The 57671-nt window shown below is 33.9% G+C and carries 38 protein-coding genes and 1 pseudogene (2 of these 39 running past the window's edge); 12 read left to right on the top strand and 27 right to left on the bottom strand.

Features of this window, described 5'->3' with window-relative positions; genetic code table 11:
- From EAG08_RS10120 to EAG08_RS10100, 5 genes and pseudogenes are all read left to right on the top strand, one after another.
- Nucleotides 1-2096, top strand: the 3' portion of a protein-coding gene (locus EAG08_RS10120; RefSeq protein ID WP_129535322.1) for a toxin-antitoxin system YwqK family antitoxin. 403 nt of this gene lie to the left of the window's left edge; only the last 2096 of its 2499 coding nucleotides appear in the window; the start codon falls outside the window, past its left edge; its stop codon occupies nt 2094-2096.
- A gap of 321 nt (nt 2097-2417) precedes the next feature.
- Nucleotides 2418-4108, top strand: a pseudogene (locus EAG08_RS10115) (DUF6909 family protein).
- A 209-nt stretch (nt 4109-4317) separates the two neighbouring features.
- Nucleotides 4318-4794, top strand: a complete 477-nt coding sequence (locus tag EAG08_RS10110) for a DinB family protein (protein WP_129535321.1) — start codon at nt 4318-4320, stop codon at nt 4792-4794.
- A gap of 287 nt (nt 4795-5081) precedes the next feature.
- Nucleotides 5082-6923: a M1 family metallopeptidase gene (locus EAG08_RS10105; RefSeq protein ID WP_129535320.1), complete on the top strand. Its 1842-nt coding sequence runs from the start codon at nt 5082-5084 to the stop codon at nt 6921-6923.
- Between the two features lie 364 nt (nt 6924-7287).
- Nucleotides 7288-8016 (top strand): hypothetical protein, encoded by a 729-nt coding sequence (locus EAG08_RS10100; RefSeq protein WP_129535319.1) that lies wholly within the window; start codon nt 7288-7290, stop codon nt 8014-8016.
- Between the two features lie 24 nt (nt 8017-8040).
- On the opposite strand, the gene EAG08_RS10095 is transcribed toward EAG08_RS10100, so the two are convergent.
- From EAG08_RS10095 to EAG08_RS22035, 4 genes are all read right to left on the bottom strand, one after another.
- Nucleotides 8041-8619: a hypothetical protein gene (locus tag EAG08_RS10095; RefSeq protein WP_129535318.1), complete on the bottom strand. Its 579-nt coding sequence runs from the start codon at nt 8617-8619 to the stop codon at nt 8041-8043.
- A gap of 134 nt (nt 8620-8753) precedes the next feature.
- Nucleotides 8754-9242, bottom strand: coding sequence for a hypothetical protein (locus EAG08_RS10090; RefSeq protein WP_129535317.1), 489 nt, complete (start codon nt 9240-9242; stop codon nt 8754-8756).
- A gap of 25 nt (nt 9243-9267) precedes the next feature.
- A complete protein-coding gene (locus EAG08_RS10085; RefSeq protein WP_228446852.1) occupies nt 9268-9816 on the bottom strand; it encodes a M23 family metallopeptidase in 549 nt (182 codons plus the stop codon).
- Nucleotides 9777-10100, bottom strand: a complete 324-nt coding sequence (locus tag EAG08_RS22035; protein WP_228446851.1) for a hypothetical protein — start codon at nt 10098-10100, stop codon at nt 9777-9779. Before EAG08_RS22035 ends, EAG08_RS10085 begins: the two co-directional genes overlap by 40 nt.
- 108 nt (nt 10101-10208) lie before the next feature.
- Between EAG08_RS22035 and EAG08_RS10080 the strand changes: the two genes are divergently transcribed.
- On the top strand, nt 10209-10967 hold the full coding sequence (locus EAG08_RS10080; RefSeq protein WP_129535316.1) for a type III pantothenate kinase: 759 nt from the start codon (nt 10209-10211) through the stop codon (nt 10965-10967).
- 59 nt (nt 10968-11026) lie between these two features.
- On the opposite strand, the gene EAG08_RS10075 is transcribed toward EAG08_RS10080, so the two are convergent.
- The 23 genes from EAG08_RS10075 to EAG08_RS09965 form a co-directional block, all read right to left on the bottom strand.
- Nucleotides 11027-11458 (bottom strand): nucleoside deaminase, encoded by a 432-nt coding sequence (locus tag EAG08_RS10075; RefSeq protein ID WP_129535315.1) that lies wholly within the window; start codon nt 11456-11458, stop codon nt 11027-11029.
- A gap of 142 nt (nt 11459-11600) precedes the next feature.
- A complete protein-coding gene (locus EAG08_RS10070; protein WP_129535314.1) occupies nt 11601-11903 on the bottom strand; it encodes a hypothetical protein in 303 nt (100 codons plus the stop codon).
- A 222-nt stretch (nt 11904-12125) separates the two neighbouring features.
- On the bottom strand, nt 12126-12674 hold the full coding sequence (locus EAG08_RS10065) for a hypothetical protein (RefSeq protein WP_129535313.1): 549 nt from the start codon (nt 12672-12674) through the stop codon (nt 12126-12128).
- Between the two features lie 55 nt (nt 12675-12729).
- A complete protein-coding gene (locus EAG08_RS10060; RefSeq protein WP_228446850.1) occupies nt 12730-13143 on the bottom strand; it encodes an energy transducer TonB in 414 nt (137 codons plus the stop codon).
- A gap of 245 nt (nt 13144-13388) precedes the next feature.
- Nucleotides 13389-14309, bottom strand: a complete 921-nt coding sequence (locus tag EAG08_RS10055; protein ID WP_129535312.1) for a helix-turn-helix transcriptional regulator — start codon at nt 14307-14309, stop codon at nt 13389-13391.
- A gap of 459 nt (nt 14310-14768) precedes the next feature.
- Nucleotides 14769-15212, bottom strand: coding sequence for a hypothetical protein (locus EAG08_RS10045; protein ID WP_129535311.1), 444 nt, complete (start codon nt 15210-15212; stop codon nt 14769-14771).
- A gap of 46 nt (nt 15213-15258) precedes the next feature.
- Nucleotides 15259-15756: a hypothetical protein gene (locus EAG08_RS10040; RefSeq protein WP_129535310.1), complete on the bottom strand. Its 498-nt coding sequence runs from the start codon at nt 15754-15756 to the stop codon at nt 15259-15261.
- A gap of 4 nt (nt 15757-15760) precedes the next feature.
- On the bottom strand, nt 15761-17950 hold the full coding sequence (locus tag EAG08_RS10035; RefSeq protein WP_129535309.1) for a cysteine peptidase family C39 domain-containing protein: 2190 nt from the start codon (nt 17948-17950) through the stop codon (nt 15761-15763).
- A 132-nt stretch (nt 17951-18082) separates the two neighbouring features.
- Nucleotides 18083-22183 carry a hypothetical protein gene (locus EAG08_RS10030; RefSeq protein ID WP_129535308.1) on the bottom strand — a complete coding sequence of 1367 codons (4101 nt, stop codon included), beginning with the start codon at nt 22181-22183 and terminating at the stop codon, nt 18083-18085.
- 199 nt (nt 22184-22382) lie between these two features.
- Nucleotides 22383-24041 (bottom strand): hypothetical protein, encoded by a 1659-nt coding sequence (locus EAG08_RS10025; RefSeq protein ID WP_129535307.1) that lies wholly within the window; start codon nt 24039-24041, stop codon nt 22383-22385.
- Nucleotides 24042-24725: 684 nt separating this feature from the next.
- Entirely contained in the window at nt 24726-25433 is a 708-nt protein-coding gene (locus tag EAG08_RS10020; RefSeq protein WP_129535306.1) for a hypothetical protein, read from the bottom strand.
- Nucleotides 25433-26365: a hypothetical protein gene (locus EAG08_RS10015; protein ID WP_129535305.1), complete on the bottom strand. Its 933-nt coding sequence runs from the start codon at nt 26363-26365 to the stop codon at nt 25433-25435. The genes EAG08_RS10020 and EAG08_RS10015 overlap by 1 nt, the downstream gene beginning before the upstream one ends.
- A gap of 5 nt (nt 26366-26370) precedes the next feature.
- Nucleotides 26371-27756, bottom strand: a complete 1386-nt coding sequence (locus EAG08_RS10010) for a tail fiber protein (protein ID WP_129535304.1) — start codon at nt 27754-27756, stop codon at nt 26371-26373.
- Between the two features lie 19 nt (nt 27757-27775).
- On the bottom strand, nt 27776-34003 hold the full coding sequence (locus EAG08_RS10005; protein WP_129535303.1) for a hypothetical protein: 6228 nt from the start codon (nt 34001-34003) through the stop codon (nt 27776-27778).
- A gap of 15 nt (nt 34004-34018) precedes the next feature.
- Nucleotides 34019-40858, bottom strand: coding sequence for a hypothetical protein (locus EAG08_RS10000; protein WP_129535302.1), 6840 nt, complete (start codon nt 40856-40858; stop codon nt 34019-34021).
- 81 nt (nt 40859-40939) lie between these two features.
- Nucleotides 40940-41545, bottom strand: a complete 606-nt coding sequence (locus EAG08_RS09995; protein ID WP_129535301.1) for a hypothetical protein — start codon at nt 41543-41545, stop codon at nt 40940-40942.
- 1 nt (nt 41546) lies between these two features.
- Nucleotides 41547-42332: a hypothetical protein gene (locus EAG08_RS09990; protein WP_129535300.1), complete on the bottom strand. Its 786-nt coding sequence runs from the start codon at nt 42330-42332 to the stop codon at nt 41547-41549.
- Between the two features lie 98 nt (nt 42333-42430).
- Nucleotides 42431-44392, bottom strand: a complete 1962-nt coding sequence (locus EAG08_RS09985) for a hypothetical protein (protein ID WP_129535299.1) — start codon at nt 44390-44392, stop codon at nt 42431-42433.
- On the bottom strand, nt 44392-46569 hold the full coding sequence (locus EAG08_RS09980) for a hypothetical protein (protein ID WP_129535298.1): 2178 nt from the start codon (nt 46567-46569) through the stop codon (nt 44392-44394). The genes EAG08_RS09985 and EAG08_RS09980 overlap by 1 nt, the downstream gene beginning before the upstream one ends.
- 400 nt (nt 46570-46969) lie before the next feature.
- Nucleotides 46970-48424: a hypothetical protein gene (locus EAG08_RS09975; RefSeq protein WP_129535297.1), complete on the bottom strand. Its 1455-nt coding sequence runs from the start codon at nt 48422-48424 to the stop codon at nt 46970-46972.
- 286 nt (nt 48425-48710) lie between these two features.
- A complete protein-coding gene (locus tag EAG08_RS21350; protein ID WP_164998555.1) occupies nt 48711-48881 on the bottom strand; it encodes a hypothetical protein in 171 nt (56 codons plus the stop codon).
- Nucleotides 48882-49111: 230 nt separating this feature from the next.
- Entirely contained in the window at nt 49112-50149 is a 1038-nt protein-coding gene (locus EAG08_RS09970; protein WP_129535296.1) for a patatin-like phospholipase family protein, read from the bottom strand.
- A gap of 85 nt (nt 50150-50234) precedes the next feature.
- Entirely contained in the window at nt 50235-50735 is a 501-nt protein-coding gene (locus tag EAG08_RS09965) for a M15 family metallopeptidase (RefSeq protein WP_129535295.1), read from the bottom strand.
- A 1654-nt stretch (nt 50736-52389) separates the two neighbouring features.
- On the opposite strand from EAG08_RS09965, the gene EAG08_RS09960 reads away from it, so the two are divergent.
- The 6 genes from EAG08_RS09960 to EAG08_RS09935 all read left to right on the top strand — a co-directional run.
- Nucleotides 52390-53184 carry a T9SS type A sorting domain-containing protein gene (locus EAG08_RS09960; RefSeq protein WP_129535294.1) on the top strand — a complete coding sequence of 265 codons (795 nt, stop codon included), beginning with the start codon at nt 52390-52392 and terminating at the stop codon, nt 53182-53184.
- 467 nt (nt 53185-53651) lie between these two features.
- Nucleotides 53652-54440 (top strand): hypothetical protein, encoded by a 789-nt coding sequence (locus EAG08_RS09955; RefSeq protein ID WP_129535293.1) that lies wholly within the window; start codon nt 53652-53654, stop codon nt 54438-54440.
- On the top strand, nt 54440-54631 hold the full coding sequence (locus EAG08_RS09950; protein ID WP_129535292.1) for a hypothetical protein: 192 nt from the start codon (nt 54440-54442) through the stop codon (nt 54629-54631). Before EAG08_RS09955 ends, EAG08_RS09950 begins: the two co-directional genes overlap by 1 nt.
- Nucleotides 54631-55170: a helix-turn-helix domain-containing protein gene (locus EAG08_RS09945; protein WP_129535291.1), complete on the top strand. Its 540-nt coding sequence runs from the start codon at nt 54631-54633 to the stop codon at nt 55168-55170. Before EAG08_RS09950 ends, EAG08_RS09945 begins: the two co-directional genes overlap by 1 nt.
- The gene (locus EAG08_RS09940; RefSeq protein WP_129535290.1) at nt 55154-56215 is read left to right on the top strand and encodes a tetratricopeptide repeat protein; all 1062 of its coding nucleotides are present in this window, start codon (nt 55154-55156) and stop codon (nt 56213-56215) included. The genes EAG08_RS09945 and EAG08_RS09940 overlap by 17 nt, the downstream gene beginning before the upstream one ends.
- 980 nt (nt 56216-57195) lie before the next feature.
- A protein-coding gene (locus tag EAG08_RS09935) for a GEVED domain-containing protein (protein ID WP_129535289.1) crosses the window boundary here: on the top strand, nt 57196-57671 show its 5' portion. The gene runs 3253 nt beyond the window's last position; only the first 476 of its 3729 coding nucleotides appear in the window; it begins with the start codon at nt 57196-57198; its stop codon lies beyond the right edge, outside the window.

Here is a 57671-nt window from a genome sequence, read left to right as displayed (position 1 = left end):
CAACCGAAGGATCTGTTTTAATGAAGGGAATTTATGCAAAAGGCAAACCCGAAAGCGGAAGTTTTGAAAAAGTAAGACAAAGTGATGACTACGATTATAATTCAACTAGTGAAGAAAGTACAGACGGTAAAACTCTGGAGACGACAGAAGAGGGGATGGTTTCGCCTCTGCCGCCGGTAGCCGTTCAGACAACAACTAATGTTGAACTGCAAACGGCAGAAATGGCTGTCTATGAAGGTGAAAACCTTTCGAAAAACAAAAAAAATAGAAAAACTGTTTCAGGAAAAATATTTTGGGCAAACTCAAAACTGTTGGCTCAGGAAACGTTTTATGAAATGGGTTCGTACGACTTCAAGCCTATTTCCCGCAAAAATTATGACAAGTCCGGAAAGTTAATTCAGTCTTTAAATGAAACTCAGTTCAAACAATATGGAAATGACATTGAAAACGGTGCTGAATATCAATATTATCTTCAAAATAACTTTGCGACCGATATTAAGTCTGTTTCAAACTTTGTTAAGGGAGAAAAATCTGGGAAAGAGGTCGTTTATTTTCCGAATGGAGAGACTGCTTTAGAAACCAATTATAAAAATGGCTTAAAAGAAGGTGAGGAAACTGTTTTTGATGAAAATAAAACGGTGAAAAGTAAGCGGGTTTATAAAGAAGGAGAATCTTTTAATGGAAATTTTGACGAAAGGGTAGGCGGTATGTTCTTCAACCAAAATTATAGGAATGGCATAAAGGAAGGTGAAGCGATTGCTGTAGACGAAGAAAAACAAATTGTTGCCAAAGGTGTTTATAAAAACGGAAAACCTTTGAACGGAACTTTTATTGAAGGTAATGAAAATCGTTCTGATAATTATGAATTGATCAATGTTGAGAATTTTAAAAAATCTGGCTTGCAAAAAGTTTTCGGCTACAGATTGGAGAATTTAATAAAAACTTATACAATCAAAGATGATAAATTGAACGGAATGACGACTTTCTATGAAGATGGTAAAGTTGTGGGAAGTTTAGAGTATAAAAATGATGAACCTTACGACGGAACTTTGGTAGAAAGTGAGAAAACTTCAGTTTTCAAAAACGGAAAGATTACAGAAGAAACTTATTTTGAAGATTCATATAATAAGGAAAATATTCAAAAGCAAAAACTGTATGAAAACGGAATTCTCGTAAAAGTTAAAGATTTTTCTTTTGATATTTCAGAAAAGCCACAAAGTTCTTATGAAGGTATTTTTAAAAATGGAAAACCTTACTCCGGATATTTTGAAACTGATGATAACAGAGAATTTAAGCAAGTCAATTATTTTGAAAACGGAATTTTGAAATTTCAATATTCAAACGATTATCTGAAAAACATGGATAATTTCAGACATCAGTCTTATGATATTAAATCTACTTACAAAGACGGAAAAATATACGATGGCGTTGAGTATGTTTTGAACGAAAAGCAATTTACGTCCAAATACTGGAAAAATGGGGTTCTGCAGGCCTTTGATTGGGATCTTTTTGCGATGCATTATTTCAACAGGCTTCATTTTGAACTGAAAAATAATACGATTGAAATCAGCGATATGCAGGCAAACAGAAAAGCTGAAATTAAAATTGAACAATCCAAAAACACTTTTAATAAACAGCTTTCTATCGATGGAAAAATAGTTGACGGTACAAGAAAAAATTATTTAGAATCAAAATACAAGGAGAGTATTATCGTTTATCACGAAAAAGAGGGTGAAATTATTTCAACTACCGTAAATCCAATGGATGAATCGATGGAGCCAACTGAAGGAACTGAATTGTTTTATAAAGTTTATATGATGGTCAAAGAGACTTCTGGTCTTCAGGAGAATTTCAACATGTTGGCAGAAAAAATTTCAGGCAATACATTTATTGAAGAAACCGACGAGAATCACATTGTTATTGGAATTCAAATAGATGCTGAAGGAAAGCCCAAGGACGGTATTCTAATTACTCCTACACAAAATAATACGTATACTCTACAGCTGTATATGAATAGATCATTGATCAAAACGGTAGAAAAAGTAAGTTTCGATAAAGTAAAAGAGGAACTGGAAAAACTGGAGAAGATCAATTAATTTAAAGTTTCCTGCTAAAATCTTTGAATTGAGATGATTTTTTTAATTAGAATGCTATCTTAACGAATCTTAATTAAGAATCAATTTATTGATTTCTAAATTATTATAAAACGGTTATTCTTAAAACCTTAATGGTGAAAAAAATAATTTTGAACAATATGAATAAAACTTATTCCAGTTTTCTTTCTGATTATGGTCGTAAATATTAATTTTAAAACGTTTAAAAATTCAGTTTAAAAGATAATCGACTGGTTTAAAGTGGATTAAAACTTTAAATAAATTTTACGTAACTTAGCAGACTTTTTATAAAAAATTTAATATATGACAAATTCTAGAGCAAGAGAAACTACCGAGGCAATTGAAAGACTATACATTTCTATGAGACACCTGTTTTATAGAGGTTTTTTCAAGCCAAGTGGAGTTTCAGGAGAAAGCATTAGAAGTTTGTTGAAAACGATCAATCCCGAAATTTACGGTACCATGAGCGTTCCAAGCAAGTTGGAGCTTGATGGTTTGATGTATGTTTTAGACAGACTTCCGGAAGGAATAGAAGAATGTGCTTTCATTCATCTTACATCAGACGAAGGTTTTGATAAAGGGAGTTTCGAGCCAATCGTTCCAAAAAGAGAAGAAGAAACTGTTACCGAATAGACGAACATCAGATGAATATCGAAGTTCTTTTGGGACGTTCTGAAATCTATGATATTCTTACGCATTTAACGTTCTTATTTATAGAAGCCGATAAAATCCGTAATCTCGCATTTATTCAGGATGAAAACTGGAAGCCGACAAGAGCTTTCAAAATCATCGAAGAAGTGGTAAAAGGTGAGAAAAAATTCAGCAGAAGAGAAAAAGAAGTAGCACTGATTCACCTTTCTTCTTTAATAGGAAGAACTTTTGATGAAACTTTAAATGCCTACAATACTTTTGGCGACGATGAAAATCCGGACAGATTATTCAAAATCATTTACCATTTAGGAAAAGTGAGTCTGGAAGATGCTAAGCAAAGCCGTGAGAGAGAAATTTACTTCAGTGCAATTTTAAAGGAAAGAGTAGGACACCATTATTTTGGCGAAAAATGGGCTCAAAAGGTGAAAGAGGTTTTATTTGAAAATGACCTTCACATGCGCCCGTTACACATTATTTCGGCGAATATGCATTCTGTAAAAAATATGTTGTACGGAAATGATGCTTTAAAGAAAAAAGATACCAAAGACGTTGATTATAAGCTCTACGGAGAAATTTCAGATAAAAAAGATCTTCGCGACAAAGTTTCAAAATATGCCTTGGAAGAAGGTTTAGTTTACATCAATGACAAAAGCGGAAGTAATATTGACGTTCAGATTATCGATTTAAGCAAAACCAATCTTAAAAACACTCCTTTTGGTCACTTGAAATATGACGGAGACGATGTGATCATGGTTTTCGATTATGCATTTGGCGAACAGGCTTTTGAGGTAATGGATGAATTGCTGAGACCTTTCGAGCAGAAAGGAGAGGTGTATATGATGAAAGTGAAATCTGTCTCTATCATGGGGAAGGCAGGAATTTTATCAGGTGGAAAAGGCGATATCATGATCCCGACTTCCCACATCTTTGAAGGAACGGCAGATAATTATCCTTTTGAAAATGCTTTGAAATTAAATGATTTTAAAGATGATGAATTAAAGGCTTTCGAAGGACCAATGATTACAGTTTTAGGAACTTCACTTCAGAACAGAGATATCCTTCAGTATTTTATGAATACTTCATGGAAAGCCATCGGACTTGAAATGGAAGGGGCACATTACCAAAAAGCAATTCAGGTAGCTTCTAAAATCAGACATCATATTGCACCAGATCTTTTCGTAAGTTATGCTTACTATGCATCAGATAATCCTCTGGAAACAGGGGCTACACTTTCTTCAGGTGGATTAGGATTGACAGGTGTGAAACCGACTTACCTGATTACTTTAAGAATCCTAGAAAAGATTTTACAAAGCGGAAAGAAAGAGATTTCTTCTAAAAAATAATTTAATTTTAAATTAAATATCAACCTCAAGTGTTTTTGCATTTGAGGTTTTTGTTTAAACACAAATAACGTAAATGTTTTTCACGAATAATTGTGTCATTTGTGTTTGGAAATTTCATAGATTCTTATACGTATTCATCTGTGAAAATTTTGTGGGATCTGTGGGAAACTCAAAAAAATATTATCTTTAAATTTATTAAAACTAAACAAATGAGTACAGCCTCACAATTAGCAAAAAGATTCAGAGAAGTAATGCTCGACGGCGTTTGGATTGCTAATACCAATTTTAAAAATCAGTTTTCAGATGTCACTTGGGAGCAAGCAACAACGAAAATTGCTGATGTAAACACCATCGCTATGCTGACTTTTCACATTGATTACTATATCGCAGGAATTCTCAATGTTTTTGAAGGCGGAGATTTGGAAATTAAAGATCAATTCAGCTTCGATCTTCCACCGATTGAATCTCAGGAACAATGGGAATCTCTTTTAAATAAATTATGGAGCGATTCTGAAAAGTTTGCGACTTTTTTAGAACAAATTCCCGATTCTCAATTAAATGAGGTTTTTGTCGATGAAAAATACGGAACGTATCTAAGGAATATTGACGGAATGATTGAACATGCTTATTATCATTTGGGACAGATTACTTTGATTAAGAAAATGATTTTATTTAAACACAAATAGCACAAATATTTTCGCGAATAACACTAATTATTTGTGTTTAAAATTGTGCATTCATTTGTGTTATTAGTGGTTAATAAATCTCCCACAGATCTCGCAGATGTTCACAGATTCTTATACGCAATCATCTTTGCTAATCTGTGTGATCTGCGGGAAATAAAAATTCACCAAATATGCGACAGAAAATTTAACCTCATCAATATTAAACAATCAAAAGATACAATCGAACTTGAATATCACATTTGAGTCTCTTTCAAAATTTACTTACCTTTAAAAAAATAAAATTTTAAATGAAAAAATCGGTTGCAATCATTTTTGCGTTTATCATTTCACAATTTCAGGCGCAGCAGAATGCTTATTATCAGCAGGCTGCCCAATATAAGATGGATATTGATGTCAATGCAGAAAAATTTACCTACGAAGGAAATCAGACCCTTAATTATTCCAACAACTCACCGGACGAACTTAATGTCGTGTATTTCCATTTGTACTGGAATGCTTTTAAACCCAATTCAATGATGGATCAAAGAGTTGCCGGACAGGGGAAAAACGGTGATTCGAGATTGCAGAAAGACGGAATTTCAAGACTAGCATCGATTCCGAAAGATCAGGAAGGCGCTCAAAATATCCACTGGATCAAACAAAACGGAAAAAATCTGAAGTTTGAAATTCAGGAAACGGTGATGAAGGTTTATTTAAATGAAGCTTTAAAACCCAATTCCAAAACCACTTTTACGATGGAGTGGGATGCCGTAATACCTCAGCAAATCAGACGTAGCGGAAGAAACAACCGTGAAGGTGTTGATATGACGATGACCCAATGGTATCCGAAAATTGCAGAATACGATTATGACGGCTGGGCAACGTTCGATTATGTGGGAAGAGAATTTCATGCACCGTTTGCCGATTTTGATGTGAACATCAAAATTAACAAAGATTATGTTGTGGGAGCGGGCGGAACGCTTTTGAATCCTACAGAAGTGAAAGGTTATGATGCATCGGCAAATATTAAATCCGATAAAAATAAAGCTACATGGAAATGGACTGCCAAAAATATGCTTGACTTCGCATGGGCGGCAGACAGGGATTATTCTGTAGAAAGTTTTGATGTGCCGGAAGGCCCGAAAGTGTTTTTCGTATATCAAAAGAATGATAAAACAAAAGCTTGGGGTGAAGCACAACCTTACGTGACGAAGTATTTCCAGATTATGAATTCCCGTTTCGGTAAATATGCTTATCCTTCTTACGCTTTCATCCAAGGTGGTGACGGCGGTATGGAATACGGAATGTGTACGATGATTTTAGGTGAAGCAAAAAAACTTGAAGATTTGATGGGGCTGATGGTTCATGAAGGATCGCACTCATGGTATCAGCAGATGCTGGCAACCAACGAGCCTACAAGACCCTGGATGGATGAGGGTTTTACAAGCTATGCCGAAAGCATTGTAATGCATCAGTTATTTCCGCCAACAGATCAAAGGCCGAATCCTTTTGTAGATAAAATAAATTCTTACAGAGGAATTGTGCAAAAAGGAATTGAAGAGCCGGCAGTTTGGTTGGGTGACCATCACGACAACGGTACCGCGTACAGCTTTGCAAGTTATGTGAAAGGAGAATTGTATTTAGTGCAGTTAGGATATATCGTTGGAGAGCAGAATTTAGAAAAAATCATGACCGAATATTTCAAAGAGTGGAACATGAAACATCCTACCGACAGAGATTTCCTTCATATTGCACAGAGGGTTTCTGGGATGGATCTGAAGTGGTTTCATCATTACTGGATCAACACCATAAAGACGATTGACTACGGAATTAAAGACATACAATACGATGCAAAATCTACAACGATCACGTTGTTGAACAATGGTCAGATTCCGATGCCTACTGATTTTTCTGTAATGACGACAGATAAGAAAATCATTACCTACTACATTCCGATGAACATGACCCACACCTGGAAACAGAAAGACGGTTACGGCGATTTTACAACAGAAAAATACTGGCCATGGACGCAGAAAGAATATACCCTGACAATTCCTTACACCAAATCTCAACTGTCATTGTTAGGAATAGATTTTAGCCAGAGAATGGCAGATGTGAATCCTGAGAATAATTTTGTTGAAGTGAAATAGCTTGGTTTAACTCAATAAAATAATCCCCGAAGATTTTTTCTTTGGGGATTTGTTTTGTATTAATGAAAACTGCATTTGGTTACAAACAACAGTGTTTGGAGCTTCTGTAGGTTGCATTTTGTTTCCAACAACTTGCGGGAGACTAAATGCAGTTGCATTTTCTTTAAAACAGGTCTGTTTTAAACCTATGTATTTTGCATGTTGTTACAAACAAGTCTGTTTGTAATGTTTGTAAGTTGTATTTTGTTTAAAACGGATATGTTGTAGATTGAAGTAAATTAGATTTTATTAAAATAAAGCAATTGTATTAGATACCAGACTTAAGAGAATAGAACTTTGTATATTTAAATAATAGTATGAAAAGATGAAGAATTTTATTTTAATATTTCTAATTATTTTTGTGATTGTTGCTTGTGAAGAGGAGAAAAATAATGGTTTTGATACTGAAGAGAAAAGTATTGAATATGTTTTGGAAAAGTCCCCCATGATCGATAAAAATCTGAAGCAAGTTCGACAAGTAAATTTAGATTCTCTATCAATTACTTTATTTAGAAATTCTAAAAAAGTTGATTATGACGAAGTGCTTGTTTTTCAAAAAAATAATCAATTTTACGCTATTCCATTTCTTTCAAATATGTATTTTGATTATTGGGAATTTCGAAATGAAACACAGTTGCAATTGTATGCAAAAACAAATACAACATTTGAGCAACAATTTAAAGATGTTGTTAGAGAATTAAAATTAAAACCTGATGAAGTCAGATTACTTTTTGATGAATTAATGCTGAGTATTCTACATACAGAAACAAACTTGCATTTTAAGCCACAAATTTTAGAAAATTTTGTTTACAGTACAGAGAGGGTGGACAAATATAAAATTGAAGAGTCCGAAGTGTGTATTGCAAGAACTAAAAGGATTTTTGAAGAGATAAAAAAAGATTCACAAAAAATACGGCGGTACGAAAAGTACTTTCTTGATTCGGAGAACGGAAGAGTTTATCAGCTAATCACTACATCTCATCTAAGCGGAAAATTTAGTTTTCAGATAAAAATATATCGAATTGATTGTTTTTCTTATCCTTTAAATATTTAGAGAGTGTGTGTTACGGAACCAAACTTAAATATCCTTAAGCTGATAATGACAAGTTTCGGAAGAATTGCCATTACTATCGCTTGTATCATAAGAATGAAACACTTTAACATTAAAAATAGAATCAGATATTTTTTTTGTTCCAACATTCTCACCACCATAACCAGAGCTATAATTAGAATGAGTTAAAAACATTGAGGTTATTTTATGATTTACCTGATTGATGATATATAAAGACGAGTCTTGACCTATATTAAGCTCAAATACTAAGTATTGTTTAATATGATTATTCTGAACATACCCTAAAATATACAGTGGAATTTCTCCTTTTCGGTCAGGAATTTGAAAAAACTCACTTTCTGGGACAAATACTATTTGATCCTTTTTAATCTCAGTAAAATTATCACCGTTATCAAGATAAGAATTGAGTGAATGTTCGTCAATCTCTTTAAGATTTGGGATGTCTTTTATCTGTTTTAAGGCTTCGCTACTCGTGTAATTATAGTAAAACGAATAGTCAGTACAGTTTGAAGTTGTTGCTGTTTTTCTACTGATGCAACTTAAGTTGATGAGAAGAAGGAGAAGTATTGTGAAAAAATATTTCATTGTTTATCATTATTTGCTTGAAATATTAAAAAAATATTATTCAAAAATTTGCTAGTAGATTATAGAAGAACACTCTTCATAGATTTCACAATTTGTAGCCATTGAGATTGAGTTGACAATTGTGAAATCGCTTATTATTTAACCAAAAATTGTATGTTGCCTATCTTGTTATCTGTTTTGGCATTTTTAACTGTTAATGTTATGATTTCAGATACTTTTGTATCAACATGTCCGGTGTAGAATGCTTCCCCTAAATAATTGTCATCTTTATCAACAATAATCCAGTTTCGTCCTGCAGAAAGTTGAGTGGGCTCACCCCAAATAATTCTTCTGTAGTTTTCATCTTCTTTGTCTATTGAAAATAGAAAACCATAAAATTTTTGATATGTTGATTGAGTTGAGAAAAATTTTTCATTAAGGTTTTTTATGCTTTTTAAAGAATCCCCCTCAATTTTTAGCTCCAAATCATTAGATACTAAAGTGCCTTCTTTCTTAGATTCTGATAAAGAATTGTAAGAATAATCATGTTCTTGAATAAAACTTCCTCGAAAAATGATGATACTTAAAATATAGTAGAGTGCAGTTATAGAGAGGAATGCTATTAAAATGATTTTAAATTTCATGATAAATTGAATTTAGTATTTAAATCTAATATCCTCTCGAATAAGATTTCTTCTCTTCCAAAAACTCCACCTTATCACCATGTCCGGTTTTAAAAAGCGTTTTTAGCGTAACTCTGTTTTTCTCTGCCGTTGCACTCGAAATATACACATTGAAATGAAGATGCGGCCCGCTGCTCCAGCCGGTATTTCCACTGTACGCAATGAATTGTCCTTTCGTCACACTGTCCCCGAGTTTTACCCGAACACCGTTTTGTTCTAAATGATAATATTGCGCAATCGTTCCGTCGGGATGCAATATCGAAACGTAATTCCCGAAAGGGGCACAGCTTCTCGTCGGGCAACTTTGGTTATTATTCTGTACGATGTCTATGACTAAGCCTTCTCTTGATGCTAAAACTTCCGTGCCTTCGGGCATAATGAAGTCTAAAGAATTTTCATTTTGGTGAGAGAATGTTCCGTTGTACCCCTGATGAATCCAAAATGCTTTTCCTTTTCCGAAAGGTAAATCGTAGACATATTGACTGTCGTAATCTTTTATCGTAATGTCACCAATGTAGCTTCTGTAACCGGGCATTTTTTGACACCCCAGCCTTTCTTTTTATCGTTCACGACAAAGAAAGTTACTTTTTGCTTCATTGTTTTTGCAGGAATTACCTGAGTAGTTTTAAATAATTCAGGTTTCTTTAAATTATTCGTCTCCGGCTGACCGTTGAAAACCAACGACACGGGATAAATCTCCTGATTGTCGACATAGAATGTAATGGTGTCGCCTTTTCTCTCGTTGTACATTTTTACGTTTTTCTGAGAGAAAATTATTGCAAATTGGCTGATGAATATAAGAATTAAAAGTTTTTTCATTGGTGTTTCGAGCTTAATCAATTGTTTTTACAATTATAAACCAATTTTACAGATATTAAAAGGCTCTTTTTATGAAAATTGTTAAATTTACCACCGAAAAGCTATTCAATGAATTCTATCGTAATCAATGTTGGAAACAGCAATATCAGATTTGGCCTTTTTGATGATGACAATTGTGACATCTCTTGGGTCATCAATACAAAACCGTACAGAACTGCAGATGAGTTGCATGGGCAGATGCTGATTTTATATCAAACCTATAAAGTTGATCCTAAAAAAATAGAGAAAATTATCATTGGCTCTGTCGTTCCTCAGTTGACAAGGGAAATTACGTCTGCGATAAGAAAAATTCATGGGATAGTTCCGATAATGGTAGACCGCAATACACAGTCGGAAGTCATTGCAAAGTCTAAACAAATGGGAACAGATATTTACGCCAATCTCGTTGCAGCGCATAATATGTACCCCGACAGGAAAAAAATTGTACTTGATTTTGGAACTGCTCTTACGGCAAGTTGTGTCGCTGAAAATGGTGAATGTTTAGGCGTGATCATTGCTCCGGGAATCGTAACATCATTAAATTCTTTGATTAGCCAAACGGCTCAGCTTCCGGAAATTGAACTCATAAAACCAAAATCTGTTTTGGGTTTAGATACCATCAGTTGTATGCAAAGTGGGATGGTTTACGGCTTCCTCGGAATGGTAGAAGGTTTCATCGACCGTATCAACGATGAGGTAAACGACGACTGTTTCGTCATTGCGACCGGCGGAGTTTCTCACGTCTACAAGCCGCTGACCGATAAAATACATATTGCAGATAGACTGCATACCCTAAAAGGATTATACTTTTTGGGGAAAGATTTATAATTGACGCTGAGTTTAGACTAACCTTTTATTTAAGTTTAAACCTCAACCTTTAACTCAACCTATCTTTTCGATTTGAAAAACTCTTTTACAATAGAAGAGCATTCATTTTCCATAATTCCTGTGATGATTTCTGTTTTGGGATGAAGGCTTAGATTTTTATTAATAAATCCGCGCTGCTCGTCTCTGGCACCAATCACCACTTTTGAAATCTGTGACCATGAAAGTGCTCCCGAACACATCACGCAAGGCTCTAAGGTTACATACAAAGTACAGTTGATCAAATATTTTCCGCCTAAAAAATTGGCAGCAGAGGTGATGGCCTGCATTTCGGCGTGGGCAGTAACATCGTTTAAAGTTTCGGTAAGATTGTGTGCTCGTGCAATCACACGATTATTTGAAACTACTACACATCCGATAGGAACCTCATCTTTTTCAAAGGCAATCTCGGCTTCCTGAAAAGCCATTTTCATAAAATATTCGTCGGTAAACATTAATCAAATCTTAAAGTTAGAGGAAGTGCAAATTTATATCTTACAGGGTAGCCGTTTAATCTTGCAGGGTCCCATTTTTCTTTAGTTAGATATACAGCTAAAATAGCATATTTATTAAAGGTTTCATTTACTCCTTCCGCTTTTACAAACTGTATACTTCCGTTTTTTCTACTATAAATGTAAGTCTTGATGTAACTGTACCCTTAGCTTCAATCTCATCTCCATAAAAATTATTAATTACTTCATTTTGAAAGTAGGAAGTTCCTTTAGGATGAACTGGAAGTATTTGACCCACTTCATTTTTTACAATTTTACTAGAGTCTAAAGGTATTATTTGAGGTCTTATTTTAGAGATTTCATCCAAATATTCTTGTTGTGCATCAAACGAAAGGGTTCTTAGAGCTACACTTTTTTTCATTTTTAAAATTCCTACACTTTCTTTCAAATTTTGTTGGAAATATCATCTTTATATTTCTGCTCTATTTTTTCAATTTCAGCATCATATTTTTGTTTTATTAATTTTAAATTTTCGGTTTGTTGGGCGAAACAAAAATTTACAAATAAAAGCAAAAACAGAATTAGATTTTTCATAGTACTTTCAATAATTAAATTATAAAAATAAAAGCTTAGTGCAAAACTAAGCTTTTCATTAAATATTTTTTAAAATTTAAAAACGATATCCGATACCACCCATTATTTTTCCGGTTACTTCATCGAAATAATGTTTGTCTCTGTCCCCGAATCTTCTGGCAATACCACCACTGGCTTCAATCACTAAATTGTTTTTCATTACCCATTTTCCTCCGACTCCAAAACCGATTCCTACGGTTGTAAAATTGCCTTTGGTGACAGATGAGGTGTAATAATATCCGTTGATGTCGTCGTAATTATAAGAATAAATGTCATTGGATTCTGTAGTTACTGGTATGAAGCCTTCCAGGAAAAATCCGGAGGCATATTTTTTACCAAAGTACATTCTGTAAAAAGCTGAGAATTGCGAAAATCTGCCATCTTCAGGATCTAATTTAATCATTGCATTGATACCTAATCCCTTGTTTTCAGACAATAGCCTTTCATAGGAAACATTAGCCATCGGGACGGCAATTAATAAAATAGGATCTGCAAGAACATCGTTTTTTCTTTGTTTTTCTGTTTCCTGAGCTTGTGCAGAAAATAATCCGAAAAATAGAGAGAATGAGAGTAAAAGTCTTTTCATAGATTTTTTCTCAAATGTAATATTTAAAATAAGACGACCAAGAAAATTTTATCAATTACTCAAGGTTAATCGCTAAAGGCAGTCTGAATCGGTATCTTACAGGATTTCCGTTAACAGAAGCAGGTGAAAATTTATCCGGGATTGAATACAATGCGATCTCTGCCTGACGGTTAAACGTAAAGTTTTCACCTTCTGCCTGCACATTGCTGATGCTGCCGTCTTGTTCTACAACAAAAGCGACTACTGCTTTGCTATTGCCTGTTTCAGAATAAACACCATCTCCGTAGAAGAGATCTGCAACCTGTTTTCTCAAGTTATTCATTCCGCCGGGATAATTGGCAGTCTGGTCTATCGTCTGAGAAACAGCAGGTGATGCTGAAGTAGATTTGGTATTGATTTTACTTAAATCTTCAAGGTTTTTTACCTTAAGCAAAGCTCCGATGAGAGCGACATTTTCAATGCTATCCATCTTTTTCATGAAAAGAGAAAATCTTGTTTGATAGCTGTTTTTATAACAGTATTCTTTTCTGCATCAAATTTTTTCTTGAATTCCTGATTAAGCATGCTTCTATGCTGGTTGTAATAGTTTTTTACCATTTTGAATTCCTCGACTTGTTGAGAAAAACAAAATGTTGAAAGGAGCATAAAAAAGAGATATAAAGCTTTCAAAAGATGATTGTTTATGTAAATGTAATCAAAAAAGATGCAAAAAATTTAATCTTCAAAATAACTGTTGAGCGATTCTTGTAAATGTTTTTTAATCTCTTCGACTAAAGTTTTAGGTTCAAGAACTTCTACTTCTTTTCCATAAGATAAAATCTCCTGCATAAAGTCGTAAGTAGGGTGGAGGAAAAACTCAAAAATGATTTCTCCCGGAGTTTCTTTAATCTCTTTCTGAGACTGATGAAGTGCAAAGCTACGAATGTATTCTCCCTGATGTCTGCTGCATTTCAAGACAATTTTCTGAGGATTTTGTTCGGTAAGATTCATTACCCCGAAAGCATTTTTGAAATGTTCTCTGAAGTTGTATTTGTATTTTTCTTTGAATTTTGCAGCATTAACATCCAGATAATTGATACGGTCTAAACCAAAGGATTTTAGAGCTTTGTCTTTGGTATCAATTGCAATAAGATACCAACGGTCTTTCGATTCTTTCAATGCCAAAGGATGAACTTTTCTGGAAGTCATCAGCTTGTTTTTGTAATTGTAATGTTCAAAAGTCACGACTCTTTTATTACGAATAGCAAAGAAAAGATCATAAAAATGCTCGACTCCGGTGGGTTTTCTGCTTTCGAAAAAGATATAATCTGCAAAATCCGGGTGTACATTTAATGCATTACTTACCTGAAAAGATTCTAATAATTTTTGGTTATACTCATCGACTTCCATAATCGGCCGGCTCTCGATATAATAACGGTTGTCACCTTTCTTTTTGTTGTGAATAGAAAGATTAAAAAGCCCCGAAATCTCACGGATATCCCTCTGTAAAGTACGGATAGAGTAACTCTTTATATCTGCATCCTGAAATTCAAAAGAGTTGAGAAGATAGTCTTCCAGTTGTGAATAAGTAGACGGAGCACTTTCTAATTTCTTAATGATTAAGGCATATCTTGTGAGGTAAAAGTCTTTTTTCATTCGGGTATTTTTATGTTTTTAACTTTGCTATTTTGTTTTTTTGTCGAATGGAACGCAAGCGTATCATTGTCTAATTTTCTAAAACAAATATATGCGGTTAATGCGACAAAAGGTGTCGTGTTTTATTTTTGTGGATAAGTTTTTTGGAATATATTCTTAGACTTTCCAAAGGAATTTCTTTGTATTTATTTCGGATAAATATATCCAGCCAACTTACGACGGCAAAGCTTATGAAATATAATCCTTCGGAATTGTGGAATTTGTAATTGCGATTGATTATTTGTGTGTTTTAACAATGATTAAAAAATTGAGAAAGTGATTGGAAATAAAAAGCCACACGATACAATCGTGCGGCAGCGGGGGGAATTCCAAAATCTTATTATAGACATTGTTTTCACTCAGTCTATTTTTAATATTAGATTCCTAAATTATTCTCAGCAAGATAAACACGCTTATCAATCATTTCTGAAAAAGTTTTATAGGGAGTATTCCAGATAATTTCATCATCATCATTGTCATAAGCTTCGTGTAATGAACAGTTTTTCGGTTGTGGATTATCCCCCTCATCCAAATAAATAAATGTTCCACATTCTCCATCCAATACATTAAGTATGGCAAACGGGCGAACCATATTAATTTTTCTTTTTTTAATCCGCTTTTAAAAAACTCTGTTCCTTTTGGAGTCTTTTTGCCATAATGATTTAATTGTATCGTACTGAATTCCCCTCCTAAAAACAAGAATTCTCTATAAGCTTTAGGGAAAGGCAAGCCATTATTCATTTCTAATTCCATTTGTAGGATTTCAGCTTCACTTAATCCTCTTGGAGAGCCAAATGTATTATATAGCTTACCAATTCCATTTTCTTTGTACTGTTTGTACTTTTTTAAATATACTATTTCCATAATTTTAATATAAAAGAGACTGCTTTTTACACAGTCTCTAGTAAAATTACTTCAGAATCTTATACGTTGTATAATCTCTAATGGTTTTCAACTCATAAACTTCCTGTTTATCAGCATTTATAATCTTAATATTTTCTAAAGGGACATTTTGGCAATGAATAAAACTTATGAATTGTGTGGCATTAAAATTTCCTTTTACAATAATATCAAATCCTTTCTCTGTTTCTAATGAACTATACCACTCCCACTCTTTAATTTTTTGAAAACTATAAATAGTTGAATCTACATCATAAAGTAATTCATCATATTTTTTATTGTCATCATCTAACTGCTTAATCTTATTAACAATTCCTTGTGGTAATAATTGTTCCCATTTAGGATCCTCATAGGAAAGAGTTTTATTTTTTAAGAAAGTGAATACTGCATTTTTAAAATTTTCCAATACCTCTTTAGCATTGTTAATATTTCTTACCCGAATGATTTCATATCCTTTTAAAGGTTTTTCTCCCTTTACATTAAGTTGTATGTTTCCTTGTTCTGTCATCGCTTTATTTCTTAATAATTACTGCTTTTCTCTTAAATATTTTTTCAAAGTCTTCTATTTTCATTGCATAAGAAGTTCCTTTATTCATAGGCAATGGATCTCGTAAAAAAACTTTGCCATTTTCTACTTTTTCCAATACAACTGCATGACTACCAAAATTATCACTGCCAATACTAATAATAGCCTTATCACCATCTTCTAACTTCTCCAACAATTTAGGTAAGAATATTTTACTCTCTGCAATAGCTGTTACTTCATCTATTCTTTTAAAGTCTAACGCATTTGGTATATCTAAAATAGAAGCACCATCTGCATCTGTTTTTAAAGCTCTTGCTAATTCATCTTCTAACTTTAAAATCCCCTTGTCATCAAGTATCATTCTTAAAGAAGTTGCAGCACAAGTATGGTCAGTAGATTGTCCAAAAATTTTAGTTTCACTTATCCATTTTTCTATTTTTATTCCTGCATTTTCAGCAAAAGATTTGGTTACATCTCCTCCTCCTTTTTGAAATTTTCTTCCTTTGATGATGACTTCTTCAATATCTTTTGCTTCTTCTATCAAATCCTCAGCCTTAGCACCATTTTTTGCCCCTGTAAAAAGTTCTTCAATAAACTTGATAAATCCTTTAAACCCTTTAACACACGCTTTTCCAAATCTAACAATAAATCTTGAAAGCAAAGCCAGTAAATCTGTAATTCCAAATGTTATAGCAGACATTGCTTCCCTTGTTATTACTTTTAATAGACTTGCAGCTTTTTGTACATAGGTGGTTCCTTTTATAATGTTTCCAGAACCTGCTGTGAAAATAAGAAGTAAAATATTGATGATGAACTCAAAAGCAATAATTCCCACATAAAATGCTACTGTATAACGAGATGTATTGTCCCAATATCCTTTCAATTTGTCAAATATACCTTCAAAATCAGATTGCGAGATTCCCCCACTTGAATTAAAAAGGTTTTTTACGCCTTTTAAGAAAACAGGAGCATTTGCAAGAATCCAATCCAATACATCTTCTGCTTTCTCTAGTAAATCTCTTCTCTCTTTATACTGTTCATAAGAAAAAGCTGTTGTTGGTTGGAAAAGAAACTGTAATATATATAAAATACATTGTAAAAGTCCAACAAGTCCACTATTGATACCACAGTAAAAAGCATTGGCTATTTTAAGAACTTCAATGCCTATCTTTGCCAACTCCACCAATTCACCCTTAACCTCAGAAAGAAAATTTTTAATCGTACCAATGACACTACTAATTTTCTCTACAAGTCCTTTGAAAGCATCAGGTAAATGCTCATTAGAGGCATCTTTTACCTTACTTGCTGCTTGTTCTACCAGCTCCCAAACCTGAGTAAAGGCAACCTCTGCTCCCTGCACAAAAGGGTTATCTCCTAAATCTTCAAAAAAATGTGCAGTTTTGTTTAGGTTAGCTCCTCCTATAAAAGGAATTAGAGGAGAGTAGTCTTTGGCTTCAGGATTGTAATTCTTCTCAGTAGGTTTTAAACTTTCTAATTGCTCTGCACACCAACCAATAGCATCAGCAGGAATGGCAGTAATATCTCCTATAATTTCTTCAAATCTTTTGTCTCCTGTATAAAACTGATATTCTCTCATTAAAGCATCACGCACCAAAGTGGCATTAATCTTATCTCCTTCATGAGTATATGCTAGTTGGGCTAAGAAAGCAGCTTCATCTTCCATAGAGGTAATATTCTTAAAGAACTTTCCACCAATAGATGATGGCAATGGTTCAGGAAATCTCTTGAAAAGTTGAACAAAATAATCTCCCATTTTGGCAACATAAAAGTCTCCTGCAAAATTGGATTTCTTGGAATCTGGTTTCTCGTAAAAAAGAAAAAGACTTTGAGGTTCCCTTTTATTAGAATTGTAACTTCCCAATACTTGTGAGCCGTTTTCACAAGACAGCACTTCTGCTCTATATTCATATCTTTTCTTTCCGTTCTCATCTACACCAGTAGAAGCGAAAACAGATACGGGGTCATCTGTGAGATAAGAATACCCTAAAGGTGTATTTCTATAATCATGGAACTTGCTCCTGAACTCAGGAGAATCGTCCCTGTTGATTATAGTATTTTCAAAGGTTTTTTTTCCTTCAAAACCTTTGCTTACTTCTTCAAAAGAAAGTATTTTGTATTCGGATAAATCTCCGAATTCGTCTTCAAAGTTTTCCATTTTCTTTGTTTTTAGTTATTAAACATTTCTCATTAATCTTTTTTCAAATGCATTAGGATATAAGGCAGCACAATAAAGTGCTGCCCAATAGCCTCGGTTTTTACCCGATTAATGATTTGAAAATTTAAAAGATTACACTAAAAATTTAGAAAGCGGAGCCTGATTTTCGTATTCTTCTGCGGTAAGTGGTTGCCCAGTTTTATCTAGAATTCTTGGAAGTCCGAAATCTATTATAGGAGAATTTACTTTCAGATGTGTTTCTGCATCAGTAGTGAAAGCGAAAGGAAACATTTTTTTTGTAGGATCTGCACTCACTTCTTCAAACTCAAAGTTTTTAATCAGCCTTACATTTACTTTAAAGGTAATGCCGTTTTCTCCGGTAGGATATGCTTCTACACCTTCAATTTGTGAAACTTCTTCTGCAATACGCTTGTACAATTTTATTGAAGGTTCAGATTCTGGGATGTTATCTATTTCAAATGTATTTCCAAGACATTCAAATTTTTTAGGATAAACACCTGCATCTTTAAAATTCTGAATAGTTTTAAATGAAATATCCTCCATTTCATTATAGCTGATTTCAATCCATTTATCTGCAGATTGCCCAATCTGATTATTATTCAGTTCAAAATTGCTTCCGCACATTTCTCCTAATTGATCGTCAAACTTTACTCCTGGCTCGCAGTTGCAAGGCAATGCTTTTTCTACTCTTAAGCCGATAGAATCTGCCTGTAGAATGGTTAAAGCTGTAGGGATTTTTTCTCTCCACGGTTCTCCTTGTTTTTTGCCTAATGCAGAACGCATTTCGTCTACAATTGATAAGAACATTAGGTCGTCGATTACAGGAACTTCACCGCCATTCCAAATTTGTCCGGTTGCAAGGAAATGTCTAACGGCTTCTTCAAATCCCGGTCTTACAGTAACAATTACTCTCGCCATACCAGATTGCATAAATGCTCTGAAAGTAGGATCGTTGTCATCAAATTGATACATATCTGACCATCTGTCTCTTTTACCCCAATAATAAGGATAGAAATAGTAGCTCATAATATCCCATTCAAATGCCTGTTCCATGAACTTCACAAAAGCGGTATATTGATCTAAACCTGAATCTAATTTAATTTCGGTATTAGTAAAGCTTTCGGTTGCATTATCGGTTTGATAATATTTGTTCTTACCAAACGTCAATGCAGCACCAGGATTCTGATCAATCATATAAGAAATACAGTTTTTTCTTAAGATTGTGTTTTCGATTTTTCTGTAGAAACCTGGGTTGGAACCTTTGATCTGTACACCTAATGCTTTTGCTTCTGATAGAGCTTGGTTGTATTTGTCCATTTCAGCGTTGTATGCTTCGATGATTTTGTTGAAGGTTGACTGTAGCCAAGCATTTTTTGCATCAGGAGTTAATGTACAAGTAGCAACTAACGATCCAGATACTGTTTCAATATCCCAAGATCTGAAAGCAATTGCAATATTTTTTCTAATCTCACCTCCTGAAAAAGTCATATTAATATTACACATTTGAGAAGCTGAAGAATTAGGGTGTACTTCTCCACAAATCATTAGATTGAAAGTGCCGGGAATGTTGTAACTTCCCCAATGAAGCGATCCTGTAGATACTTTACCTTTCAGGCTTTTAAGCATATATCCTTCTGATAATTGAATGTCTTTATTATAAGTTCCAGACCATCTTCCATATCCTTCGTCTGATGATGTATGACCAAGCCCTTTTTCAGAGAAAGAATAACTTTCAGTAATTTCTTTATCTAAAAACTCAATATCTACCTTATATTTACTAAGCCAATATTTTAATTTTGTATCGTCTTCTAAAGAAGAAAAATTTTCTAATTTATGAACTGAAGACTCTCTCGGGTCAACAGGCTTTGCAAGCTGCTGATTACTATCAATCATTTTCATTCCTAGAGAATGTAATTTTGCCGGTTCAGGAATCATAAACTCAAACATCATACGTTTACCGTAATTATAGATTTGGTTTTTCACTACTTTATCTACCCATCTGTAAACTCCTACTACGTGATTGCTTCCTTTGGTATTATCGAAACCATGCTTGTTGTTTTCTTCATATTCTTCTAATACTTTGTCGATACGTTCTTCTTTTACTTTAGTAACAATTCTGTCTAAAGCTCTTGCAGTAATATCTTTAGCTTCTGTAACTGCTTGTCGGTTGCTTTCTTCTTTTGAGTTGTGAGTGGCGTAACTTGCGTTGGCAGTGATTCCAAAACTTGCAGAATTACCAACTTTCCAATTTGCTTGTGCTCCGGCTTGCGCTGCAAAATCTTTAGATTCCTGTAAGATTTTAGAAATCTCACTCTGCATCTCATGTCTTTCGGTAGAAGTGGTATCGGTCAGTTTTTCCTTTTCAGATTCTGAAGATTTTGTAGTTTGAGACTCGCTTCTTTTTAATCTTCTTGTAGAACGCTCTTTATATTCGCGGGCCATGATGTTTTCGATGTGGGCAACATCTCCTTCTACATAGCAATAGGTACTTTGTTCTACTTTTAGATAATCTGCAATCCCGATGTTTTTCATACCAAATCCTGAAGGGATGAAAGAAGATGTTTCAGGGTTTTTTATTGGCGTTTCGGGTGTTCCCGGATTCTCCGGTGTTCCTGGTTTTGGTGGGTCTACAGGCATGCATCCATCGGCACCTCTGAAATGATATTGTTTAGTCATTCTATCCAAATCATTCGGGTCAATCTCTAATGTGACATTTATATTATAAATATTGCCATCACTTAGTTTTATTTCTCCTTTTAAAATAAACAGCTCCACTCTGTAAGTTTCGGATGTAGGAATTTTAGGCGAGTCAAACAATAAATAAGAACCTCCGCCTAACGGGGATAAGCTTGTGGATTGGAAATCGACACCATTTAATTCTATCTTATAGTTTGCAGATACTATTTGCAGATTGCTGTCTAAAGATAAAAGTAAACTCCATTCGGTTGCACTGCGAGCATAGGTTTTTATGCTGTAAGGAATATAGCTAGTAGAAGAATTATTATTTACAGGAATAACGACACCTCCAACATTTGCAGAAACCTGTTGATTAAGAACCGTATTGTTTAAAACTGTTTGCTGTAAAGATTGATTATTCTGATTGATATTTTGGCTCAGCTCATCAAATGAAGAAATACCTGATAATGCTTCTTTAAGGCTTGGTGCCCCGAATAGTTTGAGCAATGTGCTTTGATCATTCGCACTCATTGTTTTGCTCATTGCCTCAGCGCTGATTTCCGGCGTTTCAAATCTGAAAGCAAATTCGGGGATTTCTACTTCAGGAGTGGTAATCTGCATGATTTCTTCCTTGATGCGGTGAAGCTCCATATCCAGTTCACTATTTGCATAGAACTTTTCAGGGTCAGCTACGCTAAGCTGAGTGAGATAATTGATTCTGTTTTCTAAAATTTGTTTTTTTCTGTCAGCTTCAGAAGCTTCTCTTTGTGAGCTCTTTAAAAGTGGTTTTACAGTTTGCTGATATTCGTTATATACTTCTTTGTAAGCTTCATCATGCTGCTTTTTAAAAGTTTTTTCTAATTTTGAAAGAGAGTCTTTCAAATCTTGATTTTCTTTCAAGTTAAGAGTTGCTTCCGCAAATTTCATCGATTTATTATCGTAAGTAGTCCTCTGGGCTATCGAAAAACCTGTAGTGTTGAAATCGGTTTGAGAAACTTTAAATAATTCTTTAGGCAAAACGACTTTAGCCTTTTTCATATCTTCAAAAGCCTCTTCAGATTGATCATACTCTTTAAGAATATGGGCTAAATGCAGATATTGCATAATCAGTTCTTTTGCGTAAAAGTCTTTTTGAGTTACTACCTGATAAACGAGGTTATCCCAAAGAACATGATCAACGTTGAAAGCTCCCAATGTTTTACAAAGCGCAATCTGTTTGTCAAATTCTTCTTTTGTGGCAGTAGATTTATTTCTTGCAACCCAAACCGCAAAATCATAAAAATTAGGGTAAAGGGCTTTTAAAGAATCTTCGGAATGTACTGTAAAACCAGTAATAGATGCTGGATTTCTAAATACTGATTGTAAAGTAGTTGTAGAGTTTACCAAAGAATCAATTGCACTTGTACTTTTTGCCTGTTGGCTTCTGAAGATAAATCTTCTGTTTTTATTTTTCGGATCTGATAGTTCCGGGTTTCTCATTGCTGCAAATCTGAATAGTGTTTGCGAAGAGTTGTTTGTGTTTAAATTTGTTGACATTTTAAAATTGTTTTGATTTTTAAGATTAAAATTTGATAAATTCTTTTTAGGAATATTTGTATGTAATATTATTTAAGTGGTTTCAGTCTACAGAATATCCACTCTGATTGTTAATCAGTGAAGTATTGATGAAAATTTTATGAATTAAAATATTAGAATTAAGTTGTGGCAAAACTTACCAGGTAAACTTAGAATTAGATTAGCTTAAAATCTTAGCATTTCCATAAAAGCCTTTTTTGACCAATCTCTGCTGGCGAGTAATATAATACTCATTTGTTTCTTCGGAGCGTACTATGTCTACAATGTTGCCATCTTTATGAACTTCTATATCAAAAGGAGCTGTATTGATTATTGTCATTTGCTTTCCGGGAGCTAAATCACTTTCAAGCTTTAGAAATTGTACAGGATATTGATCTGTAATAATAATTGTGTTTAGATTACTTCTAGCAGATATCGAATAATCAGGATCTATGTGCTCTGACGCTATTTTGTTCAGGCTTTCTTCGACAAATGAATGAGTTGCGTAATCCTGTGACTCTACCCATGATTGGGTTGTAGCAGTGTTGGCAATATTATTCCAATTGTTGATGTCTGTTTTGGAAAAATCACCTTCACTCCAAATCTTATACCATGTGTTTGACCACGTATTATCAATACCATTTCTTATTTTAAGCATTGGTGCACCTCCCGCATTTAACCCAATCTGGTTCGCAAAAGCTAACTGATAGGATGAGTCACCTGTTGATGCTGTTGTACCATCCCATGGTGAATATGTCATCACACCTGCATAGTTACCCGAACCACCAACAGTATTTGCATTTGCAAAGTCATATCTAACTCTTTGTCCGTTTTCGTTAGGTTTAATATCATTAGGGTTCCGTGAACCATCTCTACATGCAACAAAATTATTTGTTATTTGTACAGAATTGCCGTTCGATAGCGTTAATTGTTGACCCACATTACCCTCGTTCCCTACTGATAGTGTTTGATTTCCGTAGTTGTTTGCAACCCATGATTGAGTTGCTACATTTTGCCCTTCTTCAATGACAGGTAAATATCCTCTTTTGCTCATTGTGGTAGTGTTAATCCCCTGCCACAATTCTATTCTATCACCATCTGTGGGAATGTCCAATCTTGAATGCCAAGTGTTAATTCCCTTAATATGTAATGAATTCCCATAAGTGCTATGAAATCCGGTACCACCTGCATAATCAGTTATAGAGATTGGGTAATCTATATTTGCTGCATAAGCATCTTGATGTGCCCCTCTAGCTTTTAAATATCCTGCAAAATTATGATTGCCCCAATCAAAAGCTTGTTTCCAATCTTGAGATGTTCCATGGGTATTAGTTACAATATTGTCAATATATCCTTTACCATTTACGATTAGTGTACAATCTGGTCTTTCATTAACACCTGCTCTCAATGCCATTCTTGCATTACTATGATTTAATTGGCAATAGGGAGCGTTTCCCACTGCTGGAAAATCATCAGATTTAAACCATCCTATGAAAACATTTTCTTCAGAAGGATTGTCGGGGTTTTTCACCACTGCTTTGTTAGTGCCTGCGTTAATAGCGATAAAATCAGAGTTGTCAGTTGTTCTTTGTATGGCTAATCTTGGCTTTATAAAAGTATTTCCAGTGACGGCACCTCCTGTAAGTGGTAGATAATTGGGAAGTTGCGATGAAGGTACTTTTCCATTGACCAAATCAGCTTTTCTATTGAGGTGATTTTCTACACTTTCCGGAAATTCTCGGTTGTTATGCCAATAATCTTCCATGTAATTCCAAAACCATGCGGATGTGGTAATGTCTTTTTTATTAAAATCAGAATCAAATTTTTCCTTTTTTTCCATATTTTATTTTATTTTGTTAAGATTTTTAAGATTAAAATTTTGAAGCCTCTTTTTATTAGAGCTTACTTCAGGTTTTCAGCCTTGTTTTTTAGGGTGGTTTCCGGCTAAAAATATCCACCTTAGACTTTAATAGTGAAGTTCATCATATTGTGCTTTTACTATTTGATTTTGAACATACTTTTAGCTGTCCAACATTTTGTGAATGGTGAATTCAAAGGCTTTTACGAAAATTTAAATGATAGTTTTCTGTGTTTTTATGATACTCTAAAGGTAGGAACAGGACACGACAGAACTTGACCTATTAAAAAGAGATTTTAAAAGATATCTTTTTCTAAAATGTCATTTTCAAAACCTTCCCTGAAGAAATTTGCAATGTCAGAGAGGTGATTTTCGTGATCAAGTTTTGCGTTTTTTCAGAATTGTTATTGGGTTTTCCATAAGATTGTGTTTTTATTGATGAGGTTATTTTTTAATCTTTTCTCTCTTTATCTTTCAAATATAGCAGACAAAAGCGTCAAAACTTGACGTATTTATAATTGATAATAATTTTTTTATTTAATGATTTAAAAGATAAATTTGTTGAAAAAAACATACAAAAACGAGGAGCTTTGTATTTGATTTAGTGTTCAGAAAAAAGAAAGAGGCTGTCTTTACGGACAGCCTCTTTTGTTTAAAAAGAATTTATTATAACTGAGCCTGGCTGCTCACTAAGATCTGTACATCACTACTTGTGATAAGACCTCCGTTGCCAACGCGCATAGAATCTAACTTAAAGCTTGAAAAATAGGTGCTAGGTAATTTAAACCAGAGATAAACGTGAGAGTCTGAGCCGACATATTGTCCCGCTGTAATCGCTGTAGAATTTAAAATTCCTGTTTTATTATTAGTAATATTTGATATTTCTGCATAACAATATCCTACCCAGGTGACATCAATGATATCAGCAGCCCCATACGCATACCCTGAAGCCTTGATATGATACATTGCACGGTCTGTTGTGACTCTGTAAGGAAGTTTGATGTGAAAAATATCTGTTGCACTATGATTTGCTGTGAAATATTTGGCAATCCCTTCCCTTGTACTTCCTACATCAGTAGGTCCTTCAAGATCTAATATAATGTTTCCGGTTTGTCCATTGACGCTCTGCACCAAACTATTGGGAATCCCCATATTGTTTCGGATATCCTGAAGAGAGATTTGTGCAATAATAGCATTATCCATCCCTCTAAGTCTTAGGTAGCCGTTTTCTGTATTGATATTATTCGTGATTCTTGCAAGCTGAGGACCGTCGAGATGCGCATAACTTTCTAAAAAGTCTGCAAACTGGTTTTGCGTAGGCCTTTTTCCGGCTTTGAAATATTCTTTTAATTCTGTGATTAATCTTTTTGGCATTACTGTTTATTTATTTGTGATTTTAATTGCTCAATCTCTTTGTTCTGGGAAATTGCATATAATGTGAGTTCTTCGATTTTCTGAAGAAGTTTTATTTGAAAATCACCAACGGCCAAACCATTTTTTTCCATTTCTTTTGCGGAAGGAATTTCAGGAAGATGTTTGTGTTTTGTAATAAAATATTCTAAATCAGAAATGGTTTTGAGATTATATCCTGTATCGAATACAAAATCAGCTGTTGGGGTTGGGCTGATTACAACATCTTTAGCCTCTAATTTACCGAATAATGCCATATTTCCGTAATCAGAAATTTGTAACCTACACCCATAAGTACCATCATTAAAATAATTCCAAAACTGTAATGAATTTCCATACTGTCCTGTCATATTATATATTCTCCATGTTGCTGCAGAATCATTTGGTTTGCTTGGATTAGATATATTAATATATCCGCCTTCATTACTTGCAATTGTTGATCTTATGCCACCATTTACATCAAGTTTCTCCTCTGGGTTGACTGTTCCAATTCCAACATTACCATTAGGTTCAGCTGCTATAATTTTTCTCCATGCTTGAGTTGCATCATTTGATGTTTTTCTGTACCATAAATCTTGGTCATAGAAACTCCCGGCAACCTGCATTGCATAATTGTTATTGACATTAGAATGTCTTACGTCTAAGAGATGCCACCAAGAAGATGCTCCTGCAGGATAATTGATTGGGCTAGATGTCTGATGAAATCCACTTCTCACACCTTCTCCTGATGCGCCGGCATTATCTCTGTTTAGGGTATTTGTGCCTGCTTCCCCGTAAGCTAAATCTGATACATCAAGATGAATATAACTGTCAATGAAATCTCCAAACTGACTTTCCGTAGGTCTTTTTCCGGCTTGGAAATAATTCTTTAATTCTGATTTTGTTCTTTTTGCCATGATTTTTAGTTTAATTTTAGAGTATCAACTTCTTTTTTAAGAGAAATAACATACAACGTAAGTTCTTCGATTTTCTGAAGTAATTTCATCTGAAAATCTCCCAATGTTACACCATCCTGGGTCATTTTTTCTCCTGAAGGAATTTCTGGTAAGTGTTTGTTTTCTTTGATAAATGCTTCAAGCTCATTCAAATTCATCATCGAATAATCTTCTCTGATCGACGAATGATTGTCGTAGTATTTCTGGAAAACATAATCTGCCGGAACATTCATATTAACGATAACATCTTCTGCATGAATTTTTCCTTTTACAGTCAATTTCTGATCTGGGTTTTGTGTTCCGATACCAACATTGCCTGTAGTTGCATTAATTCTTAATCTTTCTGTATTATTAGTGCCAATTGCAATGTGATTAGCTGAAAGAGTTTTGATCATTCCTATTCCTTGTCCGTCTCTTGTGTAGGACATTTCCAAGACATTAGTTCCTAATTCATTTACGCTAAATCCAGAGGTATTTGAGGGATTTACTGCTCCACTAGTAATTTTTGAAGTTACAAATCCGTTGACATCAAGTTTTGTCTGAGGATTTTCAATACCAATTCCTACATTTCCTGCATCTTTATTAAATACTACATTATTACCTACAGAATTAATATGTAAGGGCGCTCCTGCATGACTTTGAATCCAGCTATATTGTGAATTATATCCTAATCTTAGATTGGGTTGATGTACTTCTCCAATAATAACTGTTCCTGGCTCATTGGGATCACTCAATGACGAAACTATTTGTAATTTTGTTTGAGGATTTTTGGTTCCTATACCTACATTTTCATTATAATTTACAAAATGTCTATTCTGTCCATTAACAGATTTGGTATAAATAGCAGACAATGTTACTTGATCTAAAACAAGATTTCCTTGCGACTGTTGTGAAACTCTCAAATTATAAGGATTTCCTGTAGATGCAGTATGATAGATGGTGATTTTATATTGATTAATTACAGAATCCCATTCTAAATTTCCAATGTAAATGTTGTCAAGGATAGTTCCTTCAGCTTCAACTAATCTTGAAGTTGTAGAATACCATACAGAATGGTCGGGATTAGCTCCTATCTGAAATTGTTTTTTTATATTTCCTACGCTACTTTGATGTGAATAAGAACCTACAATTTCGAGAGTAATGACACCATTTATATAAGTGTTTCCAAATAACACATCAATAGCACAATTGTTTTCATTGTTTAGGAATTCAAAATTCAAATCTATATAATCGCCGTGTAAATTTTTATTCACATGCATGTAACTGTCAATAAAATCTTCAAACTGACTTTCCGTAGGTCTTTTTCCGGCTTGGAAATAGTTTTTTAGTTCTGATTTTGTTCTTTTTGCCATGATTTTAAATTTAAAATAGTTAAGGTCTGATGATAAATGTTCCCTGAGTGATCATTCCATCAATTCCGTCTGATGAGATACCTCCGATGTCTGACCATGTTTCTTCTTTATAAATGGTAAGAATTTTTTCCTGTGTGCTATACATATTGGATGTGTTTTGGGAAACGAGCTTGAAATGATGGTATAATATATTTCCATCAGCATCTTTAATCTGCATCGGATCCAGATTCACTTTTTCCAACGGTAAGTAGAACTTATTGGCTGTCAAATCAAATGTTTCCTGTACCACCCATTCCTCGGTGTTGCTTGTAGAATTGGTTTCAAGCAGAGACAAATGCGCTTTAGAACCATCTTTAGGATCTGTATTGATCTTTGCGATTTCTTTCCAGTTTCCTTGGTTGCTTAATTTGTACAATTGATATTTCCCTTTATAACAAACCTGATCCCAAGATAAGATCACCCAATTGATAGTGTCTGAATCTACAGCTACCGGCTCAGAATGATATTTCAGTTCAGGAGTTGGCGGATTATAGTTTTCTATCAGTGTACTTACCACAACCTTTGAAGGCATCGAGGGAGCCTCTTCTACAACTACTTTTGTCGCAGGAGGTGATACCTCATAATCTGTCGTAGAATATTCTACTTTTCTGGTAACAACGATTCGATAGAAGAGGAGGTCGCCATAAGGTTTGTCTTCCAGATCTTCAAACTCGTCATATAAAACCCAGGTTCCGTTTCCTTCATCTGTTTGTACATCGGCAATATCAACAGTTTTAACATGATTCATACTTAAAATAGAATCAGCATCCAATTTATTGGTCGCTCTGTAAAGTGAAACCTTGGTGATTTGCTGTACTTCAGGATAAGGATTGACTTCCACCTTCACTTTAGCGGTAATTCCTAATGTTGCGTTATCTACAACCGGTAAAAGACTCATGATTTTTGGTGGTTCTGCCGGATGGGTATTGACCAGTTTAATCGGTCCTGCGAACTCACTGAATTCTCCCATCTGCATTTGGTTCCCAAGTTCTCTTACCCCATAAAAATAGAAGTTGTCTGAAGCTCCGTCAAGGGTAAAGTCCGTAAACAATGTTGTATGTGGAGCCTGGCTGTATATTGCAGCCATCGGAGCCATATCAAAATCTGCGTGTGTAGGAGGTAATAAATATCCGTTTGTATCTCTGATGTTCTGCTTTTTGTTTTTAGGTCGGTGTCCCGTAACCGTTGAAACGTTCAGAGGCTTAATATGCTGGTAGATCACAGGAACTTCTGTAAGCGGCAAGAAGCAATTTGATAGTCTTTCTTTGACAAAACTTCCGAAGTTTAAAGGACCGGAAACACTTGGAACGGCTTTGATTACAGGCTCATTGAATTTAATATTTCCTCTGTCTGCAATAGTCAATGGTTGACTGTAATTCAGATTGCTAGGTGAAAGCTCATAATAGCTATTATGCTCTTCAATAAATTCATTGATAACACTGAATAAATGTGCGCTGTCCGGAAGTGGCAATGCGTACGGTGTATCTGATGTTAATGGGAAACCAAGGAATTCCGGTGAATTTAAAATAAAGTTAAAATCCATGAAGTTCATCCATCTGTCATTGAAGTATTCTTCTTCATTTCCTCCCAGTTCGTTAAGGGCGGCCTTAATTTCCAAAATCGTTTCAGGTTCGTATAGAGATGCTAAAAGCAAGCTGTTATTCGCTCTGAAAAACTGTACAGAATAGGGCTTATGAATGTATTCTGTTAAAATGCTATAGGTCGATTTGCCAAATTTATCAGGTCTTGTCGCATATTTCGACCCTGTAGGCTTTTTAGGCTGTTCTGGTTCGATGATTCTCTGAGCAAACATCACTGTCGGAACACTAAATTTAGACTTATATTTATTTCCCTGCGGATCAAAATTATTATTGTCCACACTCTTGAATCCGAAGATAGAATATCTTACATCTTCTCCGGCAGGTGGTAAAACAACATCTTCAGTAAAGCCGCTTGGTTCATTTTTATGCAAATACACTTTGTAAGACGGATAATAATTTACCTTAGTTCTTAGACGGGAAATATATGGATCTGTAAGGCTTGCAGGAAATAATCCTCTTCCGGTATCTAAAATAGGCTCAAAGTTTACATCTTCACGGATGGTGAAATTTTCATCATAGAAATATACTACCAAATTATCCGTTGTACTCCCAATATTCTCAGTACGTATCACTTTAAAAATAGATCTTGAATCAATCGGAGAACCATCGTTATAATTTCCTACTGTGAAAAGCCTCACAATACCATTGAACCATTCTACTGAATGCGAATTGTTAGAAACCTGCGGATGCTGTGCCATTTTAAAACCTGCAAATGTTACTTTATAAACTCCCTGATGTACTTTGACATAATTATCAGGAAATTCAATAACAGTTCCTTGGCTGTTCTGGTATTTTTCAATTTTTTCATACACTTTTTGTATACTAGCATTTTTCCAGATACCTCTGCTTTTTTCCAGATACCTTTGTGGAACTCCGCTAGATTGAGGCATATTGATGATCTCTCTGTTGATCGTCCAATCACTGCTTCCAATCTGTACTTTTAGTGAATTAGGGTTTTTTACTCCCCAAGTCGGTGTATTCTGCATATTTTCGGTCACATTGAATAAACCCTCCGTTCCCGTATCAATCACAGGAAGTGTTAAGCTGGATTGGTTAATCAAGGGTGTTGTACCTGCAATTATTGCGTCACTTGCGGCTTTTTTAAATACCGTAAATGTAAGACCCAAAGATTCTTCAACGATTTCATGAATGATATAGCTGTCAGAATTCATCAGGAAGATACCTCCTATAAAATCACTTGCCGTAGTTCCTGCAGGAAATTCTGAGTATAATACAGTCGACGTGCCCGAATTTTGCTGATTTGGATTTGGGTTAGGGTTTGTATTCGGGTTGACATTTGGGTTCGGATTGGCTCCGGTACTTACCAATGGCAGATCTTTGGTTTTAATAATAGCCAATAGCTGATTGGTAGGGTGCTGAATCACATCATACGCTCTTGCCGAAATGATTTTCGGGGTATAGTTTCTATAGAAAATTTCTACCTCGTCTGCAAAAACTTCCTTGTTATCAGGGAAAAGAGAATTGGGGTCTGAAATATATTCAGTATTAGATATAACCGAATCAAAAGGAATGGAATATCCCACCTGATCCTGATAAATATGATAGTCAAATGTAAGTCGAGCCAATGTTTTGTCCGTACCAGCAATGGTGTTCAGACGCCTCTGTTCGTCCTGAGTCGTAAATGTCAGCGGAAATTCTTTCTGAATGTTAAAGGCCGTAGCTCCTGAAGGAGGCAGCAATTTATTGAAAGGTTTAATTTCTGTTACAATAGACAATTCGCTCTGACCATGCTGTGCTCTTGAGAACCAGTTGATTCCGTATCCTTTGTAGAAATAAGTTCCGGTTTTATCCTGCTTGTGCATATAAAGAGGAGCATATGTATCCGGAATCTGAATAGGCAAGGTTTCCTGCTTTTCTACCTGCGTACCAACTGTAGAATCAAGGTGGAAGTACTGGGTATCATGACAAAGTTCAGGTTTTTTCCAAGTATAATTATCAGTTTGTCCTGGTTCTACTAATCTATGTTCTAAACCTGCATAAACAGGTGTGGTAAACTGTGATGCATCATACGGCATTGAAGTTGAGAAAAACGAAGGGTTCAGCTCATTTTCAGGAACCGGATAATTATAAAGACTGATGTAACGGTATTTACCATCGTGCGAAAATCCTTCACTGTTGTACAGATTCGAAGAATTTTGATTCGAAGAATCCATACCTTTTGTCAGCTTCATCAGATCAACTGGTAAGCTCAGTCTTTCAATTTCAGTAGAGACCGGAAGTGACATCGACAACAGCTGATATGATTTATCAGAAGTATTCATATCCAGATTCTTATTCGTAAAATATTCTGCGATATAAATAAATTCCTGATCGAAAGCGTCATTTTTAATATCAAGATGTCCTAATCCCAACATTCTTGCAACGTGATAGTCTAATGAGGCAATATTTAGAATGTCTAAATTAGAAATCTGCGTTGCACCATCCTGAACAGGATCTGTAGAAATATTTACGAATGGGTCTGAATCAGTCGGAGCAAAATTAAAATTAAGGGTCTCATACGCTTTAGGATTTGGCTGTGCATCACTCAACGAAAGATAGTTTGTTACAACAGTTTGGATATCTTTATCCAAAGGTCCTGTAGAAGGATGTTCCCATTTTGTTTTATAATTTTCGGTGTTGACATAAGCGTTGTCGTTATATCTTAGCCATTTACCATGTACCGGGTTGGTTTCAGGAAGAGGATCAAGTCGTTTATGAGAAGTTTCTGTATCGGTTGTTAATGCAAAATTTCCGATATGCTTCCAAGCCTGCTCTTCGTTTCTTGCGATAATGAAATCTGAATACAATTCAAAATCAATAGCTGAAACATAAGAGTTTCCGGCTCTGAACCGTATTGTTTTTCCGTTTTCGGCAGTGAAATGATTTTGAGCAACATCATAGCCATAGCTTTGTTTTCTATAGGTAAGAGATTGCTGTGAAGCATTGTTTACATCACTTACAGAAAGCCCTTCCAGATCTAAAACAGACTGAGAATCTACGTTTTCAATTCTCGCTTCTGCTGCAAAAAATAGGTCTGTCTTACATAGCACTTCTATAATTTCGTTACCATAGCTTTCAATAAATTTCAAAGGATCTGTAAGAGGGTTAACGTTTTGTCTTACATGGTTGTAAACTTCTTTGTTTTTAAAATAAACGTAGAAAATCCTTTTATCATTATTAAATTTATATACCCAAAGTTTCTGAGAATCATCAACCAGCTGTGGTGGTTTGCTGAAGCTAAGGTTGAATACAGATTTCGTATACGGCGCTCTGTAAATTTTTACAAAGTCGTTCGGTTTGTTATAGTTAACATTGGTTGTTGCCAAATTACCTTTCGGCAAATGGTTTTCACCCAATTCACCTCCTAAACTCCATCTCAGATGGATCCCTTTTGTACTGTCTTCACCTCTTGATCCTGCAGCCTGAAGATAGAAATTTGGGGTCTGAAGCCCTGAAAAATCATTAAAATTGATCACATTTCCTACTTCACATACATCTGTAAGCTCATAAGGCAAATCATTGATGTCAAATGTAAGCTCGTGATAATCAAAATCCTGTTTTTCAAAATTGTAATTAACAGGAACTGATTGAAATTCTATAAGAGTGGGTCTGAAAAATTCCTGAGGAACTGTTTTACAGGTATTAAAATCATTGGCAACATATCCTGAATAGTTGGTCGAATCATTGATCCCATGAAATATCGGTGAATTGTTTGCAACCTGATCAATTGTAAGCCTCTCTACGTCAATTCTTTTTACCCAATCATGTACGTAATCATAGTTTGAGTATATGATTTCATTTTTATCATTATAGGCATAGAACGATTCGTATCCTAAAGCATATCGTGTATGTTGACTTCTAAATTGCTGATAATAAGCTCCGTAGCCTTCGTTGGCTTTCAAGAGGCAAGGGAAGTCATTCGCTACTCCTGAAATCATTATAGTTCCGGCTGCATCCCGGCAGTAAACTCCGTCTAAAACAATAGGTGTGCCATCATACCAAGAGGTAAACTTGGCTTCTATCGATCCGAATCCCACCTGAGTGGTAATGAAGACTCCTTGTTCGCTATCTTTAACGATCTCCACTCCGGATAAATGAACCATTTCTCCGTAAGTCGCCAGACCTGTAATTTTGAACTCTCTTTTTCCTTGGCTGTTTAAAATGATCTGCTGAAACATAAGCTCACCTTTGTCTGTGATGAACATGATGCCACTTTCATTTAATCTGGCATTGTGAAATGCAAAATGAAAGTGCTGATCATAGAAATTCGCCATGAAAATATTCTCTTTCACGGAGATATCATGAAAACTTTTGTGCCAAAGAGCGGTTCCGGATTCTGTCATTCGAAGCAGAAACGGGGATTCCCCGTTTTCTACTCCTAAAATGATATAACCATCCTGAAAGCTCATTACTTTTCTGAACTCAACACTTGCATTTGTAGTATAGATCTTGCTCCATACCAGATTTCCGTATTCGTCCACCACATTCACCAATCCGGAACCATTTTGATTACCGACATGGATGATGCTTTCATTTACAGAGCTTTTACAAGAATTATTAATAATAGCTTCTGAATTGTTATAATTATGATATTTAAAAAAACTCATTTTAGATTTGGTTGTTTAAAGTTGTATTTCACTTGTTGTTACTGTAGATTCTTCTGTGTAAGCCGCTCCGTCCCAGTTTTTGTATATGAATCTAAATCTGATGTTTTTATTGGCTATTTTTTTGCTTTTGTGCATCACCAACATCTGAGAATAATCTTTTGAATAAAGAATATCAAAGTCATCATTTACATTTCCTGATCCACTTAAGATTTTGAAGCATTCATCCATTTCAGATAAAGGAATCTTAGGATCATTGAACGGTTCCGGATTTCTTACAAGCAATGCGATTACATCCTGATTATTATTTACAATTTTTACAAATTCTGTATTAGTAGGCGGATTTAATGGTTGGATTCCCAATACTCCTTCGAAAGCTCTGTCAAAGACTTCAGAATAGGTGTTGACCAAGCCTTTCAGATAATTGTTTTCTGTACCTTTTGAGACTAATGTGTAGGCATCATCAAGCTGTTGCTGTTTTAAGTTTACATTTATTGAATAGACAGCATTTCTCTGATTGATCAATACATTGTTGTCGTCGTATTCTTTTAATTGATAACTGTTCACCTGTTCCTCGAAGTTGATGTATCTCGAAGTTTTGAATACAAACTCATGAACTTTCTGATTCTCTTCATAGATAATACTTCTACCCACTGTTTGTGGAGCAAGTGTACCATCTTCATTTTCATCGAAGGCATTGTAAACAATTGCTGTATAGAGTTTTTCAGGTTTTAAATTAGTAAGATCCACTGAGTAGCTATATGCTTTTGGTGCAATTGGTTCTCCCAAATGAATAGTACATTGCATAGATCCTGAATTCTGGTTCGCCTGATTTACAAAGTTGATCATTTGCTGTATTCCTAAAGGTAAAGCTGGTGCATTATCTTCTCCCCAAGTGATACCTGTTTGTCCGGGAACCGTTTCATGTTCTGTCCAGTCTATCGGTAAAGGATAAGGAACGATCACATCTGTCACAGGATCTTTGATAACGATATTCATGGCTCCGTCAATCTTTTTCAAATTGCTTCCAGGAACAGCTTCCCAGGCTTTTAGCATGTTGTAAACGTATGGCTTCGTAAAGAAGAGCTTGATTTTACATTGCTTATTACCGTAGAAAATTGGTTTTGCCATCAAAAGATCTCCATTGGCATTAGGATAAGATCTCTTCATATCAATATAAGATTTCAAAGATGTGATAGGATATTCTTCCGGGTTTTTCTTCTTTGGTGGTTGAATAATCTGTCCATCCTGATCTCTTCTGAAATCTATATAATCTTCTCTTCTCTTTTCGAAATGCCCGATAGGTCCTGCTGTTTTAAATGCATAGTAATAATCATAAACTGTCGGAGTACTGTCATTTACTTCGTCTTTTAACTTAAGATTCAGACAGTAAACACTGTTTGGTCTCCAAACCGGCTGAACTACGTTATTAATAGCGGCAATCATATTCTGTGTATCCTGCTGTACGGCATCCTGGCCTGGAATTGTCTGCTGGTATTCATAATCATTAGCGGTAATCCAGCTTACCTGCTGAAGAAGGGTAAAGCAGTTGGTAATAGTATCATCACCATTGCAACCGCAATCTCCAAGCTCGTACATGGTCTCAAAAATGATCTGAACGATTTGTAATGCTTCATACAAAGTACCGTCGTTAGTATACAGTTCTTTAAGCTTATTTATATAAGCCCCAATGTAGGTGTGGCCGTTCAGCAATTCATATTGTGGATTTTGTCTATCAAAATCTACTAACTGATTAATTAAAATGTCAAAACATTTCCAATTATTATACAGTGTACCTGTAGGGTTAGCTGAAAGACAATTGTTCAGATCATACGTAATGTTACTCAGGAACTGGCATAGCAGATCGTCTTTGTGGCAAGGTGGCAGAGATGAATCGCATCCGCATTCCGGAGTGAACTTTAAGTTTAATGGTTTATTTGTTGTTTTATTTACTTTAATAACAACCGCTTTATTCATTGGTTCCTTAGGATACTCATTTGAGTAGCAGATGTCAATTCCGGATGATGTTTCTGAAACTTTTGTAATCAGTGTATTGTGCTTCACAAACGGACTGAAAATATTATTCGGTAAATACAAGAAGATAACAGAATGAAGATTAAAATCTATAAATGGCGGCGGTGTATTTCCTGTCACCTGAAGGTAGGTTAGTTCATACTCAGCCCAATTATTAATGACTTGCGAGTGGTTGAAATCTACAATTCCTGAACCCATTATTCCATTATAATGATCTACCGTATGAAGAACATCAAAATCAAGCTCATTACATTGTGATGTTGTACAGCTTTGGCTCTTTAATCCATCCAATTGTGACAATAAACTATCGTGTAAAGCCAGTTCAGAAGGTGAAAGTACTACTTGTGAAACTTCTCCTGTTGTCTGTGCGATGGCATTTGTCCAAATTTGGTCAATCTGAGCATTGATAGCATCGATCTGAGCCTGGTTCGGGTGATGTGGAATGATTTCAATTTTACTTATAAACTGATTGTTATAGTCTGAGGCAACATATGTGATTTCTCCGGCTGCAAGCTCATTTTTGGTTTTTGTAATTTCCGTAATCACATCATAGGTTTGATAGATCGAATTTGAATAAACATCTTTGTAATATTTAATCGTTACATCACTTGCCAAGGTAGAAAGTGTTAGATTTACCTTTCCTGAAGTTTCAGGTAAGATCACAACCATTGTATTTCCGTTGGTAATCTTTAATGATTTTGTAAATCCGTGAGGATTTGATGCATTGGACACACTCATATAATCATTGCTCGTCACATTTCCTAGCAGGTTGTAATAAGCGCCGTTGATGAATTCATTCGGATACATCGTAGGCTGGTAATAGACTGTACCGACTGTCTTATCCAACACATTAGAGTAGTGCCATTCTTCTGTATAATTTGTACAGAATAGGGTAGAAGCTGTGATACCGTACTGTTCAGGAATAAACCATCCCGGCTGACCTCCGTCAAGGAATGAGAACGGAGTCGTTCCTAAAATCCTTATCGTATCATACTTTTCGTTGGTTTTTTGCCAGAACCCGATCTTGAAATCATCAATTCCGGCAATATCTGACGCCTGATCATCATGAAGTACTGCTCTGTAAGGATTATATTCCTTCCAGTTTCCACCATCATCCATAATGTTAATGATCACATCTTCAACAGAATACTTATGTTTTACCTGGCGGATCACGTGACCTCCTGGCTGTACTTTTTCAGGTGGTATAAGATCTAAGAATCCGCTTGCTCCTGTCGTATGGCCCCCGATCTTTTTATCGGATAACGTTGTAGGAACCATTCCTTTTTCAATTTTAATATCTAAATAGGTATCCAAAGGAATGATAGGAACGTTAGGGTTTTCTTTTACACTCGACGGAGTCGGTAAAGCATTCATTGGAAGGTTTTCCAGAATAAACTCTTCATTGGTCAGCATATTGACCCCTTTTACGGCGTCCTTTACCCGGCTTTCTTTCGGATAATCGATGCCTGGTAGATCAGATTGATAAGTGATTGGGGCAATCGGTTCGGTATCCGTATTTGGCTCTTTCTCCCATTTAATCGTTAAATGAACCTTAAGGGTAAGCTTAATGATAAACAGCTTCACTTTTAATTCAAGCTTAAATTCAGCCAAGATGAGGAAAGGCTTTACAAGTTCGACCCTGAAATAAATAGAGATGAACAACGAAACTTTTACGATATATAAATTAAGCTCTGCGCCGCCTTCTACATAGATGTATCCTCCTGTCTGTGGCCGTTCAAAACTCACTTTACCACCCACTTCGATGGCTGCCCATACTTTTAGGATAATTAAATTCAGGTTAAAGTCAATTCTTGCGCCGGCTTCTATACCTTTTGCTGCAATCATTAAATATGCCTGAGCTTTAATATTCATTGAATCTTTAAACAGCGCAGCGGTAATCGGTTTGTCCTTGGTTCCGAAGTTGACGTACCATGGCTTTTGATTCTTGAAGAAGAATCCCATCTGAACCTCAGCTTTGATATCGATGAATGAGCCGTTGGTTCTGTTGAGCTGGAAGTTACCTCCCGCTCCGATTTCCAGAGAGTTATCACCCACAATGACGAAGGCATAGAATGGCGGAACCCGAGGATCGTCTTCCGTTAAGCCCAATCTTTCACTGATAATTGTTAAACCTGCATCAATAGCAAACATACTTGGTACGGATAATAATACCATTGCACGAAGTGAAGCCAAACGGCCGTCTAATGTTGCTAAGGAAGCTCCTGCTCCAATGGAGAAAGGAAAATCATACTGCTGTGTATGCTGTGGGCCTATAAATTTAGGTAAACGGATTCCACGTTCTGGATAGACGTAATAATCGTACCAGCTGTCATCCGTATCCATATTAATAGCACTCTTATGCGCTACGTAACGATATCCTAAAAGTCCCCTGAATCCAAAGATACCAAACGATCCCAGCGGAATCACGAAAGGAAATTCTACCTGAGCATCAATAAAGAATCCCGGATATTTTGGATCAAATGCCATTTCCGCAGAACCGTAAATTTTCATTTTTGGTAATTGGATCGCTACTTTTCCTCTGTATTCCGTAGAAACTCCCGGTTCAGGAATCGTCAATGAACCATTGATGATCGCCATTGCCGCTTCCGGACTTGCCGATCCTGGAATTACTAAGTCAACTTCTAAAGTAGAAATGTGGAAATAATCGTCTCCATCTCCGCCAAATTGATCGTTGTCATTGGTATAGTAATATTTTACACCGTTTCCTCTAACGTCAAGTCCTAGAGGATTGACATTGATCCCTCCATCGAATCCGATATAGTTATAGCTTCTCATGACCCCGCCCTTCAATCTCTGGATGGTACCCATGTGGATCGCTGTAACACTCATAACAACAGGTCCGATATTCAGGTTTAGATTGATTGGGATAATAGAGTTACCGCCTGCAATCTCGAATTTTCCGTTGGCGTAATAACGGATCGCCGGTAGATCGATTCCTTCTTTACCAAATAATTTTGAACCGAAAGAATCATCAGGGAAGAAAATTTTTGTGTCAGCTTCAACATAAAAATTATTCTCTTTTTTTCCGATTTCGATGCTTTGTAAATTGAAAGTAAGAATATCGAAAAGATTCATCGAGAGGCCAAAAGGTAAAATTGCCGCAGAAAGTTTAAAGTTTTCTTTACTTTCCCATTCGCCATCAACTTCGATCCTCATTGGTTGATTGTTATTATTCTTAAATTTAGGAATCGTTAAAGATGCTTTTAATGATGAATGCACTACCTGCCCGTGATGGAAATCAATATCGAAATGTGAAAACCCAAGTTCCCATGCTTTTTCAGGATCTTTTCCTAATTTAAATTTCAGTTCATCGCTGGTATCAATTTCAAGACTCGTTAGAAATTTGTAATAATCTGTCTCGTTTTTGAATATTCTGGTGTCTCCGGCACTTGTTGTTAACGAAATAGGATATTCAAATTTCAATTGTGAAGGTGAGCCCAGACCATTTACATACGTTTTTAATGCGTCGTGGTTCGCAATTGGCACTGCGGTAGGACTTGAAAGAGATTTTACCTTTAGATTTGAATAATCAAGAGTAAAATAATTCTCAAAATAACTATCTAGTTTCAATACTCCACTTTCTTCTTTCATCTTATGAGTGGCTCTGATGGCAATATTTCCCGACAGTCCTCCTGTACCGATCAATAAATGATTGGCAGAGATTCCGATGGTTTGCCCCGGATTGCTTTTAAACCATTTTTTAGGCAAAAAGATCTCGGTATATTCCATGTAAACTCCCATGAATTCCTTCGGTCTTCCATCGGCATCGGCTTCTGCGATATTCTCTTTCTTACTTAAATCAATTTTAAGGTTGTGAATATCAATCACAAAACCGGTATTTCCGATTTGTGCAGGATGGTTCAGATTAAGAATCAGATCCATATTATACCCGAAACCTCTTTCTGTGTCTGCATAGAAAAGTGCTTCTGCAAATGTCATTACCACTTTCGGTTCTACGCCGTTGTTGTCTGCTGGCAGTGGCTCTAAAGCTGCGGTAGGATGATTGGGTGGATTGACAGGAACAAGAATGCTTCTAGGAAATTCGATAGCCGCCGAAAGCATCAAAGTTGCTTTAAATTTTGGAATGATGACTTCTTTGATGAATTCATCAATATCCTGAGGAATCAGTGACTGGAAAAATTCTTTTACCTTTTTTCCGGTTTCCTGGATGTTGTCTGTTAATAAAAAAGTAGCAAAAGCTGCTAAAGAAGCATACTTGCCTGCTTTTGCATAGATGTCTTTTACGACATCGGTTACTGTTGTTGCATTGGTAGGGAGTGTAAGTCCCAAGTTTTGATCTGCATTAAGATCAGAAACAAATTGCATTAACGGAGTAATATTTTGGTTTTGCGGTTCTACGAAATTATTGACAATATGTGCAATTGCCTGTTCTTCCGTTATATTTAGCACTCGAAGTGCGACTTCAAAGATTTGTTGAGGTTCAAAGGAAAAGTTTCCTAGACTGAACTGGCGCAGGTACGCCAGGATTTTCCATTGATATTCGATCGTAATCGGAAAGGACGAAATCTGAGAATCGTTTCCTATCATATCCGGATTGAGAACTAAAGAAATACCCGTTCCCGGAATTTCGATGTCTAATCTTTTTGATACGAGGGATAAACTATAGAAAGCCGAATCTCCTTTCGGGCCTTTACTGTACTGCAAATCTTTGTAATAGATCTTGTCGAGGAGCCCAACGACTCCGTCTTTTATGAATCCCAGAATGTCTGGAATCTGGTCTGGTGTAACCACAGAGGATAACCTCGGGTAATACCTATGTGTTACCGGTGTTTGATTTGGCATGAAAATTTTTTTTGTGTTTGGGGTTATAAATAACCTTTGATATTGCTCCAAGTCGAGAGAATATGAAGCAAGTAATGAGGATTAAGTAGGAATGATAGGATTTGCATTATGATAATAATCCATGCTTGACCAATCAAAATCCACTAATCCAGGAAGATCTTCTAAAAGAAACTCTTGTTTGAATTCATTCAAATAAACATTATGATTAGGGTTATAACTCATCATATTACTAAATTGACCATTCGTCCCATACCAGAAAATATATAACTTTTTATTATTGTTATCATAAAAATATTTATTTGTCTCTTCATAATCATGCTGGTTTGTTATTGCATCAATTGGACTTGTGTAAATTTCATTACTATTACTATCAAGTACCGAAATCCCTTTGAACAATAAAACCCCGTCAACATATTCTGATTCATTTACTTGAACGTAGTTTCCGACTACTTGTCTTTCTCTAATTTCGATTGTTCGAATCGAGTTATTTTCAGATAATATATTAGCAATAGACTCGTTAGTGTCTTTGTAATAAATTAAATAAATCAATTCACCTTTTTTGTATTCTTCTTTTCTTTTAACTAAACCGTTTACAGAAAATACTTTTATATAATTTTCCATATTATCCATTTGAGTTAAAGTTATTGCTTTTTCAAACTCATTTTCGTAAGAAATACTTGTTGCCATATTATTCTAATTTAATTTTTAATTGAGGAATGTTATCATTATCACCAAAAACTTTCGGTGTTATATCAGTTGGTGTTGATCCAAAAAAATCAACAATATAATTTTGAACTTTATTTTCATCTTTAAACAAGTTAATCTTTTTCCCATTCTCAATTGCTACTATATATTGTTTGTGAATTCGCTTTTTTGCCTTATAGTCTTCCACAAGCCCTTGTTTATATTTCTTTGCTTCTCCTGATTTTAAAACTTTAGGGGTTGTAGTAGTCATTTCAGTAAATTTATCTAATAATTTATTAACATATTCTTGTTCTTTCTTTTTTGAACTAAAATATATTACCCAATCGGTGTCTTGTGTTCCACCGCTTAAACTAGTTGTTGAAGTAAGACCAGAACCTCCTACATATGCCTTATCTTTTGGAAGACCAAACTTATCTAAGGTAGGTATTACTTTGTTATTTACGTAATCATTAAATTGAGGTTTTGAAATAAACGGAAACGGAAAGCCTCTTTTCCGAACTTCAATGATATTATCCATTCTAACTGTAAGCTCACTTATTGGTGCTTTATAATGAGGGTCACGTATTCTACAAGCTTGATGAATAATTCCCGCAATATCATCAATAGGAAGATTTTTTCCAAAAGCAATTGTCAGTAACTCATTAATTTCAGTATCAGAATAATAATTTTCAAAATATTCCGTATCCCTATTTAGTTTATCAAAAAGTCTATTTTTTGCTTGTTCTCTGTATTTATTTAACAATTCCAAGTCGTCTATTTCTGCTGCCAAAATCCTTATTTTCGAAATAAATTCTTGTCCTTCAGCAGTATTAAAATCACCTGGTACTCCTTCTCCAAAATCTATCTCCTTTATAAATCTTTTCGCTGCTATTTTTTTTGTAGCCTAGACATTGCATCATCTCCTAACGCACTTAATTCTACCCAACCTAAAAGTATTTTTAATTTTTGACAAAATTTTGAATTAGTATTATTACAGCTTGCGATGTAATCTGATACAGCATTTGTGACATCTAAAGAAAGTTGGATTGTTTCTGTTAACGTAATAATCTGTTCAAATTTTGAGAGACCTCTAATATGAGATAATTTACCTACTAGTCCTCCTCCGCTTCTAAAAAAAGTAACAATATCAGCAGTTCTAAAAATAAGAAATTCTGCATTTTTATTTTTGCTTAGCTGTGCAATGTATTTAATATAAAATATAGGAACTATAGAATTGTAATTATCTAAGTTACCAGAAGGATCTGCATTATCTACTGTTAATATTGGTAAAGATGTCTCATTGTTGTGATCGACAAGAGTTACCGGTTGAAATATATCATAATAACCATAAGGAAACCAACTTCTTGAGATTGGTGGTTCGGATATTTGTTCATTTTTAACTACATTCCAATCATTTGTAAGGGCACAAATTTTATTATATCCTGTAAACTCAAAAATAAAATTTTGATCATATAGTCCAAAGTTTTCACTTGACTTGTAATTAATTACTACTGGTCCAGAAGTTTTATCAATCGTAAAACTCATGTTTGGCATATACTTGATAGATGGTTTTCTACTGTATTTGAACATTGTGTTTTGATTATCCTCTACCAAGCTTAACAATTCTGGTTTGTAAATATTATCTTTATAAGGATTATATTTACTATATCTCCACAGTCTGTAAACAGCATCTACAAAATTGTACCTAGTTAAAACAGGATCAAAATCAACACCAGGAATATAATTAACCAAAGAGATTATTTTTTCAGTAACATCCCAACTTTGAGACATTCTAGTATAAATGGCTTCAAATAGCGTAACCGAATTTCGAAAAATTTCATATTCCTCAGGTTTTGGGTGCTCCTTCATTTTAGAGTCAGATATTGATTTTTTAGGATCAATCAAACCGTCTAAAAATAAATTTATATTGTTAGTGTCGGTTTTATCAAAAGAATAAACAATACTAACTACAAATTCTTCATACTCTACTTTATCTATATCTTCTGAAAGAAGATATTTCACTAGATAAATTAGCATTTCGATTTTTATTTTTACACTTAGTCCTATTAAAATTTTAGGATGCATACTCATAGCTGTCAGAATAGTGCTCTCAATATCAGTAGAATTATTTAGGATGTAAATTCGTTTTTTTATTAAATTATAATAATTCAACAAGTTTATATAATATTGGTCATAATATGCCTTTTTCTGAGAATCACTACTTAACGAAGAGGTATCTAAGGTTCGCCAAAGTGCTTTTTGATTTTCTTTTAATAAATCTATTCCAGTATTAAAAGACTCATAAATATATTTATCTATATTGTTTATAAGCTGTGCAACGTCCGCAATACTTTCTTTAACTTTTGAATCATTTGATAAAATCACATTTTTATTGAAAAATTCAAGAGCAGTATTTGTTAGTGCTAAATTATTACAATAACTTTTTGACGTGTTTACTGTAAAACCTGTTAATGGTATATCTTTTTCCGAAAAAGATTCTCCATTTTGATATGGTTTAGTATATGTGTTCCAACAATAGCTTGGAGTTCCTGTTACTGATATTTCTCTTTTTCTTATTTCAATTATATCATTTTCTTCTACTTTACCCCAATCTTTATCATTGTAAATTTTCATCTTACCATATTCTGCAGCTTCAATATGAGTATAAAAACTAGTTTCCTGAACATAAAATGTTAGACGTTTATTGATATCCAAATAAGCTGCACAAGTATATCTTGTCCCATCTGGTGCATCGAATGAAGCCAGATGTCCGGTAGTAAAAAAATTTTCATTAGTTATATTACCTTTTCTTACGATATTTCCATTTTTAAGAATAATTGCCTGTGCCATTAGAATAAGTCTAGTTTAAAAATTATTTCTTTTGATAAATTGGGATAAAACTTCGCATATTCGTTAGAAGTAAAAACCATACTATCAACTGTTGTTACATATACGTGGTCAGTTGGAAATACTGTAGTGAGTTCTCCAGCGTGATTTTCTCCTATAATACAAAGTGAATATTTTTTATATTCTATTCCCTCTAAAGAATTATATTTACTTGTTTCATCTGAAAGTTCATTTTTCAAATAAAATTTAGGATTGTTCAATTGATGCTGATTAATAAGTACAGAAAATTTGTCATTTTCAATTTTAGTTATTCCTAAAAGCTTTTTACTTGGAAGGGTCTTTTCATCTGTTTTAATGGATAGTCCGGTTATAGTATTTCCATCCAAACCAGTGAAAATCTCTGTTTTTAAATAATATGGCTTTTCAGGGGAATAAAAATTATTCATTGTGTCACTATAAGTAATTGTTCCTCCATTGCTATTATCTTGATAAGCTGATCTACTTTGATAGAACCCTTCAAAGCCTTGTCGGATGTTATTTAATAATGTTTCATAAGTAACTCTTTTTAAGGTTTCATTTTCATCATTCATTATCATATCTTCAACTCTCTTTGTCGTAACGGTCGCAATATCTTTTCCTCCTCTCTTGTTCTCAAAATCAATCAACAATAAATTCTGATCAATTACATATCTCAACTCATTCGTGCTTTTAGGCTGAATATGAGGCGTTACGTTAATCAATCCAAAAACATCATCAATATCCTTTAGAAATAATGATTCTCCTGCGTTTAAAGGCGGAACTACATTCGTAATTTCAAGAGCTTTTCCCTCATAAATCAACTGCACAAAAGACCCGATATTTGTTCCCGTGCTTGTTTTCTTGACATCAAAAACAATGGGTTTGGTAAGTGCAGTATCGACAGTGTTGTTGTCATCGGCTTGTTGCAAAAGATTCTCTCCTCGGATGAAATAATCTTCGTTAGCAGTATCTACATTCAAAATTCCCTGTTTTACATATAATGCTGCTGCATCATTATTGTCTGTTGTAAGCTGAATAGCCAAGGAAGGAGTGTCTGCAAGTTCCTGCAAAGGCCAGTATTCCGAAAATTTTCCTGCAACAAGGTTGGCAGTTGTGGTTCCCTTTTTATAATCATTGGTGGTTGCCCCAATAGGATGATTATTGTAGAAATTATAAGAGCGTTGCCTGCTTCCCTGAATGTACAGATAAGTCGTTTTGGCAGTAGCAAATCCTTCAATAGCGCCGTAAATCTCATCATTGGTCTGCAATACGGTGTTCTGTCCGTTGTTGCTTGCATGAAGTTTTCCTTTTCCGTGCGTGTGAAGTCCGTAGAAAGAAGCAATGTCGATGAATTGTGTAGCAGATTCCCTGATCAGTTTGTTCTCAAAGGCATTGGCTCCCGAAGTTGAATTTAAAATATGATTGTTTAAACGCGCAAAATTTAAGTCTAGTTTAAACGGATTCGGATCGTTTTCAATGGTATAATCTCCTTCATTTAAGACGATGTCAATACCAATGGATTGACTTCCGCTTACTGTTCCTAAATGAGTTCCTCGCGGAATCATTGGCAATTCAAAAGCTTTTTGATTCGGATTGGTGCTTCCTGCATCTTCCTGTGAAATTTTAAAGAAAAAATCATCGATAAGCAAGTCTGTAGTTTGCGCATATGATCCCGTTCCCGGATACCCAATGTATTGTGCTGTCAGCGTGGGTTCTGTAAGATTCAGCATATTATATAATTTCTGAAAATCATCCCTGATCTGTTTTACAAAACCTGTAGCATTTGAAATAGGATTAATCGTTTGGTTTGCACCAAAAAAGTCTGATGCTTTAAGCCCGCGGTAAATAAAATATTTAATGGCAAGTCCCTTAATAGGCTGCGTGAAAGGCTTTAAAATAAGATTGACTTTAGTCGGATCATCCGAATTGGGCTGAACGAGTACCTGTCCCTGACAGATGGTGAATATTTTACCGGTATAACTAATTCTGGAGGTTGTCCTGAATGTAGTATCCCCTGTCATACCAAATTTATCTGTAGGTGCCTGAGAAAAAGGAATTTTCTCAATAAAGAGATAAGATTCCGGTAAAAGATCCGGTCTTACATTCAGGCCATTGCCATCAGAAGAAGTAGGCGTGGAGCTCTGTATAGTGTTTTGTGGCATTTGGTGTTATTTTTTGTGATATAAAATTTTAAAAAGCTTTTTAAAAAGCTTGTTCGTGTAAAAATTCTGTGATTAGAATTCATAATAATTATTGTATTTATTTCATGTTGTTAAGTTTTGTTTTTTTTAATATTTAATCAAGCTCAGTTGATTTGTAAATATTTATTAGACTTTCTTTTTTTAAACTATAAGTTTCGTTTTACGTTCTTGTTTTTACATAGTGTGTTGTTTTATTCTGTTGTTATTTCTGAAACAAAGGTATCGGCGGCCGACGTCAAAACTTGACGCATTATTATTTCTTTTAAAAAAGTTTAAAAAGATTCTTTATTGAAATAAAAAGGCTCGGGGATCAAATTTGAAAAATTTGATCCCCGAGCCTGAGATGAAAAAATGATAGAAATTATTTCTTACAAGTACTGTATTCAGAAATAATATGAATTAGGTTTTCTTCATTTTTCAGGTCTAAACTTTCTTTCTTCAAAGTTTCAGAAAGAGTTTTACAGTCTTTAAGGTAATCTGCCAGTTTCAGAGATAATTTTTCGCTGGATCGGTTATCGAGCATCTGTCCCTTTTGCTGGATGTCTGTTTTCACGACATATTTTTGAAGCTCTACAGGATCCTGTAAAAGCATGATTTTATTTTCCTTGGCTACTAGTCTGTAGAAATAAGAATTATTACCATGAAGGCCTCCGTAATTCTGGAGCTTTTTCATCAGTTCACCTTTTACGTCTAAACCATAGTAGCAATCTTCTCCTCCGTTGTAAGGCACACAAAAATGTATTCCCGAGTCGGCATTATATGTTTTGGTTCTCGCACCTCCTCCCGGTAAACTGGTTTTCAGGCTCACCCTTTGGCCAAACAGATCTGCTCCGTCGGCAGGTAATTTCTGTCCTGTTCTTTCTGTGTCGAGCTTTTCAAACCAAATCGTGATCAATCCTTCTGTCTTTTTACCGGATTTTTCTACGACATATCCCAGAACGTCATAGAGATTGATACTTCTGTCGACTGCATCTTTCACTTTTGCATGCTGAAGCTCCTGGTTTTTGTAGTAAGCCTGATGCTCGAGTGTATAACCTTCGATGAAAAGATTGGCAATCAATTCATTCACAAAAGCATAATCTGAGGGAGCATAAGGTCTGGTTGCTACAAATGTAAATTCATGATTGTCAAGAGTTTTAACCAAATACGTTTTGATACCTTGTTTGCTTTCATACATTCTTGCTACTTTTATTCCATCAAGGTCACTTACCTCAAGGCAGGGGTTTCCGCTTCCAAAACCACAATTAAAAGCAGTCGAATATCCGATAATCTTTGCAGGATAATTTCCATTATTGATCAAAATTTCACCTTTTGAGCCAATCCTTGGATTGTAAAGAGATCTTATATTGCTTAGGCTGCTTTGTCTGTCGTTTTCACCGGCAATACTGTTGGCTTTTGCCTGAAGGTATTTATCGCCTAAATTTTCTCTCTGAACGTTAAAAAATTGTTCAATCTCTGCTGTGTTCAGTCCTTTTTCATTAAATAAATTATATTTTACTGCCAATTGATGAGCAATGATACGATCGGGTTTGAAAGAGGTGATCAAAACCTCGTAAGGGATCTGGGTCGTTTTTCCGTCCGCAGATTTCATATCCAGATAGTATAAAAATTCTTTTCCGGCTAAAGCAACGCCTTTTAAATCAAGATCAAAAGCTTTCTGATTGTTTAAATTGTAAAACTCATAATGATCTCTGTAGGGAGATTTTATGATCGCAACTTCTTTTTCGTTGTAAAGAATTTTATCTTTTTTAAGCTGAATTTTCTGAGAAAATACAAAACCTGAAAGCATAAAGCAAAATAATAAAAGTAATCTCATGGTATATTTTAATCTAAATAATTAACGTGCGAAAATTATGAATTTATCTCTATAATATTAAATTATTCATTGATTATAAATAATAAATTCCTGATTATTAAGATTGAAAAATAAATTGAAAGTTAAAATGTTTAATGCAATGCAATTAATAAAAAGAGACTGCCTTTTTTGAGATAGTCTCTTCTTTTTTTGTTCTATCAGAAATAATCTTACTGATGGTATTGATATTTTAGTGAACTGGTCCCATTAATGGACAGCGTAAGAATTTAGCGTGTAAAAAATAAAATTAAAAGATATCTTCTTCAATAATATCATTTTCAAAGTCTTCTCTGAAGAAATTTTCAATCTCGTCGAGATAGTTATCGTAGTCTATTTCTGTGTTTTCAATATCGCTCCAGTTGATTGTATAGAGGTCTTCATCAAAGATAGTATAGGGGTTGTGATTTGGTGTTTCCATGTTTTTTGTTTTTAAATATGGGTTAAAATTGGAACATACTTCTGGTTGTTCATCATTTGAAAATGTTGAATTCAAAAAGGTTTTTTAAAGTTTGGGATTTTGTTTTTTGTCTTTATCTCTACTTCAAAATTAATAGGTAGAAGCGACAAAACATGACGTGTTTTTTAATTATCTAAACATTTAAGATATAATCTAAAAAGCTTATATTAGCTACTTATAAGGTAAAATGCTTATATCCTGTTTTTTATTAATTTTTGAACAATTTGATTCAAATTTTCTCTGTTATCATCGATATAACTTAATCCAGCTTGTATAAGATTTTCAATATTTGACCTTCTTACATTATCCATTGCCGGAGATGCATTTTTCAAAGACGGATTGAGGCGGTAATAATTCTTCTGATTTCTCTGCCCCAAAGTCTGAAACATCTGGCAAAGCTGATAATCTACGGTCTCGGCATTGGCAGACATCAGAATGTCAATGATCGGAGTAACCCAGCCGATTTTTCCTGCTTTTTCCATTTTTTTGAATGAATAACTTTTAGATTCAAGCCCTGTACCGATTGATACAATAATCATATCGTTCACGGTCGGATGATTGGCTTTCTGATGATTTTTCAAAACTTCCGCAAAAGGAATTTTTCTGGCTTCCGCATAAGCACATAATGCGGGATTATTGGCAAACATTCCTCCATCTATAAGACTGAAAATCTGTCCGTACATCGATTTGATCTGAACCGGAGTAAAATAAGTAGGCGCCGCCGAAGTTGCTCTGCAGACATCTTTTACATAAAAATTATCGGCACTTACATTGGCTTTCCAGGAATTAAATAATTTTGCTCTTCGGTTTTCTATGTCATAACTTGTTATTAAACATGGCTTTATTAATTCTTTTAATTCTAAATTTCCAAAAAAGTCATTGAGGTTTTTTTCAAGGGCTTCTTGGGAGATTTTTTCATTGAGTAATCCGAAAGGATTAACCAGCTTCTCCCAAAAGGAAACCTGAAAAATATCGCCGCCTTTTTCGGCGTACAGCTCTAGTCCTTTCTGGATTGAATATTTTGCTTTTCGGTGCTCATCAGGACAAAGAATAATAGACGCAATCAGTGCTCCGGTGCTACTACCTGCAACCAGATCAAAATAATCTCCAAGCTTGGCCTTGGGATGGTCATAATGCTGAAGCTGCTCTTCTATATAACGTAAAATAATACAGGTAATGATACCTCTTATTCCGCCGCCGTCTAAAGATAAAATGGTTGTTTTTTTCATTTTTTCTACTTTATTTTGGTAAAACAAAAGTAGGAGAGGAAAGCGACAAAACTTGACGTATTATAATTGATTTATCATAATATTTTTAGAGAACTACATATCCCTCCTCATCTCTTTTCAGCTTAGCAAGCGTTCTCCAGCTTGTTTTTATCAATCCTTTTTTCGTTAAAATGTTTTTCTTTTCAAAGTGGGGAAGGTCTTTAAAGGTTTTCCAGTTTCCGCCCCAATCCCAACCATGTTTTGCGAAAATTTTCACACATTCATACCAGTCGGCAACTTGATCATTGTCCCAGTCTTTTGCGGTGTCCCAGCTTGCCGTTTTTCCGTCAATGATTAAACACATATCCACCGCCAAACCATAATTGTGAATGCTTTGCCCGGCTTTTGCGTTCGTTACTTTTTTTCCGTTTGTGATTCTTCCGATAGCATAAAGTTTTTCCTGCTCCTCAAAACTTCGAAGTCCCTGCGTAATTCTAATTTTGGCTTTTCCGGTGAGAGCTTCGTTGCATTCTTTAATAATTTTTTTCACTTCCTCTCTCACAAAAGGGTGTAGTTTTTCAATTCTTTGTAAGGTTACTTTATCCATAATTTTAATTTCTTTGGAAAACAAATGTAGATTTGTAATACGCCAAAACTTGACGTGTTGGAAATAAAAAAGAAATAATTTTTAAATAAAAAATGAACTTTCTGTAAACACTGATTAATACATTAATGTGACAAAACCTGACGTGTTTTAAAATATTTAACTAGTTGATTTTTAGCTAAATAATGATGATGTTGAAAGTTTGATTAAACATCATATTCTGTTTTAAAAGCTATAGCTTTATACTTTCAAACAGTCATTTTTAATATCAAGTACTTTTTTAGATATTCATTTTCTGAAGACAAAGTTTTAATTATAGATTGTAAGATCTGATTTTCCTTTTTAATTGATTCATAATTGGTTTGGCTGTATCCTAATGAATCAACTGATATGGTAAATGAAATAATATTTTTCTGATCTTATTATATTCTTCTTTGATGAGAATATTCTGTACGAATTTCTAAAATTTAATTTTTAAACAGGCTCTAACTAAATTTGTGATAAAGTATTCTTTGTTATAAAAAAAATGTTAAGAGCATATTCCATTGATGAAAAAGGTATAAAAAAAACAAGAATTGTTTCGGTAATTGGGGAAGTTTTCATAATTTATAAAGTAATAATGAATTTTTTCAGAGCTTAAAAGTGAGTGAAGTAGTGCTCCTAATCATTAAATAAAATTTACACAAAAATTTTAGAAAAATTTCAGGTATACCATATCAAAAGATTTGAATTTATAAGTAATCTTTCCTTACAACAACGGATACAAAAAAACAGATTTATATTTCCCTAATCTACAAGGTCGGATCTCAAATAAAATTTTAGCATTATTTATAAATACTACTACGGAGCATTTTTCTGATAAAAAAAGAACTGACTACGCTAATAATTAATGCTATGCTTTTTTATAGAAGACAATTTTTCTTTGATATATTAACTATGCTTTAACAGGAATTTAACTAAATATTTAAATCATGATTATTTTAAATGTTTTTGCTGTTTATTATCCTTTTATTATTGTAAAGAAAAAGCGTCATTAAATTACATCAGGATATGATAAATAATCACCTAAATAAAAATGGCTATAATAGTATTTAATGTATTGTAATACAATATGTTAATTATTGTTGTTTTTCGCGAATTTCCACGTGTTTTTTCTTTGTTTGCAATTTATATCGCTATATACTTGTTTAGAAAACAATGATTAGGGGGTATCTATAATTTTGTTCCAAAGTTCCTGCATATTATAATTCTCTACTTGTAATAATTAATTGTTTCGTGCAAGATGCTAAGTCTAAAGTTATCTGTGCGAAAAAATATTAAGTAGATATACCAATTTAGCGTCTAGTTAAAGTTAAGCATAAAACCTCAATTTTAAGATATGAAACGAGAGCGAAAAATTTATGATCCTGAAATTTTTATTTGCACATACAATCTTTAAATCTTGTTTTTAGCTAATATGTATCATGTAGTACCTAAGTAGAATGAGCTTTTGCGAATTCTTTTATTGGTAATTTCTATTTTTTCGAAATCTAAAAATCAAAACTGTGGTATTTTATGGATGATAACAAAAAAAACATTTTCAGGTGTATTGCTGAAATAATAATTATTAAATTTTTTAAAATACATATATCAGTAATTAATTTTAAATAAAACTTATATGAAGAAAATTTTATTAGCCGGTATGATGGCATTGGGTGTTGCAACATCAGCACAAATTTCTTATAATTACGGATGGGAACCCACCGGATTAGGATCTTGGACTATTAGTGGTTCTGGCTTATTTGACAGGTCAACAACAACTCCATGTGCTGGATCAGGTAGTATTAGAGCAAATAATTATTATGCTAGTACTTCTTATCTTACTTCACCTGCATTATTAGGTACAAATGGAGGAGATTTATCGGTTAGTTTCTCTTATAAAGTGACTAAATATTCTGATAATTCTACTGGGGCAACGTTGGCAGACGTAGGTGCTATAAGAGTACAGTATGCGACTTCTGCCTCTGGACCATGGATTACTACTTATACAATACAAGGTAGCGGTACTCATACAGTTTCGGCATCTTGTGCTGCAAAATCTATTAATATTTCTGGTCTACCGACCTCAGGCAATGTTTATGTTAGGTTTGCAGTAACAGCAGGTTCCTCAGCTGATAACTATGTCTATTTTGATGATATTTCAGTAACTCAGGCAACTTTAGCAACATTTGAAGCTTCAAAAACTAAAAATAACACCAAAGTATATCCTAATCCATTTACAGATACAATAGCTATCTCTAATGGCGCTGATGTAAAATCAATTTTAGTGGCAGATGTTTCCGGAAGGATAGTGAAGACTGTTAATGAGATAGGTACTGCTGTTCATTTGGAAGATTTAAAATCTGGAATATATTTTATGACTTTAATGATGAAAGATGGTTCTAAACAAACGATTAAAATGGTGAAAAAATAATTTATTATTTTTATTTTTCGAATATCCCTTGATACATCAAAGGATATTCGAATTTGTAATAATGGAATTGATAAACTACTGAGCTTTTTAGGCTCATTTTTAATGCTTTAAAGTTATTAAATCTTAGTAGCCGGCTTATACTTTACTTTTTAATTGTATTGGTGGTATTTCAGTAAAATAACTAAATATTGAATATTGTTTACTATTTGGTTGTTTTATTTACATATTGATATTAATTTAATGGTAAATATTGTTTTTTGTTTAAATAATCTAATTCTATTTTGTAAATAATCGTTATATTTGATTTAATCAAAAATTCATCCAGAATATGTACATAAATCAAATTGTAACTATGTAATCTATTAAATTAAATATATCTCTTTGGTCTGTAGATAATATAGAATTAACTAAATCAAGGGGGATGATTTAAAGTGGCTTTATTTTAAACAATTATATAAAAACTTAAAATGACCTCATTACTTCCTTTTAGATTGCTTATAATCTTATTCTATTTTATTTTCACAGGAACTTTATTTTCCCAACAAAAAATAATAGAGAGCGGAACCTTATTAGCTGATGCACAGCAAGTTTTGTATTCTGATCCTGAGCAATCTCTAAAGTTTGCCACATCTATAATAAAAAATTCAAGTTCTTCGGAAGAAATTATACAAGGCTATTTACTTACATCAAAGAGTTATTTTATTGAAGGTAAATATGACCAAGCATTAGAAGCATCCGAAAATGCAAAGCGTATAGCGACAGAATCAAAGAATGATAGTTTACGGGTTAGTTCATTATTGTTATTGGCGGAAATTTTAAATTTTTTAAACATAACTGATCTTTCTAAAAAGTATGATGATGAAGCTAAGCAAATAATAAAAGAAAATTCTAAACTTTATAATGAATTTAAAGAAATAAACGTTTCTGAGATTGTGAAAAATAGATCAAACATCTCTCCTGAAATAAATTTGGTTTATGCGAAGATCACCAAAGGAACTTTATTTACGCAAATTGCAAAGTCATATTTAGAAAAGTCCGATTATGATAACGCTCTATATTATTTCTCCAAAAATGTAGAAAATCTTGAAAAACAGGGCAAAATGGAGTATTGGGAAATTCAGAATTTTATTTATTATAGTGATTGTTTTTTTATTAATAAACAATATGAAATTGCTGTGAAGACTCTTTATAAAGCTGTGGAAAGACAAAAAAAATTAATAACCCGTTTTATGAAAAAGAGATTAATGAAAAATTAATGAAAAACTTTATAGCATTAAAGGATAGTGAAAAATCTCAAGAATATTATCGAAAATTACATATTGCAACAGTTAATACAGAATCTAAACTTAGCTTGGCTAATGAATGGTTTGTGAATAATTATGAAAACAACAACAATACTATCACAAATCTTATCGAAAAAAACAAAAAAATACGATATACATATTAATGATTTCATTATTAATAATATTGGTTGTAATATTGGTGTTTCGAAGGAATTATAAGCTAAAAATAAATAACAAAAAGGATTTGACAAGCTTTTTAGAAACAATAAATAAGTTTGATAATAAAGAACAAAAAAATAAAACTTTAAAATCTATTTCAGTTGCATCAGATACTGAAAAAAATATAATTGCTGGTCTTATTAAGTTCGAAAAAAGTAATAGATTTCTAAATAAAAATATGTCTCTTCCACTTTTGGCAACACAATTAAACACAAATACAAAGTACCTTTCAAAAGTCTTAAGTGATCATAAGCAGAAAAATTTTAATTTTTATATAAATGAATTAAGAATTAATTATATTGTTAATAAATTAAGAAAAGATTCTAAATATCTTAATTTTAAAGTGAGCTATTTAGCAGAAGAATGTGGATTTGCATCACACAATAGTTTTACTTTTGCTTTTAAAAAGCATATTGGTATGTCTCCAATAACTTTTATCGATTTTATTAAATTAGAAAAAGAAAATAATGCTTATCCACTATAGAAAATATTATTTTTTATTATGTTTCCTGAGTATTAATTTATTTGGTCAAAAAAATCCGGATAGTCTATTGAGTGCAGTTCGATTTCAGCTTTCAAGTAATCCAGATAAAGTAGTGGAGGTAGCAGAAAAAGTTTTAAAGTTAGATAATCTGAATAAGAAAACTGAAATTAGAGCTCTTTTTTATTTAGCCAATGCATATTCTGGGAAAAGAAATTATAAAAAAGCTTTGCAGTACAGTTTGCAGGGTGAAAAAATTGCCGGAGAAAATCATTATATAGATCGTCAAATAGGAGGTTTAAACATTATCATTCAGCAATACGAGCAGTTAAGAATGTATGATAGGGCTCTTTCGTATTTAAATAAAGCTGATGATTTGGCAGAGTCTTATCCACAAAGAGATTCCATAAGAAAATTAATAGGAAACAACTATTATTTAAGAGGGATGATTTATAGGCATCAATTTAATAATGAATTGGCCATTAAATTTCTTAAAAAAGCTGTTGCTGAATATAAAACCGAACCAAATGATTTACAGATGGTTGCAAATCAATGTATTGCAATGGATAATGTTGGTTTTTGCTATTTAGATCAAGGTAAAATAGACTCCGCGCAAGTGATATTTTCAAAAACAATCATATTAGGAAAAAAAATAAATAATAATAATTCTTTAGGATATACCTATTTAGGGCTGGCGCAAGCAAATATCCTTATCAATAAAACGAATGAGGCGGAGTATAATCTTAATACTGCTTTACTGCTTTCAAAAGAATTGGGTGATCCTAATTTGAGTAAGGATTTATACAAGTGGTTATCATATAATAGTATTGCTAAAAATGATTTGGAAAGTTATCATGAATATTTAAAGAGATATGTAGATGCAGATAATGATATACAGAAGTTTGAAAAAGATTTTATGAACAATATAATCTTTGAATCTGATAAGAGGTCTACAGAAAAAACAAGAATAAATTCACAAAGTTTTTACATAAAAATTTCAACATTACTTATATTACATATTCTTGCTATTTATTATCTTTTTTTATAATAAAAAAGAAAAAAAACGTTGTAAAATCCTATCAATCTCTCATTAATAATCACTTGAAAAATGAAGGCGATATTGGTGCTTAAAGTACTTTAAATTAGAGTGTTATGTATTGTTGTTTTTCGTGAATTTCCACTACCGTTTACTTTTTTCGCCGTTAATGTTCCTTTATATTTGCCTATAATTTATTACAAGGTAATTGATTGATTCCCTCAATAACTTAGGACAAAGATTCTATCGTTTTTCACAACTCTTACTTTAATAATTAATTATTTGGGGCTGGATGCTTTTGCTCTAGCCTGAAGATTAAAACATATTAAAGAAAAAAAATGTACAAAAACAATAACAACATAACTCCTTTTTTGGTTGGTTTGTGCATTTTTCTATGTTCTCTTAATTGTTTTTTCGCACAGATTAGCGTAGAAGGTGGTGCAAAGATTTATATAGAGTCAGGTACATCTGTGAGTATGATTACAAACAGTTATTCTGAAACTCTACGCCCAAATAAATTTTTGGTAAAGAAAATAAAAAAGGTGTCTTCCCATGACACTGAAAAAAAATTAGCTAAAAAGGACGTACATAAATTTTCAATATCTAGATGCTATTTTTCTTTAAACAATCAACTAGTAGCTCATAGTTTATGCTCTATCTCGTATATAGCAACTTTGTCTTTTAATTTACTCAAAAAACCTCTTGTCTTAATATCAGATAGAATTGTCTTAATTCATAATTACAGTAAAGGGAATCTAATTCAAGATCATTCAGAATACAAGTTTTTAATAATCTTATCTCTTTTTTTATGCCTACATAGGCTACGCCCACCTCCAATTGATAATTTATTTTGCTTAAGACACTAAGATAATTTAATAACAAAAACATTTATTCTAATGTTTCATTCCACTTAATGTACAATATTGTGATAATAATTATTGTGACATCATTAAAATTGAAATAAAAGATGATTGAAATTTATACTAATTTTTATGAAACGAATAACACATAGCATAGAATGGCTTTATCTAAAGTTCAGCAGTATTATACTGTTTTGCATCTTTAGCAGTCTATCAATTTTACAAGCCCAGAATCGCCTTTCTGAGAGCTTTAACTATACATCTGGGACATTATTAACATCTGATAACTGGACTGCTTTAGGAGGAACAGGGACCAATAATATAACAGTTTCAAATGGCAATCTAGCTTATCCAGGTTCTATCGGTAACGGTATGGGTAATAAAATTGCTTTAGCTAATAATGGGCAGGATGTATCTATTGCTTTTAATGGGCTTTTAGCACCTATATATTCTTCACTTGTTGTCAATGTATCGGCAGCTAATATCGCTGGAGATTTTTTTTATTCTATAGGAACTAATATTGCACCAGCATCTACGGTAGGTGCGAAATTATTTATAAAATCAAATGGCTCAGGCTTCAGTTTTGGAGTCTTGAGAGGAACAGGAGG

The sequence above is a fragment of the Chryseobacterium sp. 3008163 genome (genome assembly GCF_003669035.1).
Taxonomy (GTDB): domain Bacteria; phylum Bacteroidota; class Bacteroidia; order Flavobacteriales; family Weeksellaceae; genus Chryseobacterium.
This window is presented reverse-complemented; position numbering and strand designations above follow the sequence as displayed.

Excerpts from the sequence above, each read along its gene's own strand:
- EAG08_RS10110 (WP_129535321.1), top strand. The coding sequence starts at position 4,318 with ATGAGTACAGCCTCACAATTAGCAAAAAGATTCAGAGAAGTAATGCTC.
- EAG08_RS10105 (WP_129535320.1), top strand. The coding sequence starts at position 5,082 with ATGAAAAAATCGGTTGCAATCATTTTTGCGTTTATCATTTCACAATTT.
- EAG08_RS10100 (WP_129535319.1), top strand. The coding sequence starts at position 7,288 with ATGAAGAATTTTATTTTAATATTTCTAATTATTTTTGTGATTGTTGCT.
- EAG08_RS10095 (WP_129535318.1), bottom strand. The coding sequence starts at position 8,619 with ATGAAATATTTTTTCACAATACTTCTCCTTCTTCTCATCAACTTAAGT.
- EAG08_RS10090 (WP_129535317.1), bottom strand. The coding sequence starts at position 9,242 with ATGAAATTTAAAATCATTTTAATAGCATTCCTCTCTATAACTGCACTC.
- EAG08_RS10085 (WP_228446852.1), bottom strand. The coding sequence starts at position 9,816 with ATGCCCGGTTACAGAAGCTACATTGGTGACATTACGATAAAAGATTAC.
- EAG08_RS22035 (WP_228446851.1), bottom strand. The coding sequence starts at position 10,100 with ATGAAAAAACTTTTAATTCTTATATTCATCAGCCAATTTGCAATAATT.
- EAG08_RS10080 (WP_129535316.1), top strand. The coding sequence starts at position 10,209 with ATGAATTCTATCGTAATCAATGTTGGAAACAGCAATATCAGATTTGGC.
- EAG08_RS10075 (WP_129535315.1), bottom strand. The coding sequence starts at position 11,458 with ATGTTTACCGACGAATATTTTATGAAAATGGCTTTTCAGGAAGCCGAG.
- EAG08_RS10065 (WP_129535313.1), bottom strand. The coding sequence starts at position 12,674 with ATGAAAAGACTTTTACTCTCATTCTCTCTATTTTTCGGATTATTTTCT.
- EAG08_RS10060 (WP_228446850.1), bottom strand. The coding sequence starts at position 13,143 with ATGGATAGCATTGAAAATGTCGCTCTCATCGGAGCTTTGCTTAAGGTA.
- EAG08_RS10055 (WP_129535312.1), bottom strand. The coding sequence starts at position 14,309 with ATGAAAAAAGACTTTTACCTCACAAGATATGCCTTAATCATTAAGAAA.
- EAG08_RS10045 (WP_129535311.1), bottom strand. The coding sequence starts at position 15,212 with ATGGAAATAGTATATTTAAAAAAGTACAAACAGTACAAAGAAAATGGA.
- EAG08_RS10040 (WP_129535310.1), bottom strand. The coding sequence starts at position 15,756 with ATGACAGAACAAGGAAACATACAACTTAATGTAAAGGGAGAAAAACCT.
- EAG08_RS10035 (WP_129535309.1), bottom strand. The coding sequence starts at position 17,950 with ATGGAAAACTTTGAAGACGAATTCGGAGATTTATCCGAATACAAAATA.
- EAG08_RS10030 (WP_129535308.1), bottom strand. The coding sequence starts at position 22,183 with ATGTCAACAAATTTAAACACAAACAACTCTTCGCAAACACTATTCAGA.
- EAG08_RS10025 (WP_129535307.1), bottom strand. The coding sequence starts at position 24,041 with ATGGAAAAAAAGGAAAAATTTGATTCTGATTTTAATAAAAAAGACATT.
- EAG08_RS10020 (WP_129535306.1), bottom strand. The coding sequence starts at position 25,433 with ATGCCAAAAAGATTAATCACAGAATTAAAAGAATATTTCAAAGCCGGA.
- EAG08_RS10015 (WP_129535305.1), bottom strand. The coding sequence starts at position 26,365 with ATGGCAAAAAGAACAAAATCAGAATTAAAGAATTATTTCCAAGCCGGA.
- EAG08_RS10010 (WP_129535304.1), bottom strand. The coding sequence starts at position 27,756 with ATGGCAAAAAGAACAAAATCAGAACTAAAAAACTATTTCCAAGCCGGA.
- EAG08_RS10005 (WP_129535303.1), bottom strand. The coding sequence starts at position 34,003 with ATGAGTTTTTTTAAATATCATAATTATAACAATTCAGAAGCTATTATT.
- EAG08_RS10000 (WP_129535302.1), bottom strand. The coding sequence starts at position 40,858 with ATGCCAAATCAAACACCGGTAACACATAGGTATTACCCGAGGTTATCC.
- EAG08_RS09995 (WP_129535301.1), bottom strand. The coding sequence starts at position 41,545 with ATGGCAACAAGTATTTCTTACGAAAATGAGTTTGAAAAAGCAATAACT.
- EAG08_RS09985 (WP_129535299.1), bottom strand. The coding sequence starts at position 44,392 with ATGGCACAGGCAATTATTCTTAAAAATGGAAATATCGTAAGAAAAGGT.
- EAG08_RS09980 (WP_129535298.1), bottom strand. The coding sequence starts at position 46,569 with ATGCCACAAAACACTATACAGAGCTCCACGCCTACTTCTTCTGATGGC.
- EAG08_RS09975 (WP_129535297.1), bottom strand. The coding sequence starts at position 48,424 with ATGAGATTACTTTTATTATTTTGCTTTATGCTTTCAGGTTTTGTATTT.
- EAG08_RS21350 (WP_164998555.1), bottom strand. The coding sequence starts at position 48,881 with ATGGAAACACCAAATCACAACCCCTATACTATCTTTGATGAAGACCTC.
- EAG08_RS09970 (WP_129535296.1), bottom strand. The coding sequence starts at position 50,149 with ATGAAAAAAACAACCATTTTATCTTTAGACGGCGGCGGAATAAGAGGT.
- EAG08_RS09965 (WP_129535295.1), bottom strand. The coding sequence starts at position 50,735 with ATGGATAAAGTAACCTTACAAAGAATTGAAAAACTACACCCTTTTGTG.
- EAG08_RS09960 (WP_129535294.1), top strand. The coding sequence starts at position 52,390 with ATGAAGAAAATTTTATTAGCCGGTATGATGGCATTGGGTGTTGCAACA.
- EAG08_RS09955 (WP_129535293.1), top strand. The coding sequence starts at position 53,652 with ATGACCTCATTACTTCCTTTTAGATTGCTTATAATCTTATTCTATTTT.
- EAG08_RS09950 (WP_129535292.1), top strand. The coding sequence starts at position 54,440 with ATGAAAAACTTTATAGCATTAAAGGATAGTGAAAAATCTCAAGAATAT.
- EAG08_RS09945 (WP_129535291.1), top strand. The coding sequence starts at position 54,631 with ATGATTTCATTATTAATAATATTGGTTGTAATATTGGTGTTTCGAAGG.
- EAG08_RS09940 (WP_129535290.1), top strand. The coding sequence starts at position 55,154 with ATGCTTATCCACTATAGAAAATATTATTTTTTATTATGTTTCCTGAGT.